Annotated in this window: 38 protein-coding genes; 16 read left to right on the top strand and 22 right to left on the bottom strand. The window is 68.2% G+C overall.

From position 1 onward, the window contains the following. Positions 1–86: 86 nt before the first annotated feature. Both ACYP33_RS25940 and ACYP33_RS25935 read right to left on the bottom strand, forming a co-directional pair. Positions 87–2,201 (bottom strand): catalase, encoded by a 2,115-nt coding sequence (locus ACYP33_RS25940; protein ID WP_459624445.1) that lies wholly within the window; start codon positions 2,199–2,201, stop codon positions 87–89. A gap of 289 nt (positions 2,202–2,490) precedes the next feature. Further along, on the bottom strand, positions 2,491–3,099 hold the full coding sequence (locus ACYP33_RS25935) for an alpha/beta fold hydrolase (protein ID WP_459624444.1): 609 nt from the start codon (positions 3,097–3,099) through the stop codon (positions 2,491–2,493). Positions 3,100–3,208: 109 nt separating this feature from the next. Between ACYP33_RS25935 and ACYP33_RS25930 the strand changes: the two genes are divergently transcribed. From ACYP33_RS25930 to map, 4 genes are all read left to right on the top strand, one after another. Beyond that, positions 3,209–4,057 carry a hypothetical protein gene (locus ACYP33_RS25930; RefSeq protein ID WP_459624443.1) on the top strand — a complete coding sequence of 283 codons (849 nt, stop codon included), beginning with the start codon at positions 3,209–3,211 and terminating at the stop codon, positions 4,055–4,057. Positions 4,058–4,226: 169 nt separating this feature from the next. After that, positions 4,227–5,468: an acyl-CoA dehydrogenase family protein gene (locus ACYP33_RS25925; protein WP_459624442.1), complete on the top strand. Its 1,242-nt coding sequence runs from the start codon at positions 4,227–4,229 to the stop codon at positions 5,466–5,468. 95 nt (positions 5,469–5,563) lie between these two features. Next, positions 5,564–5,782: a ParD-like family protein gene (locus tag ACYP33_RS25920; RefSeq protein ID WP_414440350.1), complete on the top strand. Its 219-nt coding sequence runs from the start codon at positions 5,564–5,566 to the stop codon at positions 5,780–5,782. Further along, a complete protein-coding gene (gene map, locus ACYP33_RS25915) occupies positions 5,782–6,612 on the top strand; it encodes a type I methionyl aminopeptidase (RefSeq protein ID WP_459624441.1) in 831 nt (276 codons plus the stop codon). Before ACYP33_RS25920 ends, map begins: the two co-directional genes overlap by 1 nt. Positions 6,613–6,734: 122 nt before the next feature. Here the strand turns inward: map and ACYP33_RS25910 are convergent, their stop codons facing one another. From ACYP33_RS25910 to ACYP33_RS25900, 3 genes are read right to left on the bottom strand one after another with little or no spacing between them, the layout of a single operon-like run. After that, positions 6,735–7,238, bottom strand: coding sequence for an N-acetyltransferase family protein (locus ACYP33_RS25910; protein ID WP_459624440.1), 504 nt, complete (start codon positions 7,236–7,238; stop codon positions 6,735–6,737). Between the two features lie 55 nt (positions 7,239–7,293). Further along, positions 7,294–8,607 (bottom strand): MFS transporter, encoded by a 1,314-nt coding sequence (locus ACYP33_RS25905; protein ID WP_459624439.1) that lies wholly within the window; start codon positions 8,605–8,607, stop codon positions 7,294–7,296. A gap of 35 nt (positions 8,608–8,642) precedes the next feature. Further along, positions 8,643–9,839: a M20 aminoacylase family protein gene (locus ACYP33_RS25900; protein ID WP_459624438.1), complete on the bottom strand. Its 1,197-nt coding sequence runs from the start codon at positions 9,837–9,839 to the stop codon at positions 8,643–8,645. A 775-nt stretch (positions 9,840–10,614) separates the two neighbouring features. On the opposite strand from ACYP33_RS25900, the gene ACYP33_RS25895 reads away from it, so the two are divergent. Next, positions 10,615–10,908, top strand: coding sequence for a hypothetical protein (locus tag ACYP33_RS25895; RefSeq protein ID WP_414440355.1), 294 nt, complete (start codon positions 10,615–10,617; stop codon positions 10,906–10,908). A gap of 52 nt (positions 10,909–10,960) precedes the next feature. On the opposite strand, the gene ACYP33_RS25890 is transcribed toward ACYP33_RS25895, so the two are convergent. Beyond that, positions 10,961–11,800, bottom strand: coding sequence for a class I SAM-dependent methyltransferase (locus tag ACYP33_RS25890; RefSeq protein WP_459624437.1), 840 nt, complete (start codon positions 11,798–11,800; stop codon positions 10,961–10,963). A gap of 217 nt (positions 11,801–12,017) precedes the next feature. Next, positions 12,018–12,290: a DUF1427 family protein gene (locus ACYP33_RS25885; protein WP_459624436.1), complete on the bottom strand. Its 273-nt coding sequence runs from the start codon at positions 12,288–12,290 to the stop codon at positions 12,018–12,020. A gap of 278 nt (positions 12,291–12,568) precedes the next feature. Between ACYP33_RS25885 and ACYP33_RS25880 the strand changes: the two genes are divergently transcribed. Then, positions 12,569–13,255, top strand: a complete 687-nt coding sequence (locus tag ACYP33_RS25880) for a hydrolase (protein WP_459624435.1) — start codon at positions 12,569–12,571, stop codon at positions 13,253–13,255. A gap of 37 nt (positions 13,256–13,292) precedes the next feature. On the opposite strand, the gene ACYP33_RS25875 is transcribed toward ACYP33_RS25880, so the two are convergent. Further along, the gene (locus tag ACYP33_RS25875) at positions 13,293–14,225 is read right to left on the bottom strand and encodes a LysR family transcriptional regulator (protein WP_414440359.1); all 933 of its coding nucleotides are present in this window, start codon (positions 14,223–14,225) and stop codon (positions 13,293–13,295) included. Between the two features lie 142 nt (positions 14,226–14,367). Here ACYP33_RS25875 and ACYP33_RS25870 point away from each other — a divergent pair, with 142 nt between their 5' ends. Genes ACYP33_RS25870 through ACYP33_RS25840 form a run of 7 tightly spaced genes read left to right on the top strand, consistent with a single transcriptional unit; the run spans position 14,368 to position 20,417 of the window. Continuing rightward, a complete protein-coding gene (locus ACYP33_RS25870) occupies positions 14,368–14,535 on the top strand; it encodes a DUF1427 family protein (protein ID WP_414440360.1) in 168 nt (55 codons plus the stop codon). A gap of 60 nt (positions 14,536–14,595) precedes the next feature. Continuing rightward, positions 14,596–16,488: an amidohydrolase gene (locus ACYP33_RS25865; RefSeq protein WP_459624434.1), complete on the top strand. Its 1,893-nt coding sequence runs from the start codon at positions 14,596–14,598 to the stop codon at positions 16,486–16,488. Between the two features lies 1 nt (position 16,489). Beyond that, entirely contained in the window at positions 16,490–16,927 is a 438-nt protein-coding gene (locus ACYP33_RS25860; RefSeq protein ID WP_459624433.1) for a DoxX family protein, read from the top strand. Between the two features lie 53 nt (positions 16,928–16,980). Further along, complete coding sequence (locus tag ACYP33_RS25855) at positions 16,981–17,898, top strand: glyoxalase (RefSeq protein WP_459624432.1); 918 nt, start codon at positions 16,981–16,983, stop codon at positions 17,896–17,898. Then, entirely contained in the window at positions 17,895–18,587 is a 693-nt protein-coding gene (locus ACYP33_RS25850; RefSeq protein WP_459624431.1) for a YoaK family protein, read from the top strand. The genes ACYP33_RS25855 and ACYP33_RS25850 overlap by 4 nt, the downstream gene beginning before the upstream one ends. A gap of 40 nt (positions 18,588–18,627) precedes the next feature. Next, positions 18,628–20,082 (top strand): alginate export family protein, encoded by a 1,455-nt coding sequence (locus ACYP33_RS25845; protein WP_459624468.1) that lies wholly within the window; start codon positions 18,628–18,630, stop codon positions 20,080–20,082. Positions 20,083–20,111: 29 nt separating this feature from the next. After that, a complete protein-coding gene (locus ACYP33_RS25840) occupies positions 20,112–20,417 on the top strand; it encodes a hypothetical protein (RefSeq protein WP_459624430.1) in 306 nt (101 codons plus the stop codon). Between the two features lie 10 nt (positions 20,418–20,427). Here ACYP33_RS25840 and ACYP33_RS25835 read toward each other — a convergent pair whose 3' ends face one another. The 3 genes from ACYP33_RS25835 to dld form a co-directional block, all read right to left on the bottom strand. Beyond that, positions 20,428–21,639 (bottom strand): cytochrome P450, encoded by a 1,212-nt coding sequence (locus tag ACYP33_RS25835; RefSeq protein WP_414448912.1) that lies wholly within the window; start codon positions 21,637–21,639, stop codon positions 20,428–20,430. A 73-nt stretch (positions 21,640–21,712) separates the two neighbouring features. Continuing rightward, positions 21,713–25,045, bottom strand: a complete 3,333-nt coding sequence (locus ACYP33_RS25830) for an efflux RND transporter permease subunit (protein ID WP_414448911.1) — start codon at positions 25,043–25,045, stop codon at positions 21,713–21,715. 420 nt (positions 25,046–25,465) lie between these two features. Continuing rightward, positions 25,466–27,223, bottom strand: coding sequence for a D-lactate dehydrogenase (gene dld, locus ACYP33_RS25825; protein ID WP_459624429.1), 1,758 nt, complete (start codon positions 27,221–27,223; stop codon positions 25,466–25,468). Positions 27,224–27,345: 122 nt separating this feature from the next. On the opposite strand from dld, the gene ACYP33_RS25820 reads away from it, so the two are divergent. After that, positions 27,346–28,266 carry a LysR family transcriptional regulator gene (locus ACYP33_RS25820; protein ID WP_459624428.1) on the top strand — a complete coding sequence of 307 codons (921 nt, stop codon included), beginning with the start codon at positions 27,346–27,348 and terminating at the stop codon, positions 28,264–28,266. 104 nt (positions 28,267–28,370) lie between these two features. Beyond that, positions 28,371–28,664 (top strand): DUF1330 domain-containing protein, encoded by a 294-nt coding sequence (locus ACYP33_RS25815; RefSeq protein WP_414440369.1) that lies wholly within the window; start codon positions 28,371–28,373, stop codon positions 28,662–28,664. A gap of 71 nt (positions 28,665–28,735) precedes the next feature. Here ACYP33_RS25815 and ACYP33_RS25810 read toward each other — a convergent pair whose 3' ends face one another. After that, positions 28,736–29,146 (bottom strand): DUF2938 family protein, encoded by a 411-nt coding sequence (locus ACYP33_RS25810; RefSeq protein WP_459624427.1) that lies wholly within the window; start codon positions 29,144–29,146, stop codon positions 28,736–28,738. On the opposite strand from ACYP33_RS25810, the gene ACYP33_RS25805 reads away from it, so the two are divergent. Continuing rightward, the gene (locus ACYP33_RS25805) at positions 29,145–29,294 is read left to right on the top strand and encodes a hypothetical protein (protein WP_414448907.1); all 150 of its coding nucleotides are present in this window, start codon (positions 29,145–29,147) and stop codon (positions 29,292–29,294) included. The genes ACYP33_RS25810 and ACYP33_RS25805 overlap by 2 nt on opposite strands. Positions 29,295–29,387: 93 nt before the next feature. Here the strand turns inward: ACYP33_RS25805 and ACYP33_RS25800 are convergent, their stop codons facing one another. The 10 genes from ACYP33_RS25800 to ACYP33_RS25755 all read right to left on the bottom strand — a co-directional run bounded on the left by ACYP33_RS25800 (position 29,388) and on the right by ACYP33_RS25755 (position 43,135). Further along, complete coding sequence (locus tag ACYP33_RS25800; protein WP_459624426.1) at positions 29,388–29,987, bottom strand: rhomboid family intramembrane serine protease; 600 nt, start codon at positions 29,985–29,987, stop codon at positions 29,388–29,390. A 108-nt stretch (positions 29,988–30,095) separates the two neighbouring features. Continuing rightward, positions 30,096–30,575 carry a hypothetical protein gene (locus ACYP33_RS25795; protein WP_459624425.1) on the bottom strand — a complete coding sequence of 160 codons (480 nt, stop codon included), beginning with the start codon at positions 30,573–30,575 and terminating at the stop codon, positions 30,096–30,098. Positions 30,576–30,868: 293 nt separating this feature from the next. Further along, complete coding sequence (locus tag ACYP33_RS25790) at positions 30,869–32,416, bottom strand: heavy metal sensor histidine kinase (protein ID WP_459624467.1); 1,548 nt, start codon at positions 32,414–32,416, stop codon at positions 30,869–30,871. 47 nt (positions 32,417–32,463) lie between these two features. Further along, positions 32,464–33,141, bottom strand: coding sequence for a heavy metal response regulator transcription factor (locus ACYP33_RS25785; protein ID WP_459624424.1), 678 nt, complete (start codon positions 33,139–33,141; stop codon positions 32,464–32,466). Between the two features lie 259 nt (positions 33,142–33,400). Next, positions 33,401–34,951 carry a methyl-accepting chemotaxis protein gene (locus ACYP33_RS25780; protein ID WP_459624423.1) on the bottom strand — a complete coding sequence of 517 codons (1,551 nt, stop codon included), beginning with the start codon at positions 34,949–34,951 and terminating at the stop codon, positions 33,401–33,403. A 141-nt stretch (positions 34,952–35,092) separates the two neighbouring features. Next, entirely contained in the window at positions 35,093–36,193 is a 1,101-nt protein-coding gene (locus ACYP33_RS25775) for a porin (protein WP_414448902.1), read from the bottom strand. A 363-nt stretch (positions 36,194–36,556) separates the two neighbouring features. After that, complete coding sequence (locus ACYP33_RS25770) at positions 36,557–37,489, bottom strand: LysR family transcriptional regulator (protein ID WP_414448901.1); 933 nt, start codon at positions 37,487–37,489, stop codon at positions 36,557–36,559. A 170-nt stretch (positions 37,490–37,659) separates the two neighbouring features. After that, positions 37,660–38,610, bottom strand: a complete 951-nt coding sequence (locus ACYP33_RS25765) for a DUF979 domain-containing protein (RefSeq protein WP_459624422.1) — start codon at positions 38,608–38,610, stop codon at positions 37,660–37,662. Then, entirely contained in the window at positions 38,607–39,350 is a 744-nt protein-coding gene (locus ACYP33_RS25760) for a DUF969 domain-containing protein (RefSeq protein WP_414448900.1), read from the bottom strand. The genes ACYP33_RS25765 and ACYP33_RS25760 overlap by 4 nt, the downstream gene beginning before the upstream one ends. 116 nt (positions 39,351–39,466) lie before the next feature. Next, positions 39,467–43,135, bottom strand: a complete 3,669-nt coding sequence (locus ACYP33_RS25755) for a hydantoinase B/oxoprolinase family protein (RefSeq protein WP_459624421.1) — start codon at positions 43,133–43,135, stop codon at positions 39,467–39,469. Positions 43,136–43,386 lie beyond the last annotated feature (251 nt).

The raw sequence follows: 43,386 nt of genomic DNA, 5'->3' as shown, positions 1-43,386 counted from the left end.
CGCGCCGCGTCAGCGGCGCGTACCGCCAAGGCCGGATGCAGGGGCGATGCCCCGGCATCCGGCCTTTTTCATGGGCGCGCGATGCGTCAAGCCAACGTCCGCACCTTCGGCTCGCGATCATAAAACCGCTTCCCCGCCGCACCCACGAACCCCTTCCCGAGATCCGCCAACACACCCGCATCGGGCTGAATCCCCGCGCGATCGAGCAACGGCTGCGCGCCGGCCGTATGTCCGATCGCCTTCAAATGCGCGAACGCATCCAGCACGAACGACAGCGCCGCCGAATCCTGCGCGAGCTTGTGCGCCGCCTCCTCCGTCAACACCAGCGCCACCGCATCGAACAGCACCGACGGCGAACCCGCCAGTTGCCCCTCCGCCGCCAACGTCCCGCCCTTCACCGGCAGCCCGCCCACCTTCGGCGCGATCAGCATCGCCTTTCCGCCGTCCTGCTCGATGGCCTTCACCAGCGCCTCGATCTCGGCCTTGTCCGAACCTTCATCGAACAGCACGCCAACCTTGCGGCCCTTCAACGTATGCTTCGCATTCCCGACGATCGACAAAGCCGGCGACGCCTTCATATCCACCGGCTCGCGCGCAGGCGGCGCGGCCGGCGGCAACGCCATCGCCAACCCATCGGCCACGCGCTGCGCGAGTGACTCATCGACATTGCGCAGCCGCGACAGCATGCGCGTGCGCACATGTTCGAGCGACACCTTCGACAGCTCGAACACGAACGCCGACGCCGTATGCGCCTGCTCGATCGGCTCCAGCGACCGGAACAGCATGCGCGCCTGGCTGTAGTGATCGGCGAACAGCTCCGAGCGCACGCGCAGCTTTTCCGACGGATCATTGCGCTCGTCGTTGGCCTTGAACGTGCTGAAGCCTTCGGCCGGCGCCTCGCGCGGCCCGCCATCCTCGCCGGCATCGGCCAGCGAATTCGGCTCGTAATTGGCGCGCCCTTCCGGCACCTTGGTCTGCATCAGGCCGTCGCGCTGGAAGTTGTGGAACGGGCAGCGCGGCGCGTTGATCGGGATCTGATGAAAATTGGTAGTGCCGAGCCGCGACTTCTGCGTGTCGAGATAGCTGAACAGACGGCCCTGCAACAGCGGATCGTTGGTGAAATCGATGCCGGGCACCACGTTCGACGGCAAGAACGCCACCTGTTCCGTCTCCGCGAAGAAGTTCTTCGCGTTGGCGTTCAGCGTGAGCCGGCCGATGGTCTCCAGCGGGATCTCTTCCTCGGGAATCAGCTTGGTGGCGTCGAGCACGTCGTACGGCTGCTTCGCGGCCCAGGCCTCGTCGAACACCTGCACGCCGAGTTCCCATTCGGGGAAGTCGCCGGCGTCGATCGCCTCGAACAAATCGCGGCGATGATAGTCCGGGTCCGCGCCGGCGATCTTCACGGCCTCGTCCCAGCAGGTCGATTGCACGCCGAGCAACGGCTTCCAGTGGAACTTCACGTACTTGCCCTCGCCCTTCGCGTTGACGAAGCGGAACGTGTGCACGCCGAAGCCCTGCATCATGCGCAGCGAGCGTGGAATCGCGCGGTCCGACATCGCCCACATCAGCATGTGCGTGCTTTCGGGCATCAGGCTCGCGAAATCCCAGAACGTGTCGTGCGCGGACGCGGCCTGCGGATAGCCGCGATCGGCCTCCATCTTCACGCTGTGGATCAGGTCCGGAAACTTGATCGCGTCCTGGATGAAGAACACCGGGATGTTGTTGCCAACCAGATCCCAATTGCCTTCCTGCGTGTAGAACTTCACGGCGAAGCCGCGCACGTCGCGCGGCGTATCCACCGAGCCCGCGCCGCCGGCCACCGTGGAAAAGCGCACGAACACCGGCACCTCGTCGCCGGCCTTCTGGAACAGGCTCGCGCGCGTCAGTTCGGGGATCGCCTTGGTGCAGGTGAACACGCCGTGCGCGCCACTCCCGCGCGCGTGCACGATGCGCTCGGGAATCCGCTCGTGATCGAAGTGGAAGATCTTCTCGCGCAGCACGAAGTCTTCCAGCAGCGCGGGGCCGCGTTCGCCGGCCTTCAGGCTGTTCTGGTTGTCGGAAATGGGCACCGCGAAATTGGTGGTCAGCACCTCGGGATGCGCCTGCTTGCCCTTGGCGCTGCCGCTGCCGGTGTACTGCTGATGCGTTTCGCCGCCGTTGCCGGTTGCGTCGGCAGCCTGGGGCGTTTTCGATTTGGCCATGCGTTTTCTCCACTGCGGGTTGTAGGGCGGGGACGGTTCGGTGCGCAATCGCACACATCGCATTCGCGCGGCGTGGTGGACGAGGTTTGCAAAAACTACAAACCGCGACCGATTGGCAACGAGGTCGCGACACGGCGCAACGCCGGGCAGGCGGCCTGGCCGCGTGCGGCGCGCGCGAGACGTGTCGTCGTGGGAAGGTCTCGCAATATGCGGACCCGCCCGCAGGGAGGGGGAATGAAGGGAAAACGGGGCGGCGCGCAGTGGGGTCCGTCACTTGCCCGGTCAAGCGTCAGCGGGCCAGATGCGCGTCGACGAGCGGCGCGAGCGCGGCCGCATGCACCTTGGCGAGATCGTGCCCGCCGCCGGCCACCACGTGCAGTCGTGCGTCGGGCAGCGCGTCGCGCAGGCGCTCGCCCACCGCGACGGGGCTGATCGGGTCCGCATCGCCCCAGATCAGCAACGCCGGCTGGCGGATCTCGTGCAGACGTGCGCTGTAGTCCTCACGATTCGACAGGAACCAACCGGGCAAGTGCGGATGGCTCGCGGCGAAGCCGGTGCGCCAATCCTGCGCGCCCGCGTCGGCCATGTTCACGCCGCCCGAGGTCACGCTCAACACCAGGTGCGTGATCAGCTCGGGCCGTTCGAGCGCGGCGCGCACCGCGAGCAGGCCACCCATCGATTGCGCGATCAGGGCCGTGGGGCGATCGATGCGGGCCAGCAGGCGCGCAAGCAGATCGTCGATGCCGCCGATCGACGGGTCGGCCGGCTCGCCGCCGAAGCCCGGATACGCGACGATCTCGCGCTCGGCCGGATGCGCGAGGCGCTCGGCCAGCGGACGCCAGAAGCCGGTGTCGCCCGACGCGCCGGGCAGGAACATCAATGTGGAAGGCATGGCCATGGGTGTGCTCTCTATTGGAATCGTGATGGCGGACGCGATGCGCGACGCTCGGCCGACGACGCGATGGCCGCGGCTGCGCGGGTATCATCTGGCTTTACCCGCCGCCGCCATGCTCACGCTCAAGCTGACGCTCGTCCCGCTGTTCCTGCTGGTCGTCTCGATGTCGGGCGCATGGTGGGGGCCATCGATCGCGGGCTGGCTGGCGGGGCTGCCCGTGGTGGCCGGCCCGATCCTGTTCCTGCTGGTCCTCGAACACGGCCCCGCGTTCGGCGCGCACGCCGCGCTGCTCGCGCTGGCCGCCATTCTCGCATCCGAAGCCTTCAATTTCGCCTACGCGTGGACCTGCCGCGCGCGCGGCTGGCCGCTCGCGCTCGCCGCCGGGCTGGCCGCCTGGGCGCTGGCCGCCACGGCGCTCGCGCACCTGCCCGCGCCGCTGGCCGCGTCGCCGTGGACCGCCGTGATCGCGGCGCTCGGCGCGGTGGCCTTCGGGCGCGCGTTCCTGCCGCGCAGCTCGGGCGGCGCGGCGAGCCTGCCGCTCGCGCGCCGCGACCTCGCCGCGCGGATGGCGGCGGGCGCGTTGCTCACGCTGGCCGTCACCGCCGTGTCGGGCCGCGCCGGCCCGGCCTGGAGCGGCGTGCTGGCCGTGTTCCCGCTGCTCGGCAGCGTGCTGGCGGTGTCGTCGCATCGCGCGCACGGCGCCGCGTTCGCGATCGCGCTGCTGCGCGGCATGGTGCTCGGGCGCTTCTCGTTCGTTGCGTTCTGCCTGGTGCTGGCGTTCGCGCTGCGCCATGCGACGGCGGAGACAGCGTGGCTCGGCTTCGTGGCGGCGTCGGTGGTGGCGATGGGCGTGCAGTGGGCGACGCGGCGGATGGCGCGGACGCAAGGCGTGGCCGGCAAGGCCGGTGTGACTCAGTCGGCCGAAGCGGTCGAAGCGGCCGCCGCGCAAGACGCCGGCTGACCGCCGCTTTTCAGTACGCGGCACAAGCATCGCGCGGGTTCGCGCATAAGCAAACCGCAAATCGATGGTTTCAAGCGGGCAGCGAAGCCGATTAGATTGCAGCGAACCCGGCCGGCGCGACGCCGGCTTGTCAGACACCCGCGCAACCCGCCCAATCGGCTTCCGATCCATGTCCCAAGACCGCACCACCGCGCTGCCGCCCGATCTCGTCACGGGCGCGGCATGGGGCGAACCGCCCCGCGACACCTATCCCGGCCTGGTCGCGCCGTTCCGTCCGCTGTTCGCGCGCATCCGCGCCCAGGCCGTCGAGCGCGAGATCGCGCGCGAGCTGCCGTTCGACGCGATCGACTGGCTGCGCGACGCCGGCTTCACGGCCGTGCGCGTGCCGCGCGACTACGGCGGCCTCGGCCTCGATCTGCCCGCGTTCTTCGAACTCCTGATCGAATTGTCCGAGGCCGATTCGAACCTGACGCAGGCGCTGCGCGCGCATTTCGGCTTCGTCGAGCACGCGCTCCGCAGCCCCGCCGCGCGCCGCGACACCTGGCTCGCGCGACTCGCGAAAGGCGACATCGTGGGCGGCGCGTGGTCCGAAACCGGCGATGCGAAGCAGGCGCAATTCTCCACGCGCCTGACGCGCGGCGCGCAAGGCTGGCGGCTGAACGGCACCAAGTTCTACACCACCGGCTCGCTGTACGCGGACTGGATTCACGTCGGTGCGACCGACGCCGAGGATGCCTACGTCAGCGTCACGATCGACCGGCGCGCGAGCGGCGTGGAGGTGATCGACGATTGGGACGGCATGGGCCAGCGGCTCACCGCGAGCGGCACGAGCCACTTCCACGACGTGCCGGTGGACGAGCGCGAGATCGTCACCACCGCACCATTCGACTATTCCGAAGCGTTCTACCAGCTCGTGCATCTGGCGACGCTGGCCGGCATCGCGCGCGCGGCCGTCAACGACGCCGCCGCGCAGGTGGCCGCGCGCCGCCGCAGCTACAGCCACGCGCCGGCCGCGCGCCCTGCGGACGATGCTCAAGTGCTGCAAGTGCTCGGCCGCGCGCGTTCGCAGGCTTGGGCGGCGGGCGCGGCGGTGGCGCTGTCGGCGCGCGCGCTCGAACGCGCCACGCAGGCGGTCGGCCGCGACGACGCGCAGACAGCAATCGCCGAAGCCGAACTCGAAATCTGGCAGGCGCAGACGGTGGTGATCGAGCTGGCGCTCGACGCAACCGGCAGCGTATTCGACGCGCTCGGCGCCTCGGCCACGCTGCGCAGCAACGGCCTCGACCGCTACTGGCGCAACGCGCGCACGCTGGCCTCGCATAACCCGCGCATCTATCGCGAGCGGATCGTCGGGGATTTTGCTGTCAACGGCAGGCTGCCGCAGGGGCAATGGCGGATCGGGATTGCTTGATGGTGGTGAACGGATGACAGAGTTGACGGGGGCTGGCATCCCCAACAATTCCTGCTATTATGCGAAACAGCTACATTTCGTATATATAGGGCACCATGGGAATCATCAAGATATCGGAGTCGATGCACGACTCGCTGCGCCGCACGAGCGGCGCCCTCAGCCGCTCGATCAACGCGCAGGCCGAGCACTGGCTGCGCGTGGGCATGCTGGCCGAGCTCAATCCGACGCTGGCCTACGGCGAAATCTGCCAGATGTTGCTGCGCGCCGAAGCGCAGCAGGCGGAGGACGACGCCCCGCTGCCGCAGGTGGCATGATGGCGCGCGCTCCTCAAATCCCGCTCCGCTCGCAGGCGGAAATCGAGCAATTGCGCGTGGCCGGCCAACTGGCCGCCGACCTGTTGCGCATGATCGGCGAGTACGTGAAGCCCGGCGTCACCACCGACGAACTCGACACGATCTGCCGCGAATACATCGTCGACGTGCAAAAGGCCATCCCGGCCAACATCGGCTATCACGGCTTTCCGAAGACGATCTGCGCGTCGGTCAATCACGTGGTGTGCCACGGCATTCCGTCGGCGCACAAGCTCGAAGACGGCGACATCATCAACATCGACGTGGCCGTGATCAAGGACGGCTGGTTCGGCGACACGAGCCGCATGTACTTCGTCGGCGAGCCGGACCCGGTAGCCAAGCGCCTCGTGGATACCACCTACGACGCGATGCGCGCCGGCATCCTGGCCGTGAAGCCGGGCGCGACGCTCGGCGACGTGGGCTACGCGATCCAGAGCGTCGCGCATGCGGCCGGCTTCAGCGTCGTGCGCGAATACTGCGGGCATGGCATCGGCACCGTCTATCACGACGAGCCTCAGGTGCTGCACTACGGCCGGCCCGGCGTCGGCACGCGGCTGGTGCCCGGCATGATCTTCACGATCGAGCCGATGCTCAACGCGGGCAAGGCGGAAACCAAGCAACTGGCCGACGGCTGGACCGTGGTGACGCGCGACCGTTCGCTGTCGGCGCAGTGGGAGCACATGGTGGCCGTGACCGCCGATGGCTTCGATGTCCTGACGGCTTGGCCCGAAGGCACGGGGCGTTATGCGCCGCTCGGCGCGCCGTCGGCTTCGGCTTCGGCTTCGGCGGCGTGATGCGCGTTCGCTGAAGGCGTCGCTTCGGTCTGCGAAGCGGTTATCCCATGCGGGTTGTCACGCGCCGCGCGTCCTTCGGGATGCGCGGCGCGTTTCGTTTGCGCGCCTTGCCGGCTGCGGTTTCAGGCTGCCTCGGTGTCGCCGAGCCAGCGATACATCACGTGGCAATCGACCAGGCCGAGCGTGCGGTGGCGATAAGCGCGCGGCAACGTGCCGACGATCTCGAAGCCCATCTTCTGCCACAGCGCCACGGCCACCGTGTTGGTGGCCACCACCGAATTGAACTGCATCGCCAGGAAGCCCGCGTCGCGCGCCACCTGCAGCGAGTGCTCGCACATGCGCTGCGCCACGCCCTTGCCACGCGCGGCCGGCGCGACCATGTAGCCGCAATTGCAGACATGCCCGCCCGGGCCGGCCGCGTTCGGCTTCAGGTAATACGAGCCGAGCAACTCACCATCCTCCTCCGCGACGAACGTATGCAGCGGCAGGTCGATCCACAGCGCGCGCGCCGCTTCCTCCGTGATAGCCGGATCGAAGGCGTAGGTTTCCTGCGCCTCGACGATCGCCTGGAACGTCGGCCAGAAGCGGTCGAAATCGTCGGGGGTGAGGGGGCGGATCGTGATCATCGTCGGTGGGCCGGGGCTTGAGAAGAGGTCACGATTTTATCCGGATGCGCAGCGTTTATTCTTCCGCTCGCTTCGCCGTATCGCGCAGCATCGACACCGCGACCAGCGACAGCACCACGCACACGGCCACATACGCCGCGGGCGCGAGCTTGTTGCCGGTCACGCGCACCAGCCACGTGGCGACCAGTTGCGCGGTGCCGCCGAAGATCGTGACGGCCAGCGCATAGGCGATCGAGATGCCGGTAGCGCGAATCCGGCGCGGGAACGATTCGCACATCAACGCGAACTCCGAGGCCGAGCCCATCGAGAAGCACAGCAACAGCAACGCCGTGATCGGCATCACCACCGGCAGGGTCGGGAATCGGTTCATCAGCATGAAGGCGGGGAACAGCAGCAGCACCAGCGTGCCGCGCCCGATGAAGATCGGCAGCTTGCGGCTGCCGATCCTGTCGGACAACCAACCAAATACCGGGCACATCACGAGGATCACGCAACTCGACGCCACGCCGACGAACATCGACAGCTTCATCGGCAGCCCAAGCGTATGGATCGCGTAGGTCGGCATGTAGAACGTCAGGATGTAGGTGGAAACGGTGCCGCCCATCACCGTCAGCGTGATCAGCAGCACCGTGCGCGCGTGCTGCGTGAACAGCTCGCGCAGCACGCCGCGGTCGATCGCATGCGAGGAACCGGCCGGTTCCTCGGCGAGCCGGCGGCGCAGCAGCATGCCGACCGGCGCGATCGCCAGGCCCACCACGAACGGCACGCGCCAGCCCCAGCTTTCCAGCGCGCCCTTGCTCAATGCATTCGACAGCAGCGCCGCGAGGCCCGAGCCCATCAGCGCCGCGCCGCCCTGCGTGGCCAGTTGCCAACTGGCGCGAAAGCCGCGCCGCGAGGCGTCGCCCTGCTCCAGCAGCGTGGTGGTGGCCGCGCCGAATTCGCCGCCCTGCGAGAAGCCTTGCAGCAGCCGCGCGAACACGATCAGCAACGGCGCACACACGCCGATCTGCGCATAGGTGGGCGTGATCGCGATCAGGCCGGTGCCGACCGCCATCAGCATGATCGTCAGGTTCAGCGCGGCCTTGCGCCCGCGCCGGTCGGCGTAGACGCCCAGCACCACGCTGCCGAGCGGGCGCGTGAAGAAGCCCGCCGCGAAGGTCGCCACCGACAGCAACAGCGAGGTGGTCGCGTCGCCGGCCGGAAAATACAGCTTGCCGATCAGGACAGCGAAGAATCCGTACACCGTGAAATCGAAGAATTCGAGCCAGTTGCCGATCACGGCCGCCACCACCGCACCGCGCGGCGACAGGCGGCCCGGCGCGGCGGCCGGGGGTTCTTCGAGGGGCAAAGCGAGCCGTTCGTCGTGCATGGGAATGTTCCTGATTGGGGCCGGCAAACCAGCGCTCACGCTGCCAGATAACGCTCGACCAGCCGCGTCCAGTACGCCGCGCCGATCGGCAGGTTGTGATCGTTGAAGTCGTAGTGCGGGTTGTGGACCATGCAGCCGTCCTCGCCCACGCCGTTGCCGAGTCGCACGAACGAACCGGGGCGCTGTTGCAGCATGTAGGCGAAATCCTCGCTGCCCATCAATTGGCCGGTCTGCTCCACCACGTGGTCGTCGCCCACCAGTTCCTTCGCCACCTGCGCGGCGAAATCCGTTTCGGCATCCGAATTGACCACGACCGGATAGCCCTCGATGTAATCGACCCGCGCCGTCGCGCCATAGCTGGCGGCCTGCCCTTGCGCGATTTCGGTGATGCGTTGCTTCAGTTGCGCCCGCACCGTTTCGCTGAACGAACGCACGCTCAATTCGAGCCGCGCGTGCTGCGGAATCACGTTGCTGGCGGTGCCCGCGTGCATCGCGCCGATCGTGACCACGGCCGACTGCGACGGGTCCACGTTGCGCGCGACGATGGTCTGCAGCGCCATCACGATGCTGGCCGTGACCACCACCGTATCCACCGTCAGATGCGGGCGCGCTGCGTGGCCGCCCACGCCCTCGATCTCGATCACGACGCGGTCTCCCGCCGCCATGAACGCGCCGCGCCGCATCAGGAACTGGCCCGGCTCCGCGCCCGGATGGTTGTGCATGCCGAACACGGCGTCGCACGGAAAGCGCTCGAACAGGCCGTCGGCGATCATGCGCTGCGCGCCGCTGTCCACGCCCTTTTCCTCGGCCGGCTGAAAATACAGGTGCACCGTGCCCGAGAAGTTGCGGGTGCGCGCAAGCTGGCGCGCCGCGCCGAGCAGCATGGTGGTGTGGCCGTCGTGGCCGCACGCGTGCATCTTGCCGTGCGTCTCGCTCGCATAAGGCAGGCCGGTGGCCTCGAGGATCGGCAGCGCATCCATGTCGGCGCGGATGCCGATGCGGCGCGTGCCCTCGCCCACCGTCAGCGTGCCGACCACGCCGGTTTCGCCCACGCCGCGCGTGACCTGCCAGCCCCAGCTTTCGAGCTTGTCGGCCACCAGCGCGGCCGTCGCCACTTCCTCGAAGGCCAGTTCGGGATGGCGGTGGAGGTGATGGCGGATGGCGAGCAGGTCGGGGACGTCGTCGGCGAGGTCGGGGATTTCGGTGTAACGGTGCGCGGTGGGGGTGCTCATCGAGGCGGCTCCGGAGCGCCGCGCGCCGTCGAAGCGGCCTGCGCGGCAGGTGGGGGGATCTGGCGCGCACTATAGCCAGCCAAATCGCGCCGGATAAGATGCGGGAATTTTCACCGTGATAAACGGGGTTTATCACCGGGTTCGGATTCGCGGTGGGCCGCGACGCCGCCGGAAAAAAATTCCTCTCGCCGACATAATCAAGGCCGATTCAAAGGAAAATATTCCGAATCGGGTTATCGGAGATATAAGCCGATATTAAACGGCCCCGCGACTTGATAATGAAACGTGCGCACCGAATTTAATATCGAGAGCATGAAATCGATTACTTGAATTTCACCGGCCTCGAATAAGACAAACACGGTCAAATCACCGCGACAGCCTTGCAAGGAGTTGGTAGGATTGCGCCCAAGCAACGCGTCGGGCTTGGTCTTTCTGATCGCTTAGGGGGCAAGCCGGTGAGGTCGTGGGGCCCAGGGAGGGAATGGCGAAGGCCATAGTCGTTCCCTCTCGCTTCGAATTTCATTTCATCTTCAGCGTGGCATGCCGCTTGGCGGTGCGATATTCCCCGCCCTTTCCGCCGTATAAATTTCATGCAGCCGCTTCAAGCGAAATAATCTCGAAGGCCCGCCGCCCCCAAAAAGGCAGGCCGTCGTGCATTAGGCGTAAACGTCTCTAAAATTGTCGTTTATGACCGTACCCTTTGGCATCGCCGCTCCCTACACTGGACTCCATCGCAAGTCGCGATCACCGCTCAACCAACGAACCGGAGTCCTCAATGAAAGTCCTCGCCATCGCCACCATCATCAAGCCGGTCACGCCCGAGCAACGCGCCGAGATCATGCCGCGCGAAGTGCCCGCCACGCTGAAGCTCTATCTGGACAGCAAGATCGAACAGTTCTGGGCTCGCCAGGACAAGCCGGGCGTGGTGTTCCTGCTGGACGCAGAATCGGTGGACGCCGCGCGCGCCACCATTGATTCGCTGCCGCTCGTCGCAGACGGCTACGCGCAGTACGACTTCATTCCGCTCGGCCCGCTCGCGCCGCTCGGCATGCTGATCCAGGGTCAGTAAGTTCTCCTGGTCAATCGCGCGGCCCGGCAAGCATGCCGGGCCGCTCGGCGTTTCAGGCCTTGCGCAGCACCGCTTGAATCAAGCCGGCACGGCCTTCGCGCAGGTTGCGCGCAAGGTTGCCCGTCATGTCGCGAAAGCCCGGCCCCATCACGAGATGCAGGCCCAGCGGCGGCGGGCTGGTCATCTGCGCCTGGCGCTTCGCGCGCTCCTCGAACCACGTCAGCGCCACCGCGCTCGAATCCACCCACGATTGCACGGCGAAGCCCTGCGCTTCGAGCACGCTGCGCATGCGCTCGGGCGTGACGAGGAAGCTCGACTCGGCATCGGTAGCCCACGGCACCGGGTAATGCAGCGGCGCGTCGGACGTGGCCACCACGTCGAAGATCGCGAGCCGGCCGCCCGCGCGCAACACGCGATGCGCCTCGCGATAGAGCGTGTCGCGATCGGCGATGTTCATGGCGACGTGCTGGGTCCAGGCGATATCGAACGCGCCGTCCTCGAACGGCAACGCCAGCGCATTGCCTTGCCGGTAATGCGTGCGATCGCCCAGCCCCGTTTGCGCCGCGAGATATTGCGCCGCATCGACATAGGACGGCGACAGATCGATACCTTCGACATGGCAGCCGAACGTCGAGGCCAGATAGCGGGACGGCCCGCCCAGCCCCGAGCCGATGTCGAGCACGCGCTGGCTGCTGGCGATGTCGAGCAGGTCGGCCAGCTCGCGCGTGGCGTCGAGCCCGCGCGAATGGAATTGGTCGAGCGGCGCGAGATCGCCAGGCTGCGGCGGATGAGTAGCGTCGAAGCCGGCCGCCGCGAGCGCGGCGCGAAGGCGTTCGACGAGGCTGGGCGCAGCCTGTTCGTAATGCTGCGTGATGCGGGACGTTTCGGTCATGAGCGGCTCCGGTGCGCGGCAGGCCGCCTGACGCAGCCCGCCCGATGGCCTAGTCTAGCCGCGCCCGCGCGCCGGGCATACGGTCACCCCCGCCAACTTTGCAGCCGATCACGCCAATCTCGCCACCGCGCGTGAATGCCGATGCGGATCGCATCCGGCCGGTTCAACATCGAATCGTCATGCGCATCTTGCCGATACGCTTGCACGCGCAACCATCTCAGGCATTGCGTTGCTTCGAGGCCGGCTCCACGCGTGCGCCGCCCGGCAGCGCGCCGAACATATGCTGGCTGCACTTCGCCTCGCGCCACGCGGTAGACAGGCGATGCCCGGACACCAGGCGCTTCACCAGCGGCAGGATCTGCTCCCCGGCCAGCATGCCGAGCAGGCCCAGCAACGCGATGATCGGCGGCGCGGGCGACTGCACGCCGATCGCACCATACACGACGCCGGCCAGCACGCCGGCCAGCAAGGACAACACATAAGCCTTCATGGTTCGGCTCCCGTCGAGAGTGAGCCGGCGAGCGAATGCATCCGGCGAATTGCCCGCCAGCCTAACGGGTTTGCAAGAAGAACAAAAGCGCGCACCCGGTATTTAAGACGCTGTTTTTGGAATGGGTGCGATTCCATTTCTTGGATTTCTCGGCGACGCAATTGCGTGTCAAATAAATAGCGTTGGATCGCACGCCGGTCCGACGCAACCCGATGAAACCTTTTCGGTCGCGCCGCATGGTGCGCCGCCCTGATCTACCCATCCAAGGACGACACGTCATGAGCGATTCGAAGCTCGAAGTTCTCACTCCGCACAACAGCCAGCTGATCATCATCGACCAGCAGCCGCAAATGGCGTTCGGCGTGCAATCGATCGACCGTCAGGCGCTGAAGAACAACGTGGTGGCGCTCGCGAAGGCCGCCAAGGTGTTCGACGTTCCCACCACCATCACCACGGTCGAATCGCAAAGCTTCTCCGGTTATACGTACCCCGAACTGCTCGACGTGTTTCCCGATCACCCGGTGCTCGAACGCACCTCGATGAATTCGTGGGACGACCAGAAAGTGCACGACGCACTGGCCGCGAACGGCCGCAAGAAGGTGATCGTGTCGGGCCTGTGGACGGAAGTCTGCAACACCACGTTCGCGCTGTGCGCGATGCTCGAAGGCGGCTACGAGATCTACATGGTGGCCGACGCGTCGGGCGGCACCTCGCAGGATGCGCACGACTACGCGATGCAGCGAATGATCCAGGCCGGCGTGGTGCCGGTGACCTGGCAGCAGGTGATGCTCGAATGGCAACGCGATTGGGCCCATCGCGAAACCTACGATGCCGTGATGGCGATCGCCAAGGAACACTCGGGCGCTTACGGCCTCGGCGTCGATTACGCCTACACGATGGTCCACAAGGCCCGGCAACGCACGGCCGTGCAACACGAGATCCTCGCGCCGGTGCCGGCGAAGTAAACGCGCAGGCCGCGCCGGGCAATCGGCGCGACCTTCGTTAAACGGGTGAGGCTTCCGCCACCGCCCACGGCGCATGCGCCAGGTGCTCCATCAGGAAATCGAGCAGCACCTTCACGCGCGCGGCGCGCAGCATGCCGGGCGGCGTGACCAGGTTGACGTTGATGTCGGCGATGCGCCAGTCGCACATGATGCGTTCGAGCGCACCGCTCTTGAGCGCGTCCCACACCAGAAACTCGGGCTGCAACGCGATGCCTTGCCCGTCGAGCAGCGCCGGCAGGATCACGTCGGCATTGTTGGTGCGCATGCGGCCATGCACCGGCACCGCGCACTCCTCGCCCGATTCGGCGTGACGGAAGCGCCAGAAGTCGGGCGACGGCAGGTTCGTGTAGATCATGCTCAGGTGATGTTCGAGTTCGCGCGGATGCTCGGGGCGGCCGTGGCGCGCCAGGTAGGCCGGCGATGCGACGAGCGGCCGGCGCACCGCACACAGGCGGCGTGCGCGCAGCGACGAATCGCTCAGGTCGGCGATGCGGATCGCGACGTCGCAGCCGCTCGACACGATATCGACGAGGTGGTCGGTCAGCACGAGATCGACGTCGACCTTCGGGTAGCGCTCCAGAAACACCGGCAACACCGGCGCGAGATGGCGCAGCCCGAACGACATCGGTGCATTCAGGCGCACCACGCCGTGCGGTTCGAGCGCATGCGAGGACGCTTCGTTCTCGATGCTCTCCGCGTCGGCCAGCAGTTGCAGCGCGCGGTCGCTGAGCAGTTCGCCGGTGGGCGTCAGCGAAAGCTTGCGCGAGGTGCGGTACAGCAGCATCGTGCCGAGCCGCTGTTCGAGGCGCGCGATGGCCTTCGACACGGTGGGCTGCGAAATGCCCAGCAGGTTCGCGGTCTTGGCGAACGAGCCGGTTTCGACGACGCGGGCGAAGATCGCCCAGGCTTCGAGATCGGGTAAGGCTGGCATGGTGAAGTCGGAGAAGGTGGAGATTCAGGCGCCGGATCTGACGCTAAGGAATAGTAATCAATTTTCAATCGCGGCAGCGGTAAGCCGCGATGCGGACCCGGGAGCAACGCCCGGATTCTAATTCGATCGGGAGGTCGAGCGCATGGAAACTTATCTCGTCTCGCTCGGTGCGGGCGCATTGATCGGCGTGATCTACAGCGCGATTCGCGTGCGCTCGCCGGCGCCGCCGCTGATCGCGCTGGTCGGCCTGCTCGGCATGGTGCTCGGCGCGCAGGCGCTGCCCGCCGTGCGGCTCTGGCTCGGTGCATGAGCCCTCGCTCTCCTCGCTTCGCCCTCCCCGCTCCGTCGCTTCTTCGACAAGGAAACGCCCGTGAACACCATCACGAAGCAACCCGACCTGATCCTGCATAACGGCCGGATCACCACGCTGGACCGCGCGAACCCGATCGCGCGCGCCGTCGCCATCGCCGATGGCCGCTTCATCGCCGTGGGCGACGATGCCGAGATCGTGCCGCTGGCCGGCAGCGCCACGCGCGTGGTGGATCTGCAAGGCCGCCCCGTGCTGCCCGGCCTGATCGACAATCACCTGCACCTGATTCGCGGCGGCCTGAACTACAACATGGAGCTGCGCTGGGACGGCGTGCCGTCGCTCGCGCTGGCCATGGAGATGCTGCGCCGTCAGGTGGCCGTCACGCCCGCGCCGCAATGGGTGCGCGTGGTGGGCGGCTTCACCGAGCACCAGTTCGCCGAGAAGCGCCTGCCGACCCTCGACGAGCTGAACGCCGCCGCGCCCGACACGCCCGTGTTCATCCTGCACCTGTACGACCGCGCGCTGCTCAACGCCGCCGCGCTGCGCGTGGTGGGCTACACGAAGGACACGCCCGAGCCGCCGGGCGGCACGATCCTGCGCGATGCGTCCGGCACCCCCACCGGCCTGCTGCTCGCCAACCCGAACGCGACCATCCTCTACGCGACGCTCGCCAAGGGCCCGAAACTGCCGATCGAGTATCAGTACAACTCCACGCGCCACTTCATGCGCGAGTTGAACCGGCTCGGCGTGACGGGCGCCATCGACGCGGGCGGCGGCTCGCAGAATTACCCTGACGATTACGAAGTGATGCGCAAGCTGCACGATGCGAACGAGATGACGGTGCGCATCGCCTACAACCTGTTCACGCAAAAGCCGAAGGCCGAGAAGGAAGACTTCGTGAACTGGACGCAGTCCGTCACCTATCACGACGGCAGCGATTATTTCCGCCACAACGGCGCGGGCGAAATGCTGGTGTTCTCGGCGGCCGACTTCGAGGATTTCCGCGTCGCGCGCCCCGAATTGCCGCCCGAAATGGAAGGTGAACTCGAAGGCGTGGTGCGCGTGCTCGCGCAGAACCGCTGGCCGTGGCGCCTGCACGCCACCTACGACGAAACCATCAGCCGCGCGCTCGATGTGTTCGAGAAGGTGAACGAGGAAATTCCGCTCGACGGCATCAACTGGTTCTTCGACCATGCCGAAACGATTTCCGAGCGCTCGATGGATCGCATCGCCGCGCTCGGCGGCGGCGTGGCCGTGCAGCACCGCATGGCCTACCAGGGCGAATACTTCGTCGAGCGCTACGGCGCGCAGGCAGCCGAAGCCACGCCCCCGATCAAGCAGATGCTGGAGAAAGGCCTGAAGGTATCGGCCGGTACCGACGCCACGCGCGTGGCCTCCTACAACCCGTGGGTGTCGCTGTCGTGGCTCGTGACCGGCAAGACCATCGGCGGCCTGCGCCTCTATCCGCAACGCAGCCTGCTCGATCGCGAAACGGCGCTGCGCATGTGGACCGAATACGTGACCTGGTTCTCGAACGAGGAAGGCAAGAAAGGCCGCATCGTGGTGGGCCAGCTCGCCGACCTGATGGTGCCCGACCGCGATTTCTTCGCGTGCGCCGAGGACGACATCGCCGGCACCAGCGCGCTGCTGACCGTGGTGGGCGGGCGCATCGTGTGGGGCGCGGGGCCGTTCTCGCAACACGACCTGCCGATCCCGCCGGCCATGCCCGACTGGTCGCCGGTGCGCGAATACGGCGGCTACGGCGGCTGGGGCGCCACGCAACGCGCGGGCGCGCCGCTGCAACGCGCGGCAGCCGCCGCCGCGCAATGCGGCTGCGCCACCGCCTGCGCGCTGCACGGCCACGCCCACGCGAACGCCTGGAGCCGCGAATTGCCGACCTCGGACGCCAAGTCGTTCTGGGGCGCGTTCGGCTGCGCCTGCTGGGCGATCTGAGATGCGCACGCCGCATCTCGCCGGCAACCCGCGCCGGGTGCGCGCGCTGCTGGCGTGGCCATGGGCCGCGCCGCTGCTGCGCCTGGCGCTGGTGTCCGCCTATCTGGTCGGCGGCATCGACAAGCTGCTGCATTTCCACGACGCCGTGGCCGAGCAGGCGCACTTCGGCCTGCAACCGGCCGCGCTGTGGGCCGCGCTCGCGATCGCGGTGGAGATCGGCGGCTCGCTGTGCATCGTCGTGCGCCGCTTCACCTGGCTCGGCGCGGGCGGCCTCGCGATGCTCACGCTGGTGGCAATGGCCGTGGCCAACGACTTCTGGAACCTGGCGGGCGCCGCCCGCTTCATGGCCTTCAACAGCTTCTTCGAACATCTCGGGCTGATCGCGGCGCTGGCGCTCGCCACCCGGCTCGACGATCTCGACGGCGGGCCTGGTGCTTGACGCTTCGCCCCGCTCGTTTCGATACGGACTTCAAACCAACAGGATTACCGAACATGATCACGATTCGCTCCACCTTGCTGGCCCTGGCGATCGCCGCCGCCGCGGCCACCGTACCGGCCGCCCATGCCAAGGCATCGTTGGGCGCCTCGCCGGCCGCCGCCACGCTCGCCGTCGGCCCGCAGTACGACACCACTCACGTCTACGTCGCGCCCGAGGATTTCGATCGCTTCACCGACAGCTTCGTGGCCACCTTTGGCGGCAGCAAGTCGAAACAGGGCGTGTTCCAGGTCACGCCCACGCCGAGCCAGACCATGTCGCAGCTCGTGTTCACGCCGGCCGGTTCGATCTCGGTGTTCGGCTTCAAGACGCCCGTGCCGCATCCGTTCGGCGCGGAGCGCACCGGCTACCTCGTGACCGACATGGACGCCGCCGTGAAATCGGCGCGCGCGCACGGCGCCGACGTGATCGTCGACACGTTCCCCGACCCGATCGGCCGCGATGCGGTGATCGCCTGGCCCGGCGGCGTGAACATGCAACTCTATTGGCACACCGAAGCACCGAACTACGCGCCGCTGCAAACCGTGCCGGAGAACCGCGTGTATGTATCGGCGCAAAGCGCCGGCAAGCTGGTACGCGATTTCGTGGCGTTCTCGCACGGTAAGGTGGTGTCCGACGTGCGCCACGCGCCTGGCGTCGAGATCGGCCGCCCCGGCGACACCTATCGCCGCATCCGCCTCGAATCGGGCTTCGGCAAGATGACCGTGCTCGTCACCGACGGCCACCTGCCCTACCCGTTCGGACATGACATGACCGGCTACGAAGTGGCCGACCTCGACGCGACGCTGCAAAAAGCCGAGGCCGCCGGCGTGAAGACGCTCGTGCCGCGCTTCTCGTCCGACGGCCGCGACGCGGCGATCGTGCAGTTCCCGGGCGGCTATATCGCCGAGATCCACACCACTGCCGCGAAATGAAATCCGAGGACACGCTGCTGGCGGCAATCGCCGGCTTCGTCGATACGCTCAGTTTCGTGGCGCTGTACGGGCTGTTCACCGCGCACGTGACCGGCAACTTCGTGTTGATCGGCGCGGGCGCCGGCGGCTACGGGCAGGGCATCCTGCTGAAGCTGGCGGTGTTTCCCGCGTTCGTGGCCGGGGTGGCCGGCAGCAGCCTGCTGGTGCGCGTGATGCCGCGCCATCACGCACGCCACGGCGCGCGGTTGCTGCATGCGGCGCAGGCCGTGCTGATGCTCGGCTTCTGCATGGCGGGCGTGGCCGCGTCGCCGGTGGCCGCGCCCGACGATCTCGCCGCGGTGGCGGCCGGCATGCTCGGCGCGTTCGCGATGGGCGTGCAGAACGCGCACCCGCGTTTGATCGCGCGACCCGGCGTGCCGAATACCGTGATGACCGGCAACGTCACGCAGGCGATTCTCGATGGGGTCGACATGCTGTCGGCCGGCGCGTCCGAGGCCGTGCGCCACGCCGCGCGCGCCCGCTTCGCGAAGATGATGCCGGCCATCGCGGCATTCGCGCTCGGCGCGGCGGCCGGCGCGCTCGGCTGGCGGCACGTCGGCTTCTGGGCATTGCTCGCCCCGGCGCTCGCCCTGGCCACGCTCGCGTTCACCACCGGCGATGCGCCGTCCCCCGATTCGTCCCATGCCTGAGGCGGCCCGCGTGCCGCCCTCCATCGAGGAACCCGCCATGATGCCGACCCCGCCGCGTGCGCGTCGTATCGAGAAAGCCGCCGGCATCGTCGCGCTGGCCGGCGCGCTGCTGACCGGCGCGAACGCGGCCCGCGCCGACGCCACGGACACCGCCGACGAACCGCCCGCAGAAAGTTGCAGCGCGAAGCGGCCGATTCCGTCGTTCAACCGCTGGCAGGAAAACTGGGGCGCGCTGGCGAACCCGTGCCTGCCGCGCCGCCCGCTCGACGGGCTGAAAACCATCCCGCTCGGCGCCGATCCTTCGTGGTACGTATCGTTGGGCGCGAACCTGCGCGAGCGCTTCGAGCTGAACAACACGCCGTTGTTCGGCCTCGGCGGCACGCATCAGGACAGTTGGCTGATTCAGCGCACGCAGATGCATGCCGATGCGCGCTTCGGCGAGCATGTGCAGGCGTTCGTGCAACTGGAAGACGCGCGTGCGTTCGGCAAGAACACCGTGTCGCCCGTCGACAAGAACCCGCTCGACGTCGAACAGGCGTTCGTGGCCTATGTCGGGCAACTGGGGGCCGGCACCGTGAAGGCACGCGTCGGCCGGCAGGAAATGGCGTTCGACTTGCAGCGCTTCATCGCCGCGCGCGACGGCCCGAACGTGCGCCAGGCCTTCGACGGGCTGTGGGGCGATTACGAAGTCGGCCAGTGGCGCTTCATCGGCTATCTGACGCGCCCCGTGCAGTATCGCGATGTGGATGCGTTCGACGACACGTCGAACCGCCACCTGAAGTTCAGCGGCCTGCGCGTGGAGCGCAGCGGGTTCGGCCCCGGCGATCTGTCGGCGTACTGGTCGCGCTACGAGCGCGATGGCGCGAGTTTCCTCGACGCCAAGGGCCACGAGCGGCGCGACGTGTTCGACGCCCGCTACGCCGGCAAGGTCGCGCCGTTCGATTGGGATATCGAAGCAATGGGGCAGACCGGGCAGGTGGGTGCGAGCACGGTCGGCGCCTGGGCCTTCGGCGCGCTGGGCGGCTATACGTTCTCGACGCTGCCGGGCACGCCGCGCCTCGGGCTGCAGATCGACGGCGCATCGGGCGATCATCATCCGGGCGACGGCCACGTCGGCACGTTCAACCCGCTGTTCCCGAACGGCTATTACTTCACGCTGGCGGGCTATACGGGCTACAGCAACGTCATCCACGTGAAGCCGTCGCTGACGTTCAAGGTCACGCCGAAAGTGACGTTGCTGACGGCGCTGGGCTTCCAATGGCGCGACACCACGCAGGATGCCGTGTACGGCCAGGGCATGGCGATGGTGCCGGGCACGGCCGGCAAGGGCAGCTTGTGGACGGGGGTGTATGCCCAGGTTCGCGCCGACTGGCTGGTCAACGACAACGTGGCGCTGGCGCTGGAAGCGGTGCATTTCGAAATCGGCGATTCGCTTCGCGCGCTGGGGGCGCGCAATGCGGATTATGTGGGCGTCGAAGCCAAGTTCGGCTGGTAACGGCCGATGCCGACGGAAAGGGGATAAGCATGCCGCAGACCGAAATGGAACTGGCCCGCCTGCGCGCCGCCGCCCATGCCAATCTGGAAGACGCCCGCATCTGGCGCTGGTACGCGGATCTCATGGAAGACGAGCGCATCTGCTGCACGCACACGCGCGACGGCTGGCTCGTGACCATCGACGACCGATATACCGTGGAGGATGAATCGTTCGATCGGGCCGTGCGGCTGGCAGCCCGCCAATGGTTCGATATCCCGACCTTGTCCGTCACGCTGCGCCGTCGCCGCAAGCGCGGCGCTGTGTCGGCCCCTGGGCCGCTGCCGCAAGTCGTTTAGCCGTAGCCGGCTACTTCAACACCACCGGCAAACACCGCACCCCGCGAAACGCAATACTGTTCGTGCGCTCCACGCGCGCCGTATCCACCTCGAAATCCGGATACCGCTGCGCCAGCGCCGTGAACACGATCTGCGCCTCGATCCGCGCCAGCACCGCACCCAGGCAGGTGTGAATCCCGTGCCCGAACGACAGCACGCGCGAGCCGCTGCGCCCGATGTCGAGCTGATCCGGCTCGGCGAACTGGCGCTCGTCGCGATTGCCCGAACCGATCAGCACATGCAGATACGTGCCTTTCGGCACCCGCTGCTGCCCGATCAGCATGTCCTCGCTCGCGGCGCGCCCGGTCACCTGCACGGGCGCATCGAAGCGCAGCAGTTCGTTGACGAGCGATGCGGCCAGCGCCGGCTCGTCGACGAAGCGCTGCCATTGCTCGCGATCGTTCGCCAGCGCCAGCAAGCCGTTGCCGATCAGATGGCTGGTGGTGGCGTGCCCCGCCGCCAATAACAGAATCAGGTTCGAGATCAGTTCGGCCTCGGTGAGCCGGTCGCCCGCTTCCTCGGCGGCCACCAGATCACTGAGCATGTCGTCCTCGGGCACGGCGCGGCGCGCGGCGATCAGTTCAGCGAAATACCGGCGGAACTCGGCGATGCTGCGCTGCACGCTCGCCACCTCGTCGGCCATCATCGGCCGCCCGCTGATGATGCTGCCGAACGCGACCGACCACGCATGCAGTTGCTGGTGCGCCTCGCCCGGCACGCCAAGCACGAGCGCGATCGCCAGCACGGGCAGCGGCACGGCGAACTCGGCCACGAAATCGGCCGGCCGCCCCGCGCACGCGGCCAGGCCATCGTGCGTCAGCGCCTCGATGCGCGGCCGGAACGCGTCGAGCCGGCGCGGCGTGAACGCCTTCGCGAACAGCTTGCGCAGGCGCGTGTGGTCGGGCGGATCGAGGAACAGCATCTGGTTCGCCAGCGTCTTGCCGATATCGAGCGCGGCGGGATCGGTTTCATCGGCCAGGTTCAGGCGCGAGGCCGAAAAGCGCGAATCGTCGAGCACGGCCACGATGTCCTCGTAGCGCGACACGAGCAGGCTGCCCACGTGCTCGTCGCGGTGCACCGAGCCGACATCGCGCAGCCGGCGATACCACGGATACGGATCGACGCGCTGCGCCGGGTCCATCAGTTCGTACAGCGAAAAATGCCGATTCTCGGGATCGCGCATCGCGCCTCCTTGAGCTGGGAGTGGCGCCGGTCAGGGCCGGCGGCCGGGGCAGGCTGGGGTGACCTGCATTCTGCTACGCACCGGCCGGCGGCGGCAAGCCGGCGCGGCGCGCCCGGCGACGCTCGGCCCGCGTGCGCAGGCGGTCCATGTACAGGTAGACGACCGGCGTGGTGTAGAGCGTCAGCATCTGCGACACGATCAGGCCGCCCACCAGCGTGATGCCGAGCGGGGCGCGCAGCTCCGCACCGTCGCCGTGCCCGAAGATCAGCGGCAGCACGCCGAACAGCGCGGCCAGCGTGGTCATCAGGATCGGCCGGAACCGCAGCCGGCACGCCTCGTGAATCGCATCGAACGGCGTCTTGCCCTGCCGCACGGCCACGATCGCGTAGTCGATCATCATGATCGCGTTCTTCTTGACGATGCCGATCAGCAGGAAGATGCCGATCAGCCCGATGATGTCGAACTCGGTGCCGGACACCAGCAGCGCCAGCAGCGCGCCCACCCCGGCCGACGGCAAGGTCGAAAGAATCGTAATCGGGTGAACGTAGCTTTCGTACAGGATGCCCAGCACGATGTAGATCGCGGCCAGCGCGGCAACGATCAGCAGCAGTTGGTCCGCCAGCGCCTTCTCGAACTCCTCGGCGGTGCCGGCGAACGCGCCGTTGATGCTGGCCGGCATGCCGATGTCGGCCATGGTCTGGTAGATCACGCGCCGCGCGTCGGACAGCGCCGCGCCGGGCGGCAGGTTGAACGAGATCGTCACGGCCACGAACGGGCCTTCGTGATTGATCGCGATCGGCGTGGTGCCCGGCCCGAAGCTGGCGATCGCCGACAGCGGGATCATGGTGGATTTCGAGGTGGACACCGCCTCGCCCGACGAGGTGCCGCCCGACTTGCCGGTGGCCGCGATGGCGTTGAGCGAGGCATTGCGCGCCGAATCGGTGGAAACGGCCGCCGCGCTCGACGCCGACGACGCGGTGGCCGCCGTCGCGCCCACCGACGCCGTGCCCGCGCCGCCCACGCTCGGCGCGACGAAGGTGCCGGCCGTGGCATTGGTCAGCGCCGAGCCGTTCGCCAGCCCGCCCGAGGTGCTGATATACACCTGCTTCAGCATTTCGGGGTCCTGCCAATATTGCGGCGCGACCTCCATCACCACGTGGTACTGGTTCAGCGGGTTGTAGATGGTGGACACCTGACGCTGGCCGAACGCGTCGTACAGCGTGTTGTCGATCTGCGCCGGCGTGATGCCGAAGCGCGCGGCGGTAGCGCGATCGATGGTCACCCTCGCCTCCAGACCGCCTTGCTGCTGGTCCGAATTGACGTCCTTCAGTTGCGGCTTCTTCTTCAGCGCCTCGGTCAGCTTGTTGCCCCACGCGTAGAGGTCGGCCGTCGAATCGCCGTAGAGCGAGAACTGATATTGCGCGTTGGTCTGCTTGCCGCCGCTGCCGCCCAGATCCTGCGCGGCCTGCAGGAAGGTTTGCGCGCCGGCCACGCGCTCCAGTTGCGGACGCAAGCGTTCGATGATCTGGTCGGCACTGAGCTTGCGGTCGCGCTTGTCCTTCAGCGTCACGAACATGAAGCCGGAATTGGTGGTGCGCCCGCCGCGAAAGCCGGCGATGCTGAGCACATCCGGGTCCGACTGGATCATGTGCATCATTTGGGCGAACTTCTTTTCCATCGCCTGGAACGAGGTGGATTGATCGACCTGAATCCCGCCGATCAGCACGCCCGTATCCTGTTGCGGAAAGAACCCCTTCGGCACGATCACGTACAGCGCCATGTTCAGCCCCACGGTCGCCACCAGCGACAGCAGCGTGATGCGCCGGTGCCGCAGCGCCCATTGCAGCGTGCGGTCGTAGCCGCCCTGCAGGCGCGCGAAGCCGCGTTCGAGCCAGCGCGCGAGCCGCCCCTCGCGGCGATGCTGGCCGGCCTCGGGCAGCAGGCGCGCGCACATCATCGGCGTCAACGTGAGCGACACGAACAACGACACGACGATCGCCAGCGACAGCGTCATCGCGAACTCGCGGAACAGCCGGCCGATCAGCCCCGTCATCAGCAGGATCGGCAGGAACACCGCGATCAGCGACAAACTGATCGACAGCACCGTGAAGCCCACCTCGCGCGCGCCGTCGAGCGCGGCCTGCATGCGCGGCTTGCCGTTCTCGATATGCCGCATGATGTTTTCGAGCACCACCACGGCATCGTCCACCACGAAGCCGGTGGCCACGATCAGCGCCATCAGCGAGAGGTTGTCGAGCGAGAAGCCGAACAGGTACATCGCGCCGAACGTGCCCAGGATCGAGATCGGCACGGCCACGCTCGGAATCAGCGTGGCGCGCCAATTGCGCAGGAACAGGAACACCACCATCACCACCAGCGCCACGGCCATCAGCAGCGTGTGCTCGGTGTCGGCCAGCGACGAGCGGATCGTCACCGAGCGGTCGAGCACGGAATCGAGCGCGACGTCGGGCGGCAGCGCGGCGGCCAGCCTCGGCAGCGCAAGCTTGACGCGGTTCACCGCGTCGATGATGTTCGCGCCCGGCGAGCGATACAGGATCACCAGGATCGCGCGCTTGCCGTTGGCGCGGCCGAGGTTGCGCACGTCCTCCACCGAATCGAGCACCGCGCCCACGTCCTCCAGCCGCACGGCGGCGTGGTTGCGGTACGCCACCACCAGGTCGCGGTATTGCGCCGCCTTCGAGGCCTGATCGTTGGTGTAGAGCTGGTAGTGGGTCGGGCCGAACTCGATCGCGCCCTTCGGGCTGTTGGCATTGGCCGAGGCCAGCGCCGCGCGGATGTCCTCCAGGCCGATGCCGTAATGGAACAGCGCGTGCGGCTCCAGCTCGACGCGCACCGCCGGGTTCGCCGCGCCGAACACGTCCACTTCGCCGATCCCCTCGATCTGCGACAGCGCCTGCTGCAACACCGTGGACGCCGCGTCGTACACGCGCGCCGGCGAAGCGGTATCGGACGTGACCGACAGCACCATGATCGGCGAATCGGCCAGATTCACCTTCTGGAACGTGGGGTTGCTTCGGAGGCTGGTGGGCAGGTCGGCGCGCGCCGCGTTGATGGCGGCCTGCACGTCGCGCGCCGCGCCGTTCAGGTCGCGCTCCAGCACGAACTGCAGGCTGATCAGCGAATTGCCGAGCGAACTGGTGGAGTTCATCTTGGTGACGCCCGCGATCGCGCCGAGATGCCGTTCGAGCGGGCTGGTCACGCTGGTGGCCACCGTTTCCGGGCTGGCGCCGGGCAGGTTGGCGAACACCGAGATGGTGGGGAAGTCGACGCGCGGCAGCGGCGACACCGGCAGCTTCATGAACGCGAACACGCCGGCCAGCGCGATGCCGATCGCGAGCAGCGTGGTGGCGACCGGACGCCGGATGAACAGGCCCGACAGATTCATGCGCGCGCGCCGCCGGCCGAAGCGCCAAGCCTGACGGTGGCCAGAACGGCGCCCCCGGCGCACCGGCCGGCCGACAACGGCGAAGCCCCCGCCCGGAGCCTGCGGGCGGTCGCGCTGCGCCACGGGCCGAACGCCCGGAAAGTGGATGTCTGCATGGTTGCCGCTTCGTTCTCGTTGCGTGCGCCGGCAGCGGGCACGCTCGCGCGCCGCCGTCTCTCAGGTCGATCGCGTCGCGCCTGCCGTCACCCACGGCGCGCGCGCGCCGACGAGCGCCTGCCGCCATCGCGGCGGATCGGGCATTCGACCGTCGCGGTGCATGGAAGATTCCCGGCGAGTCGGGAATCGCGCCCGGGGCTGGCGTCGTCGCCCGCTATTGTAATGATCTGGCGGGGCGGCGTACGGGTGGGTGCGGCGGCGGCCTTACCGGGCCGATTCGCGATAATTCGCGAACTTCGACATCTGGCCGATGCCCGGATTGAAGCAGTTGCACGGATCGAGCTCGCGGTAGAACGCGGCCAGCGCCGGCTTCGCGCGATACAGGTGGCCGACGTTGTGCTCGGCCGGATATTCGGCGCCGCGCGCGTCGAGCAGCGTCCACATCCGGTGCTCGACCGCGAGGCAATCGTGGCCCTTGCGAACGATGTAGTCCTGATGAAACACGTGGCAGAGGAAATGGCCGTAGTAGAGCTTGATCGCGATGGTGTCCTCGATCGCCTTCGGCAAGGTCTCCACCCAGTCGCGATCGTTGCGCCGCAGCGCCACGTCGAGCGCCACGATGTCCTCCACCGCGTCGCTGTGAATTGCCCGGTAGCGCACCGCCGCGCCGGCCGCCGCGAAGCGCAGCAGGAACGCCTTGGCGCCCTCGTCGGGCGTGCATTCGAAGAAATCGCCGCCGGCCTTCGCGAAATACGCCGCGAGCCGCTCGCGCGTGGCCGCCACGCTGTCGGCCGACACCTTCAGCATCAGGTGATGCTCGAAACGCTCGCGAAACGCCTTCATGCGCGGCGGCAGATGGCTCGGGAACAGCCGGCTCACCGCCTGCAGCACGCGGTCGCTCAGGTGTTTGGGCAGGAACCCGAAGCGATTGGCGATCGCGTCGAAGCGGCTTTTCATGGCGAACAGCGCCGGCAGCCGCGCGGTGCCGAGGTGATGGATCGCCAGGAACGTGTCCTTGCCGTAGCGCTCGGCGATATCGAACGCGTCGCGGTGCAGGTATTCGCCCGAGATCGGCAGTTGCGGCAGCTCGCGCAGCGCGATGCGGCGGATCTCCGTCAGTTCGTCGGGGGCATTCGTGCCGATGTAGAAAACCTGGGTGCCCTGCTCGATCGGGAACGTATCGAGCCGCACCGCGAACACCATCAGCTTGCCGGCCGAGCCGGACGCCTCGTGCAGACGGCGCGGGTCGGCGTTGTAGCGGGCCGGGGTGTCGGCGTCGATCTCGCGCACCTCATCGGCGTAGTGGTGATCGGAGGCGGCGCCTGCGTCGTGGCGGATGTCGGCCTCGGAAAACGCGCGGCGCTCGATCCGGTCGAGGATCGCCTCCGGATCGTCGCCCAGCGTCACGCCGAGGTGGTTGACCAGGTGCAGGCGGCCGGCCTCGTCCACCCGGGCGAACACCGCCATCTCCGTGTAGGCCGGGCCGCGCCGCACCAGCGCGCCGCCCGAGTTGTTGCACACGCCGCCGAACACCGACGCGCCGATGCAACTCGACCCGATCACCGAATGCGGCTCGCGCCCGAGCGGCTTGAGCGCGCGTTCGAGCTGGTCGAGCGTCGCGCCGGGCAGGCAGATCACCTGCCGGCCCTCGTCGATCACGTGGATGGTGTTCATGCGCGTGGTGCTGACGATCACGATGTCGCGGTCGTAGGCATCGCCGTCGGGCGTCGAGCCGCCCGTCAGGCCGGTGTTCGAGGCTTGCGTGATGACGATCGCGTTGGCCGCCACGCAGGCCTGCAGCACCTTCCATTGCTCGACGATCGAGCCGGGCCGCACCACCGCCAGCGCGCGGCCCGAGCCGAAGCGAAAGCCGGTGCGGTAGCGCCGCGTGGCCTCGTCGTCCACCAGCACCTCGTTCGCGCCGACGATGCCGCGCAAGTCCGCCAGCAGCGCCGCGCCGTCGGTGCGCCCCGCCTGGTTCGATCCGTTCGATCCGCCCGCTGCCTCGTGCCCTGCCGTCATCGTGTTCTCCGTGCGTGATTGGCTCGCCGCGCGACGATCCGCGCAGCCGATACCGGAAAGCATAGAATCGCGGCAATCATTAGTCCAATATCTCGATACCGCGATTTGAAGACGAAAACGATATGGAATTCCGTCAACTCCGCTATTTCCTGGCCGTCGCCGAGCATCTGCACTTCACCGAGGCCGCGGCCTCGCTCGGCATCGCCCAGCCGCCGCTCAGTCAGCAGATCCTCAAGCTCGAGCGCGAGATCGGCGCGCGGCTGTTCGTGCGCCACCCGCGCCGCGTCGAGCTGACCGAGGCCGGGCGGACGCTGGCCGAGCGCGCGCGGCGCATCGTCGACGACGCGCAGCAGGCGCTGGTCGAGGCGCGCAACGCCGGGCGCGGCGAAACCGGCCGCCTGTCGCTCGGCTTCGCCGGTTCGACCGTGTTCCATCCCGCCATCGCGCTGACCATGCAGCAGTTTCGCCACGACTACCCGCGCGTGGCGATCGGCTGCGAGGAGAGCAACAGCGTGACGCTGCTGGAAAAGGTGGGCGGCGGCCAGATCGACGCCGCCATGGTGCGCATGCCGCTGCATTGCGGAGAACTGATCGTCGAGCCGCTGGCCGACGAAGCCATGATCGCCGTGCTGCCGCGCGGGCACCGGCTCGGCCGCCGCAAGCGCGTCGATCTGGCCGATCTGGCGAACGAGGCGTTCATTCTGTTTCCGCGCGGGATCGGGCCGAATCTCTACGATTCGATCATCGGCGCGTGTCATGCGGCCGGGTTTTCGCCGACGATCGGGATGGAATCACCGCAGATTTCGTCGGCGGGCAACCTGGTGTCGGCGGGGTTCGGCGTGGCGATCGTGCCGGCGTCGATGCGGCAGGTGCAGGTGGACGGGGTGAGCTTTCACGAATTGCAGGGCAGCCCGCTCGGCACGGGGATCGCGCTCGTGCATCGGCCGCGCGAGGCGTCGCCTACGGTGCGGAATTTCGTGCGGGTGGTGAGGGGGCGACGGAGCGAGGCGGAGAAAGCTTCATCGAGGTTGGACCTCGCCTGACGCGGGCCTTGTCAATCGGCGTTTCGGCGTACAGTGGAGCGCGCTCGTTGAAGTCGGATCGATCTTTCGCGAGGCACGGGTTTCATACTTTCTCGGAGGAATGCATGAAGGGATATTGGGTGGTTCTGGGTGGCGATGTCACGGATCAAGAGGCTCAAAAGCAATACGCCGCGCTGTGGGCGCCGATTGCCGAGCAGTATCAAGCCAGACTCAAGGTGCTCGATTCGAGCACGGTATTGGCCGAAGCCGGCCAGACCAAGCGCGTGCTGCTCGTCGAGTTTCCGTCTCTCGATGCGGCCAGGGCGTGCTACGCCGACAGCGCCTACCAGGAAGCCAAGGTGTTCGCGCTCAAGGCCTATCAACGCGAGTTGCTGATCGTCGAGGGCGACTTCGCTTAACCGCGCTTCCGCCGGCTGGGCCGCCCCGCACGCGCGGCCCAGCCGGAGCGTCACGCCGCTGCCTCGATACCTCAGAAGGCAGCCCAGCCGAGCGCCGTCACGTAAAGCCCCAACCCGAACACCACGTGGCTCGCCAACTGCAACGCGCAGGCCTTGGCCGGCGTCGGGGTGTTGGCATTCGCGACGCCCGCGCCCATGCCGGGGGCCATCACGAACCACCCTGCCAGCACCGTCACCACGCCGACGATCAGCGCCGGCAACAGCGTCGGCGCATCGGCCCACGCCATCCCCCAGATGCCGAGCAAGGCGGCGGCATAGACGATGCCGATGAAATAGTGGCCTGACCAGCCCAGCAGCCGCTCGCCCGGAAACGGCGGCGTGGCGCCGATGTTCCGATGGTGGAACTGGAATCTCGTCAGGTATCCGAACCACCGGCCACCCAACACCCAATTCGCTCGCGGCGCGCCCATGACCTCGGACATGAACACTTTCCAGAGATCGAATATCGCGGTCGCGCCGCAACCGATGACGATGCTCGACGCGATGAAGCTTGCTGTGCCTGAGGCGCTCACAATCACTGACTCCGTTAATGGGTTTTCCGCGCCGATATCCGGCGCGACAGGACGCTAAGGATAGGGCAAAAACCACGACCGGCGTGCGCGCGGCAAGTGGAGAGCAACGCATTTGGAATGCGGAATTGCCTGAGCGTGGGCATCGAGCGCCTCACCCCGGCCGCCCCCTGCGCGCCACCGCAGCGCCGCGCCCCGCCCGCGCCGCCAGAATCCCGCCGATCGCGCCACCCACATGGCTCTGCCACGAGATGCCCTGCGTGAACGGCAGCGCCCCGATCAGCATGCTGAACCCATACACGCCAACCACCACCAGCGCCACGACGACCGACACCGCATCGCGCACGTACAAACCGCGCGCCACCAGATACGCCGCATAGCCGAACACCAGCCCGCTTGCGCCGATATGCACCGAATACGGCGCACCGAGCAGCCACGCGCACAAGCCCGCGCCCAGCATCGCGCCAATGGTGGCGTCCCAGAAGTTCGCGATGCGCGGCCACATGCACAGCCAGCCCAATACGAGCAGGCCCGAGGTGTTCGCCACGATATGCGCGAGGTTCGCGTGCAGCCAAGGCGCGAACAGGATTCCCTGCAAGCCGCCGAACGTGCGCGGCACCACGCCGTGGTTGTCGAGGTGCAGCCACGGAAACAGCGCGGACACGAAAAACACCGCCCACATCGAGCCGACGAAGCCGGCCAGCAGCGTGACGCGCGCCTTCAATTGCGCGCCGAGTTCGTGAATTTTTCGCATGTCGGGAAACGGAAAGGGCCATGACGATCGAGCGCCGTCATCTTAGCTTGAACGACCGCCATTCAGGGCCGGAACTCCGCACATGCGCCGAGGCACGGCGGCCGGATGTCAGCGGCCCGAGGGATTCCCCGTCGCCGTGGCCCCGCCAGCCGGCACCTCGCGCCGCAAGCCGTCGAGAAACACTTTCAGCCCTTCGAACAGCGGCGTGATCGCCTGCCACAGCGCCTCGTCGTGCAGCAGCTTGTATGCGCCGGTCACGCCGGGCGCGGTGTCGTGATGCGCGGCCGGTTGCCAGGCGGCCACGTGCTGGATCGCATCCGACGCGGCGAACGCGGCCTTCTCCAAGTGATCGGGCGGAATGCGCGACAAGGCGTTCAGCAGCACGACGAGATTCTGGATGCCGTTCTGCGCGGCGGGCTGGCCGAGGCCGCCAAGCACGTCGGCGATCTGGCTGTTGGCATCGACGAAATTGTGCGCGACGCGCAGGAAGCCGTTCTGATGCAGGCTGTCGAGCAAGTGGCCGAGCGCGTCGTGCGCTGCGGGGTGGGGTTGCGACCGCGCCGGGTCGGTGTCGAAAGAATCGGCCATCGTGGTTTCTCCGGTGGTTGCCGCGTCGAGCGACGGGCGAAACGGATCAACGGCGGCGCGGAAGAGAGGGAGCCCGGCCGCGCCGATGAGCGACGGATCGTGGCACAGGTCGTGCGTCGCGCGCAGCACATGCTCACCGCCGATTGACAGCCGCCGCGCACACGGACCGCACGCCGATTGCGCCGGCAGGCGGCCGGCACGAACGATGCACACGCAACCATCGGCGTGCCGAGCATCACGCGTGCCCGCCGCGCCGCGCTCCGTCCGTCAACCGGCTTTCCAACGCCTGACAATCAATCGGCCACGCGCGGGAACGTCAGCACGAAGCGCGTGCCCTGCGCATCGCTTTCGGCATGCGCGGCGCCGCCATGCAGTTCCATCACCGAGCGCACGATTGCGAGGCCGAGGCCGGCCACGCCGCCGTCGGCTCCTGCGATCTGCCGGCTGCGGGCCGGATCGCCGCGATAGAAGCGGTCGAAGATCCGGTCGAGCAGGTCGGCCGCGATCGGCTCGCCCTGGTTCGCCACGGTGACGGTCAGCGCCGCGGGCGTGTCGTGCGCGATCAGCCGGATCGCGCCGCCGCGCGGCGTGTAGCGCAGCGCGTTCGCGAGCAGATTGCCGATCGCGCGCCGGAACAGTTCGAGATCAGCCGTCAACTGGCCGTTGCCCTCCACGCTCAACGCGGAGCCTGCCTCCTCGACCAGCCCCTCGAAATACCCTGCAATCCTCAGCAATTCCTCGCGCACCTCGAAGCTGCGCCGATGCGTGACGAAGCCCGGATGTTCGGCGCGCGCCAGGAACAGCACGTTCTCGATCATCCGCGATAACCGCTCGTATTCCTCCAGATTCGATTCGAGCAAGGTTTCGTATTCGCCGGTGCCGCGCGGGCGGCTCAACGCCACCTCGGTCGCGCCGCGCATGTTGTTGAGCGGCGTGCGCAGGTCGTGCGCGAGATCGGCGCTGAATTGGGACAGTTGACGAAAGCCGCGTTGCAGGCGCGTGAGCATGGCGTTGACGGCATCCACCAGCGGCGCGAGTTCCTGCGGCACGCCGCGGCCGTCGAGCCGCGCATCGAGCCGGTCCACCGTGATGCGGCCGGCGTCGGCCACCACGCCGCGCAGCGGCCGCAGCGACAGACGAATCAACGCATAGCCGATCAGCACCGAGAGCGCCGCGCCCGCACCGCCCGCCAGCCACAGCGTGTCGCGGTAGCGATCGAGCAGCGCGGCGCCGTCGTGCAGGTTGCGGGCGACCACCAGCGCGATCACGCTGCCGTCGCGCAGCCGCGCATCGGTGACGATGCCGTGCACCGGCATGCCATCGCGTGCAGTCCAGGCGACGATTTGCGTGTCGACGATGCGCGCCTGCGAATCGACGTGCGGCGTGCCGCGCGGCACGATGGCCGCGAGCCGATCGGCCGGCGGTGCGGAATCGGGGGCATCGCCGGGATCGGGATCGGGGTCGGTGAATGCGGCTGAGGCCGCAGCGGAGGCCGCGCGGGCCGGCCTGGCTTCGTTGGCGTCGCCGCGGCTCATGTCGCCGGCCTGCGCGGGCCGGGCGCGCGCGCCGGGCTGGCCGGGCAGCGTCACGGCCAGGTTGCGCGACGCGACGATGCGCCCGTCCGCCGTGGCGGCCGCGAACGACAGCGCGCTGTTGCCGAACACCACGCTGGTCAGGCGCTCGGCGTGCGTGCCGACCTCGGCGGGCGTGGCCAGTTCCTCGGCGAGCCGCCGCGCGTGGCGCGCGGCCAGCACCACGTCGAGATCGCTCTGCTGGCTGACCTGGCGGTCCAGCCCGAGGTAGACATAGGTACCGACCAGCGCGAACACCGCCAGCGTCATCACGCCGAACGCCACCGCCAGCGCGACCGTCAGCGAGCGCGCGCGCATCAGCCGGCGTCCTTCAGTTCGAGCACGTAGCCCACGCCGCGCACGGTGTGAATCAGCTTGGTGGGGAAATCGTCGTCCATCTTGACGCGCAGGCGCCGGATCGCCACGTCCACCACGTTGGTGTCGCTGTCGAAATTCATGTCCCAGACATAGGAGGCGATCTGCGTGCGGCTCAGGACTTCGCCCTGGCGGCGCGCCAACAGGTGCAGCAGCGAGAATTCGCGCGGCGTCAGGTCGATGCGGGCCGCGCCGCGCCGCACGCGGCGGCGCATCACGTCGATTTCGAGGTCGCCGATCGCGATCCATTCGGTTTCGCGCGGCGGGCCGCGCCGCGCCAGCGTGCGCACCCGCGCCAGCAATTCGACGAAGGCGAACGGCTTGACCAGATAATCGTCGGCGCCGAGTTCGAGGCCGCGCACGCGGTCTTCCACGTCGTCGCGCGCGGTCAGGAACAGCACCGGCGTGGATTTGCTGGCGCGCAGGCGCTTGAGCACGTCCCAGCCGTCGAGCACGGGCAGCATGATGTCGAGCACGATCACGTCGTACTGCTCTTCCTCGGCCAGCAGCAGGCCATCGGCGCCGTCGGTCGCCAGATCGACGCTCATGCCCGATTCCTCCAGCCCCTTCTTCAGATAGGCGCCGGTTTTCGGTTCGTCTTCGACTACGAGGATTCGCACCGCGCGCTCCTGTCCCATGAATACGCGTCGATGGTACCGGGATTCAGGGGTGCCGGGCGACCCGGCGGGGCGGATGACAAAAATGTAATACGGAGCCCTGACGGACAGGCCGCCCGGCGCGGAACAGGAGCGGGTGCATGACAGGGTTGTCATGCGGCGCAGCGCGCCTCGATGGAGCCAACGCTCGGGGCCAAGGACGCAAGCCGTACAGTCGCAAGCCGCGAAGCCCCTCGGGGCCGGACCCGCCACCACCGCCCGCTCAATCCCCCCGAAACGCCCCCACCGCCTCGGTCAACTGCCGCCCCTGCCCGTCCAGCGCATTCGATGCGGCCGCCGCCTGCTCGACCAGCGCCGCGTTGTGCTGGGTGACGTCGTCCATCTGCGTGATGGCGATGCCGATCTGCTCGATGCCCTGACGCTGCTCGGCCGACGCGGTGGCGATCTCGCCGACGATGGCCTGCACGCGCGCCACGGCCTGCGTCACGTCGCCCATGATCCGCCCCGCCTCGCCGGCCAGCCGCGAGCCGTCCTCGACCTTGCGCGACGAATCGCCGATCAACCCGTGGATCTCCTTGGCCGCCGACGACGCGCGCTGCGCGAGCGAGCGCACCTCGCCCGCCACCACCGCGAAACCACGCCCGTGATCGCCGGCCCGCGCCGCTTCCACGGCGGCGTTCAGCGCGAGGATGTTGGTCTGGAACGCGATGCCCTCGATCATGCCGGTGATGTCGGCGATGCGCCGCGCGCTGTCGCTGATCTCGCCGATGGTGCCCACCACCTGCCCGACCGACGCGCTGCCGCGCCGCGCGATCTCGGCGGCGTCGAGCGCGAGCGCGCTGGCCTCGTCGGCCGATTCGGCGTTGCGCCGCACGGCCGCCGTCATCTGCTCCATGCTGGCGGCCGTTTCCTGCAGCGACGCGGCCTGCTGCTCGGTGCGCGCGGACAGATCGGCATTGCCCGAGGCGATCTGCGCCGCGCCGGTGGCAATGCCCTCGGCCGAGGCGCGCACGGTGCCGAGCAGCGCGATCAGCCCGGCGCGCATGCGCGCCAGCGAGGCCAGCATGCTGCCGGCCGGCGCGCGCTCCGCACCGTCCAGCGTGGACAAATCGCCTTCGGCGAAGCGCGCGATCGCGTCGGACAACACGGCCGGCTCCGCGCCGAGCGTGCGCAGGATGCTGCGCGAGGCGGCCAGCGTCAGCAGCGTGACGATCGCGCCGAGCACGGCGAGCGCCGCCAGCGAGCGCCCGAGCATCCGGTAGTAGGCCTGACGAATATCGTCCTGGTAGGCGCCCGCGATGAAATCCCAGCCCCACGGCGCGAAGCGCTGCGCGTAGCCGAGCTTCGGGCTGGGCTCGGTCTCGCCCGGCTTGGGCCACCAGTATTCGAGGAAACCGCCGCCCTCGGGCGACGCACCGGCCGCCGCGATGCCCTGGTACAGCGCGTAGCCGTGCGCGTCGTGCCAGTTCGACATGTCCTTGCCGTTCAGCGCGGGCGAGGTGGGATGCATGACCATCACCGAGTTCGCGCCGATGATCGTCACGTAGCCGTTGCCCGCGTAGCGCAGGTCGGCGATGCGCGCGATCGCCTCGCGGCGCGCGGCGTCCATGTCGAGCTTGCCCGCGCGCGCCTCGCGCTCCAGCCCCTGCGCCACCGAGGCGGCCATCAGCACGATGTTGCGCAGGTCCGCGCGCCGTTCGCCCAGTTGCAAGTCACGCGCCTGCCAGGCGCTCCACACCGCCAGCACCACTAACCCGACCCAGGCCAGTGCGAGCGGCAGCCACAATTTCTTGCGCAGCGTCATCCCGTTCATCAGGAATCCGTCCGAAAAAAAGCGCGCGCCGCCTGGCCCTCCGGCCCGCAACGCGCGCGTCAACAGCGGCAACCGCCGGGCCGACCCGGCCGCCGCCGCACTCGCTCACCCAAGCGCTCACTCAACCAGCTTCGCGCCGGCTCAGAACACCGTGCGCAGGCTCAGGCTCGCCCCGAAGTTGTTGGCCTTGCCGGCGAACGTCAGCGGGCCGTTCGGATCGTTGACCGACGCGCCCGACAGATGGCTGTGGTCCACTTCGAGGTACACGTCGGTTCGCTTGCTCAGGATGTAGTCGGCAATGCCGTAGACGGTCTGGATCGAGCCGCTGCGGCCCGGCGACACGTTGTTCGCATGATCGTAGGCGTACGAAGCAATGAAGCGCCACTGCGGCGACAGCGCGTAGGTCGCGCCGACGCGCAGGAACGCATCGTTGCGCGCGCTGGTTTGCGCGCTGCCGGCGGCCGTGGTGACGTTGCTGATGATGCTGGTGTTCGACAGCGGGCCGCCGGAGTTGGCGGCGGCCACGTTGAAGCCGGCGTCGCGGCGTGCGTCGATGCCGTACAGGAACATGCCGAGCGGCCCCCACGCATAGGTGCCGCCGAACGAGCCGACCACCAGCTTGTGGCCGCCGCCGTCCTTCGATTCCGCGCCGGCGATGCCGACCTTGCCGCCGTTGAAGTTGTAGATCAGCGAAGCGGTGGTGGTGCTGCCCGATGCGCCGCTGCCCGGCTGGCCGCCGAACGCGTGCTGCACCTGCAAGCCGACCGGGCCGAACGATTTCTCGTACTGCACGGTGTTGTCGAAGCGGATGCCGACCAGGAACAGCGACCAATCGGTGGCGTTGATGTTGCCGCCGCCGATCGGATCGAAGTTGAACGCGTAGAAGTTGTAGATCCCGCCGTATTGGCGGCCGAGCTTGACGGTGCCGAAGCGGTCGCTCTGCAGGCCCACCCAGGCGAAGCGGCCGAACAACTGGCCTTGCTGGTCAGACTTGCCGTTGGCAATGTTGAAGCCCGATTCGAGCTGGAAGATGGCGCGGTTGCCGCCGCCCAAATCTTCCACGCCCTTCAGGCCCCAGCGGTTGCCGTTGACGGCGCCTTCGTTGACGCCGGTGGTGTTGCCGGCCGCCGAAGTCTGAAACCGCACGGCTTCGTCGATCAAGCCGTACAACGTGACGCTCGATTGTGCGTGCGCCACGCCGCAGGCGAGCGCGATCCCCATTCCGCCGATGATCTTTTTCATTCGAATTCCTGATTGATTCGTTCTGGCCGCGTTGTTCGAAAGTGCAGCGCGGCATCCGCCCGGCCGGCGATGTGTCGTCCATCCCACCGCAGGCCACCCCTGCTCCGCATCCCGCGCGGCCGGTCTTGGCCGGTTCGTGCGGGACGTTTCCCTGAGCACGGTTGATTCTGTTGCAGCGTCGCGGGCAGGTCGAACTTGAAAATTAAATCGCGCGCATAAGGAATTCGAATACCGGAATACGTCGGGCGCGCACGCACGAACGCCGCCGGGCGCGAATGCGCCGGGCGGCCGAATCGGAATGGAAAGGCGCAACGGAACGCCGCGAACGCGGCGCCGAAAAACAACAGGAATGCGAACGAGCGCCTACACCATGACGCGCGCCGCGCCTTCTCCGAGGCGCGCCGCGTAGGCGCGCACGGTGTCGACGGCGATCTCGACGAGCCGCTCGGTCAGGTCCGAGCCGGTGCGCCACGCGATCACGAACGGCAGCGGCGGCGGCACCTCCAGCCCTTCGAGCTGGCGCAGCGTGCCCTTTTCGAGCGGCAGCGTGACCAGCGCGGGCGGCATCGCCGCCACGCCGAAGCCGGCCTGGGTCAACTGGATCATCGCGGCCACCGAGTTCACGCAGCTCACGCGCGCCTCGCCGATGCCGAACGACTGCATGAGCCGCAACAGGTCCTGGTGCGGGCGCGAATGGCGCGAGTAGGTGATCAGCCGCTCGTTGCCGAGCCGGCGCAGCGCGGCCGTTTCGGTTTCGTCAGCTTGCAGGCCGCTCACGCGCGAATTGGCGGCCGCGATCCACACCACTGCCAGTTCGAGCACCTCCACGCTGCGGATCGTTTCGTCGCGCAGCATGTCGGTCTGGATCACCATGTCGAGCATTCCGCGCCGCAACTGCTCGTTCAGGTTGAGCGCGGTGTCGGAAGTCACTTCGATGTCGAGGTTCGGATAATGGGCCATCACGTCGGCCACGAAATCGACGAACCACGAGTGGATCGCGCTGTCCATCGCGCCGATTCGGATCGTGCCGTAGGCGAATTTCTCGCCCTGCAGCGATTCGTAGAGCTGCGTCATCGACTGGCTGACCTGCTCGGCGTGGCGCAGCACGCGCTCGCCCTCGCGGGTGAGCGTCACGCCCTTCGGCTCGCGCTTGAACAGCTTCGCGCCCAGCTCCTGCTCCAGCACCGAAATGCGGCTGGAAATGGCCGCCTGCGTCGAATGCAGCTTTTCCGCCGCCAGGCTGAAACTGCGCAGCTTGGCGACCCAGATGAACGTTTCGAGGAACTTCAGATTCACGCCGCGCCTCCTTGCGCCTCCGGACGGCAAAAGCCGGATTGCGCTGGCAACCCGGCTTTCGCGTCCTGCCGGCGGCGCTGGGGCGCGCCGCCGGACCTGCACCAGCTATACAGCAGAATGATTTTGACGGCTACCTCGCGCCCGAAGGCGCTCCCACCGTGCGCCACCGCTCACATCATCACGTACAGCAGCACGATATTGACGGCCAGCAGCGCGAACGCGGTCGGCACCTGGGCGCGGATCACGCCGTACTTGTCGCGCAATTCGAGCAGCGCGGCCGGCACGATGTTGTAGTTCGCGGCCATCGGCGTGAGCAGCGTGCCGCAATAGCCGGAGAACATGCCGATCGCGGCCAGCGGCGCGGGGTTCGCATGGAACATGCCGATCAGCACCGGCACGCCGATGCCGCCCGTCATCACCGGGAACGCGGCGAAGCCGTTGCCCATGATCACCGTGAACAGCGCCATGCCGATGCAGTACACGGCCACCGCCACCAGCTTGACGTCGAGGTTCACGTAGGCGGTGGTCACATGCGCCACGGCCTTGCCCACGCCCGCATCGGCGAACACCAGGCCGAGCATGCCGAGCATCTGCGGCAGCACCACCGCCCACGACAGCACGTCCACCAGCCGGCGCGCTTCCAGCACGCCCTGCTGCGGCCGGTCGCGCGTCATCGCGCAGGCGAATGCGAACGCCACCACGCAGCCGATGCCGAACGAGGCCAGCGTGGCGTTCTTCGGATCGATCAGCGCCGTGCCGCCAAACACCAGATGCGGCGCGAGCAGCGTGCCGATCACCGTAACCAGCGGGATCGTCAGCGCGGGCAGGAACAGCCGGTTGCCGAGCCGCAGCGCGCTGTCGCGGCGCGCTTCGTCGCTCGGCACCTTCGGCTTGCCGCCGACCACCCCGCCGAAGCCGGCCACCAGCGCCATCGCCACCACCAGCACGCCGACCACGTCGGCCGGCAGCTTGTCGCCGGCCAGGAACACGATGCCGTAGACGATCCAGAACGCACCGGCCAGGAAGCGCTTCGGATGCGCGCGATCGCTGACGATCACGCCGCCGATCACGATCAGCAGGACGCCGAGCAGCCAGAAAAATACGTTGAGCGAAACGATCATGCCTGTTCTCCTGGTGCGCGATCGAGATGCGGCGCGGCGGCCTTGCCGTCCGGGGCAGCCACCTGGCGCGCCACCCAGCCGTCGAGCCGGTAGAGCCGGAAGCCGTGAATGGCGAAGGCCGCCACGGCGGTCGGGATGCCGTACACCGCAACGTGCATCGGCTCGACCACCACGCCCGATTCCTTCAGGAACGTGACCATCAGCACGATCGCGCCAAACGCCACGAACACGTCCTCGCCGAAGAACAGCCCGACGTTGTCGGCCGACGCCGAGAACGCGCGCAGCCGCTCGCGCACCGCGTCGCCGAGCTTGCCGAAGCGCGCCTCGGCGGCGCCTTCGGCCATCGGCGCGACCAGCGGCCGGACCATCTGCGGATGCCCGCCGAGGCCGGTCAGGCCGACCGCCGCGGTCAGCTCGCGCACCAGCAGATAGGCCAGCAGCAGGCGGCCCGGGGTGGCGGCGCGAATCCCGCCGATCCAGATCTGCGCGCGCTCGCGCAGCCCGTGCCGTTCGAGCAGGCCGATCACCGCGAGCGGCAGCAGGATGATCAGGCTGATCACGCGGGTCTTGATGAAGCCCGCGCCCATTGCGGCGAGCACGTGGTCGAGCGGGAAATGCGCCGCGAGGCCGGTCACGACGGCCGCGGCCACCACGATCAGCAGCGGGTTGAAGCGCAACGCGAAGCCGGCGACGATCAGCGCGACGCCGACAAGCGGGTACAGATTCACGGTTGACTGCATCGAAGGATCTCCTGGTGCTACGGGGTGTGTGGGCTTCGCCTGGCGGGCAGGCGAAGCGGCCATCTCGGTGCGCGTGCGCCGCCTGAGCCGCGGCTGCCGCGCACCTGTTCTGTTGCTTATTCCGCGTGGCCGTAACCGCCGCCGCCCGGCGTCTCGATCACGAACACGTCGCCCGGCTGCACGGTGGTGGTGTGGGTGGCGCCGAAGTGCTCCACCGCGCCGCCCGCGCGCTCGATCCAGTTGCGCCCGACGCTGCCCGCCGCGCCGCCCGCCAGCCCGAACGGCGGCACGCGGCGGCGGTTGGCGAGGATGTTGGCGGTCATCGTCTGGGTGAAGCGGATGCGCCGCACCGCGCCGTCGCCGCCGGCCTGCCGGCCCGCGCCGCCGCTGCCCGCGCGGATCGCATGCTGCTCGACGATCACCGGGAAGCGCCATTCGATCACCTCGGGGTCGGTCATCCGCGAGTTGGTCATGTGGGTCTGCACGGCCGAGGTGCCGGCGTGGCCGCCGCCCGCGCCCGAGCCGCCCGCGATCGTTTCGTAGTACTGGCGGGCCTCGTCGCCGAACGTGAAGTTGTTCATGGTGCCCTGCGAGCCGGCCAGCACGCCGAGCGCGCCATACAGCGCGTCGGTGATCGATTGGGACACCTCGACGTTGCCCGCCACCACCGCGGCCGGATACACCGGGTTCAGCATCGAGCCCTGCGGAATCACGATCTCGATCGGCCGCAGCACGCCTTCGTTCATCGGCATGTCGTCGTTCAGCAGCGTGCGGAACACGTACAGCACGGCGGCCTTGCACACCGAGCCGGGCGCGTTGAAGTTGCTGGCGCGCTGCGCGCTGGTGCCGGTGAAATCGATGCGCGCCGAACCCTGCTCGCGATCCACCGTGACGCGCACGCGGATCGCCGCGCCGTCGTCCATCTCGTAGGCGAATTCGCCGTCCGACAGCGTGGCGATCGCGCGGCGCACCGCTTCCTCGGCGTTGGCCTGCACGTGGCCCATGTAGGCGGTCACGACCTCCGCGCCGTAGCGGCCCACCACGCGCAGCAGCTCGGTCGCGCCGCATTCGCAGGCGGCCACCTGGGCCGTCAGGTCGGCGATGTTCTGGTCGATGTTTCGGCTCGGATACGGGCCTTCGGCGAAGCGCGCGCGCACGTCGGTTTCGAGGAAGCGGCCGGCCGCGACGATCGGCACGTTGTCGAGCAGCACGCCTTCTTCCTCGATGGTGGTGCTGTTCGGCGGCATCGAGCCGGGCGTGATGCCGCCCACGTCGCCGTGGTGGCCGCGCGCCGCCACGTAGAACAGGCGCTCGCCGCCATCGCCGTCGCTGCCGTCGCTGCCGTACACCGGCATCACCACCGTGATGTCGGGCAGGTGCGTGCCGCCGTTGTACGGCACGTTCTGCATGAACACGTCGCCGCGCCGCATGGTTTCGCCATGCTTGCGAATCACGCTCTGCACGCTGTCGCTCATCGAGCCGAGGTGCACCGGGATATGCGGCGCGTTGGCGATCAGGCCGCCGTCGCGGTCGAAGATCGCGCACGAGAAATCGAGGCGCTCCTTCATGTTGACCGAGTACGAGGTCTTCTCCAGCGTCACGCCCATCTGCTGCGCGATCGACATGAACAGGTTGTTGAAGATCTCTAGATGCACCGGATGGCGCGCGGTGGTGATGGCGTGCGCGGCGCCGGCCGCCTGGTCGCGATCGAGGCGCAGCGTGCCGTCGTCGAGCACGGTGGCGGACCAGCCGGCGGCCAGCACGATCGTCGAGATTTCCTCGGTGATCAGCGCGGGGCCGTCGAGACGCGCGCCCACCGCGAGGTCGCGGCGCGCCTGCAGCGGCACCGTGGCGGCGCGGCCGTTTGCGTACAGCGCGGCGCTCGCGCCTTCGACGGCGGCGGCGTTGGCCTTGCGCGGCGCCGCGCCGTGCAGCATCGGCGGCTCGGTCAGGCCCACCGCCTCCACCACCACCGATTCGATCACCAGCGGCTTGTCGTTCATCGCGAAGCCGAAGCGCTTGCGGTGCAGCGTCTCGAACGCGAGCGCCATGTCGGCGGCGTCGCCGAACGGCACTTCGAGCGTCGAATCGGTATCGCGATACTTGAGGCGCGCGGCGCGCGCGGCTTCCACGCGTTCGCGCGGCACATGCTGCGCGAGGATAGCGGCCACGGCTTCGTCCTCCAGCGCGGCGAACGAGGCGTCGAGCGCACTGACGGCGGCCGCATCGAGCAGCGCCTCCACGGCGCGCTCGCGCAGCACGCGCAGGTCGGCGAGGCCCATGCCGTACGCCGACAGCACGCCCGCGAACGGGTGCAGCACGATGCGGCGCATGCCGAGCGCATCGGCCACCGCGCAGGCGTGCTGGCCGCCCGCGCCGCCGAACGCGCACAGCGCGTAATCGCTGACGTCGTGGCCGCGCTCCACCGAGATCGTCTTGATCGCCTGCGCCATGTTGTCGACGGCGACCGCGAGGAAGCCTTCGGCCACCGCTTCGCCGCTCATCGCGCGGCCGGTGTCGCGCGCCACCTGGGCGGCCAGTTCGGCGAACTTCGCGCGCACCACGGCGACGTCGAGCGGCAGGTCGCCGTTCGGGCCGAACACGTGCGGGAAGTGATCGGGCTGCACGCGGCCGAGCATCACGTTGCAGTCGGTCACGGTCAGCGGGCCGCCGTTGCGGTAGCTGGCCGGGCCGGGATACGCACCGGCCGATTCCGGGCCGACCTTGAAGCGGCCGTTCTCGAAGCTGCAGATCGAGCCGCCGCCGGCCGCCACGGTGTGGATGTCCATCATCGGCGCGCGCACGCGCACGCCGGCCACCTGCGTTTCGAACACGCGTTCGTAGGCGCCGTCGTAGTGCGCGACGTCGGTGGACGTGCCGCCCATGTCGAAGCCGATCACACGGCGCTCGCCGGCTTCCTCGCTGGTGCGCACCGCACCGACGATGCCGCCGGCCGGGCCGGACAGGATCGCGTCCTTGCCCTGGAAGCGGCCCGCATCCACCAGCCCGCCACTCGATTGCATGAACATCAGCCGCACCGCGCCGGTGTGCTCCGTGACGCGGCTCACGTAATCGCGCAGCACCGGCGAGAGGTAAGCATCCACCACGGTGGTGTCGCCGCGGCCGACCAGCTTCATCAGCGGGCTGACCTGATGGCTCACGGACACCTGCCGGAAGCCGCATTCGCGCGCCAGCTCGGCCACGCGCAGCTCGTGCGCCGGGAAGCGGTAGCCGTGCATCAGCACGATCGCGATCGATTCGATGCCGGCCTCGCGAGCCTCGGCCAATGCACGGCGGGCCGAGGCCTCGTCGAGGCCGCGCAGCACTTCGCCTTGCGCATCGACGCGTTCGTCGATCTCCACCACGCGCTCGTACATCTGCGCGGGCAGTTCGATGTGGCGCGCGAAGATGTCCGGGCGCTCCTGATAGCCAATCCGCAACTGGTCGGCGAAGCCGCGCGTGATGGCCAGCAGCGTGCGGGCGCCCTTGCGTTCGAGCAGCGCGTTGGTGGCGACCGTGGTGCCCATCTTGATGACTTCGATGCGCTCCTGCGGCAGCGGCGCGGGTGCGTCCACGCCGATCAGGTCGCGGATGCCCTGCACCACCGCGTCGCGGTAGCGCTCGGGGTTCTCCGACAGCAGCTTGTGGGTGACGAGGCGCCCGTCCGGGCGGCGCGCGACGATATCGGTGAACGTACCCCCGCGATCGACCCAGAACTGCCAAAGGCCGTCGTCGGCCTGGTCGTGCGATTGAGGAAACTGTGCGTCTTGCTGCGTGACATTCATGCCGTCATCTCCGGGGCTTGCCGGCCGCCGTGCCGTAATGCCGGGGCGCGGACCAAACCGTGTTGTGATGGGCGGATTGTCGGGGCGGGCCCTGGAAAGCGTCGATGAAGAAAAATAAATCCGCCGCATAACGAAATGCTATTCGGCGGACGGATGCGCGAAAGCCCCGGCTGGCGGGGCTTTCGGGGGGAAGTGGAGGGGGCGAAGGTGCCCGGATCGGGCCGCGAGCAGACCGGTAGGACCAGATCTGG

It is taken from the genome of Burkholderia sp. 3C (assembly GCF_054589155.1).
The sequence above is the reverse complement of the archived record's forward strand: the minus strand, read 5'-3'. Positions and strand labels throughout refer to the sequence as shown.

Bases quoted from the DNA above. Each gene is read 5' to 3' on its own strand.
- ACYP33_RS25940 (WP_459624445.1), bottom strand. From the start codon at position 2,201: ATGGCCAAATCGAAAACGCCCCAGGCTGCCGACGCAACCGGCAACGGC.
- ACYP33_RS25935 (WP_459624444.1), bottom strand. From the start codon at position 3,099: ATGGCCATGCCTTCCACATTGATGTTCCTGCCCGGCGCGTCGGGCGAC.
- ACYP33_RS25930 (WP_459624443.1), top strand. From the start codon at position 3,209: ATGCTCACGCTCAAGCTGACGCTCGTCCCGCTGTTCCTGCTGGTCGTC.
- ACYP33_RS25925 (WP_459624442.1), top strand. From the start codon at position 4,227: ATGTCCCAAGACCGCACCACCGCGCTGCCGCCCGATCTCGTCACGGGC.
- ACYP33_RS25920 (WP_414440350.1), top strand. From the start codon at position 5,564: ATGGGAATCATCAAGATATCGGAGTCGATGCACGACTCGCTGCGCCGC.
- map (WP_459624441.1), top strand. From the start codon at position 5,782: ATGGCGCGCGCTCCTCAAATCCCGCTCCGCTCGCAGGCGGAAATCGAG.
- ACYP33_RS25910 (WP_459624440.1), bottom strand. From the start codon at position 7,238: ATGATCACGATCCGCCCCCTCACCCCCGACGATTTCGACCGCTTCTGG.
- ACYP33_RS25905 (WP_459624439.1), bottom strand. From the start codon at position 8,607: ATGCACGACGAACGGCTCGCTTTGCCCCTCGAAGAACCCCCGGCCGCC.
- ACYP33_RS25900 (WP_459624438.1), bottom strand. From the start codon at position 9,839: ATGAGCACCCCCACCGCGCACCGTTACACCGAAATCCCCGACCTCGCC.
- ACYP33_RS25895 (WP_414440355.1), top strand. From the start codon at position 10,615: ATGAAAGTCCTCGCCATCGCCACCATCATCAAGCCGGTCACGCCCGAG.
- ACYP33_RS25890 (WP_459624437.1), bottom strand. From the start codon at position 11,800: ATGACCGAAACGTCCCGCATCACGCAGCATTACGAACAGGCTGCGCCC.
- ACYP33_RS25885 (WP_459624436.1), bottom strand. From the start codon at position 12,290: ATGAAGGCTTATGTGTTGTCCTTGCTGGCCGGCGTGCTGGCCGGCGTC.
- ACYP33_RS25880 (WP_459624435.1), top strand. From the start codon at position 12,569: ATGAGCGATTCGAAGCTCGAAGTTCTCACTCCGCACAACAGCCAGCTG.
- ACYP33_RS25875 (WP_414440359.1), bottom strand. From the start codon at position 14,225: ATGCCAGCCTTACCCGATCTCGAAGCCTGGGCGATCTTCGCCCGCGTC.
- ACYP33_RS25870 (WP_414440360.1), top strand. From the start codon at position 14,368: ATGGAAACTTATCTCGTCTCGCTCGGTGCGGGCGCATTGATCGGCGTG.
- ACYP33_RS25860 (WP_459624433.1), top strand. From the start codon at position 16,490: ATGCGCACGCCGCATCTCGCCGGCAACCCGCGCCGGGTGCGCGCGCTG.
- ACYP33_RS25855 (WP_459624432.1), top strand. From the start codon at position 16,981: ATGATCACGATTCGCTCCACCTTGCTGGCCCTGGCGATCGCCGCCGCC.
- ACYP33_RS25850 (WP_459624431.1), top strand. From the start codon at position 17,895: ATGAAATCCGAGGACACGCTGCTGGCGGCAATCGCCGGCTTCGTCGAT.
- ACYP33_RS25845 (WP_459624468.1), top strand. From the start codon at position 18,628: ATGCCGACCCCGCCGCGTGCGCGTCGTATCGAGAAAGCCGCCGGCATC.
- ACYP33_RS25840 (WP_459624430.1), top strand. From the start codon at position 20,112: ATGCCGCAGACCGAAATGGAACTGGCCCGCCTGCGCGCCGCCGCCCAT.
- ACYP33_RS25835 (WP_414448912.1), bottom strand. From the start codon at position 21,639: ATGCGCGATCCCGAGAATCGGCATTTTTCGCTGTACGAACTGATGGAC.
- ACYP33_RS25830 (WP_414448911.1), bottom strand. From the start codon at position 25,045: ATGAATCTGTCGGGCCTGTTCATCCGGCGTCCGGTCGCCACCACGCTG.
- dld (WP_459624429.1), bottom strand. From the start codon at position 27,223: ATGACGGCAGGGCACGAGGCAGCGGGCGGATCGAACGGATCGAACCAG.
- ACYP33_RS25820 (WP_459624428.1), top strand. From the start codon at position 27,346: ATGGAATTCCGTCAACTCCGCTATTTCCTGGCCGTCGCCGAGCATCTG.
- ACYP33_RS25815 (WP_414440369.1), top strand. From the start codon at position 28,371: ATGAAGGGATATTGGGTGGTTCTGGGTGGCGATGTCACGGATCAAGAG.
- ACYP33_RS25805 (WP_414448907.1), top strand. From the start codon at position 29,145: ATGAACACTTTCCAGAGATCGAATATCGCGGTCGCGCCGCAACCGATG.
- ACYP33_RS25810 (WP_459624427.1), bottom strand. From the start codon at position 29,146: ATGTCCGAGGTCATGGGCGCGCCGCGAGCGAATTGGGTGTTGGGTGGC.
- ACYP33_RS25800 (WP_459624426.1), bottom strand. From the start codon at position 29,987: ATGCGAAAAATTCACGAACTCGGCGCGCAATTGAAGGCGCGCGTCACG.
- ACYP33_RS25795 (WP_459624425.1), bottom strand. From the start codon at position 30,575: ATGGCCGATTCTTTCGACACCGACCCGGCGCGGTCGCAACCCCACCCC.
- ACYP33_RS25790 (WP_459624467.1), bottom strand. From the start codon at position 32,416: ATGACGCTGGCGGTGTTCGCGCTGGTCGGTACCTATGTCTACCTCGGG.
- ACYP33_RS25780 (WP_459624423.1), bottom strand. From the start codon at position 34,951: ATGAACGGGATGACGCTGCGCAAGAAATTGTGGCTGCCGCTCGCACTG.
- ACYP33_RS25775 (WP_414448902.1), bottom strand. From the start codon at position 36,193: ATGAAAAAGATCATCGGCGGAATGGGGATCGCGCTCGCCTGCGGCGTG.
- ACYP33_RS25765 (WP_459624422.1), bottom strand. From the start codon at position 38,610: ATGATCGTTTCGCTCAACGTATTTTTCTGGCTGCTCGGCGTCCTGCTG.
- ACYP33_RS25760 (WP_414448900.1), bottom strand. From the start codon at position 39,350: ATGCAGTCAACCGTGAATCTGTACCCGCTTGTCGGCGTCGCGCTGATC.
- ACYP33_RS25755 (WP_459624421.1), bottom strand. From the start codon at position 43,135: ATGAATGTCACGCAGCAAGACGCACAGTTTCCTCAATCGCACGACCAG.